Consider the following 55343-nt stretch of genomic DNA (forward strand, 5'->3'; position numbering starts at 1 on the left):
GCCAGCGTCGGCCCATGCTCTTGAGGTTGCGTGGCCCGCCGTCGTCCAGATCGAAGAACAACAGGTCGTCGGGCCAGTCCGCGTTCTCCGGGCGTGGTGGCAACGCCAACCGGACCTTCTTCAAGCGGCGTATCCGGGTAGCTAGCATATCCAGGACCACTTGCGGGAGCTGGACAGGCTTGGTGATGAACTTGCCCTGATTCAGGTCTTCGGCATCGTGTGTGGTGTAGTCGGTCCACACCTGTGCCGAGCCGTCGCGGGAACGGACCGCCCCTCGTGGGGTGAGGATCCCGGTGTCGAAGTCGATGTCGGACTCGCACACGCCCAGTGTCTGGCCGAGCCGCCATCCGGTCGCCGCGACGAACACCACCCAATCGGCCAGATCGTGGGTTTCGCAGTACTGCGCGACCGTGGGCACTCGTTGTTTCCATGCCCGTTTGCCTTCTCGCTTGTCGAGTGTGGGGCACGGTGCGGTGGAGGTGTAGACGTCGATCAGGATGTGTGCGACGGTCGCGGTGTCGATGAATGCGGCACCGCCACGGCGGCGCTGGAAGTTACTGGGTTTGGGAAGCAACGCTTCCCGGACGGGGTTGGCGGGGTTTCCTGGTCCGAGTGCGCCGACGCGGATGCAGAATCGGAACATCCCGGACAGGATGTTCTCCTTCAAGATGCGCGGCGCGCTGCCGCCGCGTTCGCGGGCTACATAGTCGAGCATGTCTTCGATGACGGCGGTGTTGATGAGGCCGATTTCGCGACGTCCGTATTTGGGGGTCAGGGTGTCGCGCATCATCGGTTCGTAGTTGTTGATCGTTTCTTCCAGGCGTCCGCGTTTGCGCAGATCGTCCTTGTACGCGGCCCACGCCTCCGCGAGCGTGGAGCGTTTGGTCAGGGTGCCCGCGAGGGTGACCGAGGAATCGATCCACTCCTGTGCGGCGTCGATGAAGGCGCGGCGGGCGCGTTCGCCGGTCCGGTCCGGTTTGGTCCGGCCCCGGCTGTCGGTTTCCGGTGGTGATGAGCGGGTGATGCGCTTGTAGTTGCCGTTCCAATCGCGGGGCCGTCCCGCTGCGGTCCACACACCCGGCAGGCTCGGGTGCGGTTTCAGGTTCGGTTCGGGGACGGTGCCGGGGTCGAGTTCCGGGCGGCCACGTTTAGTCTGGACCATGCCTCTATTCCTTTGGAGGGTGTAGTGGTGTTGGCCTCCGTCGCCCGCTGCGTCAACAGCGGGACAAACCGACGGGGGCCAGCTGCGTTATCAGGGTCGCCCGTTAGGCGGCGGCGGTGCCGCCGCGTCGAGTCCGTTGTTCCTGTTCGGTGATCCATGCCTCGACGTCGGTGCGGCGGTAGACGATCTTGCGGCCGAGGGCGAAGGAGGCGGGGCCGTAGCCGATGTGCCGCCAGTAGCGCAGGGTCCCGACGGTGAACTTGTATTCGTGGGCCAGTTCGGCGGTGGTGAGCCAGTCCTCACGCTGGTTGCGGTGCGTGCTGGTGTCGGCGGGGGTGGTGGGTTCGTGGTCGGGCATCGGGGTTCCCCTTTCAGGCGGCGGTGTGGGGCCGGGTGCATACGGGTCCGGTGGGGTGGTGTTCGGTGATGTGGGGAAGTCGAGTTCTTGTGGTTGTGTAGGTGATTTCGTCTCCTTTTCCGTGTCGGTGTCGTTCCCGCCGTGCCCGAATGCGGGTCCATGAACGCTCCCTACACCGGCTGTCGTCAAGCGAACCGTGATGCCCTGCATCACCGTGCGGGGTGAGGGGCTGGTTGTTCGGCGCGACTCGTGTCGGGGCTGTAGCGCCGCCGATTCCGGGTCGGGCATCGCGGTAACCGGCCGCGCCGCGAAATGGCGGCAGGCGCGCGTTCCGGGCGGCGTGACCCGGTTCCGGTCCGGGCGTCAGGTGTGGTGCAGCCCACCGGGGGTGCGGAATGGGGTTCCCGCGATCGGCGACAGCGCCGCGCGTGGGCGACCGGGAAGTTATTCTCGTGCGACAGCGCGCAGGGGCGTGGGGTGGTCGAGGTTTTGCTCGGCAGCGCGGGGGTGGCGAATCCGGGCTCATGCCGCCCGCCCGTCGAGGAATAACTCTTGCCCGCTGTCGACATCGTGGTCGTCATCGAGGTCTGCAGTAGCGGTCCCGGCGTCGCCGGGTTCGGTGAGTGGAGGCAGCGGTGCCAGCGTGTCGATGTCGATGTCGATATCGGTGTCGCCGTCATCGCCTGTGGTGGCGAGTTCGCTGGGATCGGTGGTGATCAGAGCGTTTTCGGTGGGTGAGGCCAGCGATCCGAACACGGCGCGGTCGGTGCCCCCGACAGCGAGCAGACCGCTACCGCGTGCGGCCGAGAGCAGGAAGTGTTGTTCGCCGTCGGAAAGCCGGAACGCGGCGGCGACCTCGTCGATGGCCTGGGGAGCCTGACGCAGGAGTATCTGGGTTGCGGCGTTGGACACGATCGCGCGCCCCAACTCGGTGGAGAGCACATCGGCGCTGTCCTGGGTGGCGACGGTGAGACCGGCCCAGTGTTTGCGGAAACTCTTCGCCGCCCGGAACAGGAATTGCGCTCCGGCGGGCTGGCGCATGAGCAGCCACGCCTCGTCCACGGTGATCATCCGGGGCCGCCGATCAGCCGGGTTCGACACCCGCCGCCATGTCGCGTCCAACACCAGCAGGGTGCCGATCGTCTTCAACTCTTCGGGTAGTTCTCGCAGCGAGAACACCACCAGCCCACCCTCGGGGTCGGTGGTGGTCGGTCCGTCCAACAGCCCGGCATAGGCTCCGCCGCCGACGAAGGGATGCAATCCGGCGGCCAGTTCCCCTCCGGCGGGTGTGGCGAGCCTGTCCAGTTGGTCGCGTAGCCCACTCAGCGTCGGGGCGGCCTGTGTCCAGGTGGCGGGGTCGTCGGTGATCCCGGCGGCGGCGTAGGTACCTGCCAGGGCTGCATCCAGAGCAGCCCGCTGGGCGGATGTCTGGTCACCGAGCAGGACCTGGACAAGGGTGTGCAGGAACAGCTTCCGTCGTGTCAGGGCATCGGCAGGGGCGGCGCGGCGGCCGTCGGGGCGGGTGTGGATTTCCAGGTCGAACGGGTTGAGCCGCTCGCCCGGGGCACCGAGGCGGATGTGGGTGCCACCGACCGCCTCGGCCAGGCGGCGGTATTCGTCTTCGGGGTCGATGACCACTTGCTCGATGCCGCGATACAGCGAGCGCAGGATCTCGGTTTTGACCAGGTACGACTTGCCCGCCCCGCTGCGCCCGAGGACCACCATGTTGTGGTTGTGCGCTTCGGGGGCGAACCGGTCCACGAACAACAATCCCGATGCGGCGTCACGACCGTAGAGCACACCCTGGGGGCGGGCAGCCTGGATCGGGTCGGTGACCGGGAGTTGCGGGGAGTCGAAGGGGAATGCCGCGGCGAGCGCGGTGGTGTCGAAGGTGCGCCGCACCCGGATCAAATCCAGCCCGAGGGGCAGGGTGGTGGCCCAGGCTTGGGCGGCGCGGTAGGCGAGGGTGCAGGTATCCACGAGCAGGCTCGCGGCCAGCGCCCGCACGGCGGCGACCTCATCGGCCAGCTCCGCTTCGGAGTCGGCGTGCACGGTGAGATACACCCCCACCCGGAACAGCCGCGCCTCCGCCCGCGCCACGCGCGCCGACAACTCGGCGGCGTCTTCGACGGCGACGTCGATCTGCGGGTCGGAGGGTCGGCCTCGGCTCGCGTCGTGCATTCGGGAGGATTCCAGTCGCGCCAGTTGGTGGCGTAGCCGGGTGGCGGCGGTGACCGGGTCGACGGGGTCGATGTGCACGGCGACCTCGACCCGCCCGGGATGCGACAACAGCGGTGCGAGCCAACCCGCCGTCACCTCGCGCGGATATCCGGTGACCGCGAGAGTCGCCGCCCAATCACCACCGATCTCGAGGTGGCGGGTGCCGATCGTCAGCGATTCCGGTGCGAACCCCGCCCCGGCCTCGGGCGCGAACGGGTCCGGGACGACGGTGTCGGTGAATCCGGCGGCGGTGATGAGGGCCTCGCGTGGTGCCACGTCAGCGGCGGACGACACGAGTCCCTCGGGGTTGCAGCAGCCGCTCAGGACGGCGGTGGCTTGCATGTCGTCGAGGGCAGTGACCGTGACGCCTAGTGGGGCGAGGACGTCGGCGGCCTCGTTCATGCGACGCAGCAGTCGCGACTCGGCACCACGACGTGCGGCGGATGACAGGCCCCGCCGAGCCCGGCCACCTCCGGGCAGCCTCACCCTCTGTGAGGTAGCGGCGGGGTTGTCGATCGGTTCTCGCCACACCAGCAGTACCTGGCGGTGGGTCAGGTTCTCCCCGGCGGCCAGCTCGGCGAGGTGTGTGGCGTGGTCGTGGGCGGCGGCGGCCAGGTCCGGGGACATGTCCTGGGCGGCGGTGTGCAGGCTGGACAGGTGTGCGGTGAGGTCCAGGCGGGCCGAGCGCAGCAGGATCTGGACGGGTTGGCGCAGGGTGTGCAGCCAGCCCGCGAGTTGCCCGACGAGGCTGTCTTGTTCGGCCGGGGTGCGTAACGCGAGGTTGAGGGTGCCCGCGACCGCGACGACGGCCAGCCCGTCGGCCCCGAGGTCGATGACCCCGACACCGCCGCTGCTGCTGGTGACCGACTCTGGTAGCCGCAACTCCTGCGCCGACAGTGCTGCCGGAACCGGTGGGCGTGGCCGGGCTCGGGTGGCGCGGTCGGTGATCCACCTCGGTGCCGTGAGCACTCCCCCCTCGGATTCGGTCACCATGCGCCGGGACCGGAAGCGGTGTCGGATCGCGGCGAACAGCAGCAGGTCGGCGGGGAGCCCGTCGCGGTGGGTGAGGATCGCGACGGTGACCACAGCCGCGATCGGGGCGGCGGCGGCCAGGAACACCAGCGGCGCGACCACGGACCGGGTCGCGATCCACACGGAGTACAGCCCGAGTGCGGTGGTGGCGAGGATGGCGAGCTGGCGGGCGGTGAACGGCCCGAGCAGCCGGTCACTGCGCTCGACATCGGCGGGAATACGCACGATCGTCGTCATTGAAGCTTTCCTCCTCGGGGAGCGCGGGACCTGCGGCGGCGGACGGGGAGATCCGGGAGTGGCAGATGCAGTTGCCGCCCGGCCGCCCGCGTCGGCGCTGGTGGCGGTTGGGGTGGTATGCGCGGTGGCGGTGCGGGCTTGACCCGGGTCACCGGGAACGGCAGCGGGTACTGGCCGCTGCGCGTCGGCCGGACCCGCTCGTAGGGGTCGGCCGGTGGCGGTGCCTCGAAATCGAACGCGAGCTGTTCGGGTCGGCGGCTGCGCGGAACCGTCGCGCGGGCCGGTGGTCGTGGAGGTTCAAGTGGTGGCATGGGCCGGACCCTGCTCACCGGGATCGGCAGCGGGTACTGGCCACCGCGCCCGGCACGGATCCCCCGGTAGGGGTCGGGTGGGGTGAAGTCGAACGCGAGTTGCCTCCCGCGCGACGTGCGACCCGTGGTTTTCGGCGCAGTGGTGGGCTGCGCGGAGGCCAGGGAAGGTTGCCGCCGGACTCGGTGCACGCCCTCCAGGGGCAGCATCAGTTGCCCGTCGCGGGTGGCGCGCACCCGCGCGTACGGGTCGGGTGGCCCGGTCGCGGCGGTGCGCGGCCTGCGCTGCCGTAGCTGGGCAGGTGTGGCCCCACCGCCGCGCCCGCGCCCTGCGCCTTTGAGTAGGCCGAAGGTTTTGTAGACGACGTAGCTGCGCGCGATCGAGCCGACGAGGGTGCGGCCGTGGCCGATCCGCAACACCGACAGCAGCCAGAACGGGGTCTTGATCAACACACCCATCAATGCGAGCGCGACGATCAGATCGACGATCCCGTTCGCGGTGGGGCCGAAGAAGTTCCATCCGCCCGGGGTGAGGAACACCCGCAGCACCGTCACCAGTACCAGCGACTGCACCACCTGAATCGCCAGGCACGCGGCGAAGGATCGCCACCACCAGCGCGCCACCATCTCGAGGCCGGGCAGGGCGTGACACATCAACGCCAGCGGGGCCGCCACGATCAGGATGACGGTGACCGCGACGCGCACCACGTAGGAGACCAGCAGCACGACCAACATCACCACCAGCGCGACCAGCAGCAGGATCGTGAAGGTCCCCGGCGCTGTGCCGCCGGATGCCGCCAGCTGGGTCAACGCGGCGGCAGCGGAGTCGGAGTCGACACCGTCACCGGCGAGGGCTTGGGCGAGGGCGTTGGCGAACCCGATCGCCGCGGTCGCGATCACCATGCTCATCGCTGCCGCGAGGAACCCGACCACCAGTCGTGCCGTCAGCTCTCGCCACGACCACCGCGTCTGCAGGGTTTCGCGCACCATCAGCAGCACCCCGGCCGCGGTCACCACCAGCCCGTACATCGCGAGCACCAGCTGCCACGACTGCGTCCACAACGCGCCGACCTGCGGCAGATCGCCCGGCTCGGGCGTGGTGAGCAGGGTCTGCGACACCAATTCGAGCAGCGGGTTGAGCGCGGAGTCGACCAGACGCTGGAAGAACCCGTCGATCGCCTTGGCCACGCAGCCGGAGATGTTGCTCACCCCGCACTCGCCAGCCCCCTGTCCCGACCCCGGCGAGTCCGCCGGCGTCGGGACAGTCGAGTCGGGAACACTTGGGGCGGGTGAGGCCGGGCTGGTGGTGGGTGCAGGCGTGATCCAGCGCGAGGGAGGCACCGCCGAACTCGGAGCCGGTGTCGTGGTGGTGGGTGCGGGTGTCGCCGGAGCCGAGGGCACCGGCACGGGCGGCGTCGGTGGTGGTGGTTGCGCGGCGGCACTCGTCACACCGGTGAGGGTGATCAGCACCGCCGCGAGCACCACCGCCACCGTGGCCGCGGTGGTGCGGCCCGTGCGCAATGCCCGCAGCCCGAACGCGGGCGTGAGGCGGGCGAGTAGTGGGGCGCTCACGTCAGGCTCCGACGATCGATTGGAGGACCGCAACGATCAGCGGGGCCAGCATCGCCAGCGCGTACCCCAGGCACGCCGCGCGGAAGGCGCTCTTGGCCTTCTCCATCTCGGCCGGGTCACCCGCCCCGATGAGATAGCGTGCTCCGGCGACGGTGAGGCAGACCGTCGCCAGGGCGGCGAGGATGCCGATCAGCCAGTTGCGCAGGTTGTCGAGCACTTGGTCCAGCGAGGACGCGATCGCCAGCACCGGCGGCTGTGGTGGTGTGGCTGCCGCCGTCCCGGCCGCCAGCATCAGCACGACCGCTACCGTGCAAGCGGTCGCGAGGATCCTCGGCCACCACCGGACACGCCCGCGCCGCACGCGGCAGGTGAGTGTTGTATCGATGTCGGGGAGTCGAGTCACGCGCATGCGCGCACCTGCTCGTGCCCGGTGGTCGAGTGTGCCGGTGCAGGCGAGTGCTGTCCTGGCTGACGAACTCGGGTTTGCGACGGCCCGGTGCCCTCGGCGAGTGAGAGCGCGTTCATGGCGTGGGCTTCGACGATGCTGGTGCGACCGGTATCGAGGGCGCGTTCGGTCAGCCAGGTCACGAGTCGGGCTTCGGCGCGTCGGCGTTGTTTGCGCAGCTTCCACAGTGACTTCCCGCCTTCGGCGGCCAGCGAGGTCAGCGTGCGATATTCCCATCGTGAGACCGCGATCAACTCCGCCGCCTCGGTGGTGATCACTGCGGCGGCTACGGCTTCGGCGAGCACGGTCTCGGGATGGCCCGGCCCGGTCACCATCAGCAGCCTCTTTTGGTCCATCGGGCCTAGATCACGGTCGAGGTCGGCGACCGACGCCACGACCGGCAACTGCCGCCGCACCGCTGTGATCGCGGAGCGGTAAGCCGCCCACCGCAGCCGATGCCACACGCCCGGCCGATCCAGCTCGACGCATCGGAGATGGGTGAGGAACCCGGTCAGTACCTCGGACTCGAAGTCGTCGCGGTGATGGCTGCCCGGCGCGGCGAACAAACCGGCCATCCCCGCGAGCATCGGGACCGCCAGAGCGGCGCACACCAGCGTCGCATCGTGGCCGTGTGCGCGTGATCGCTCGATCAGCCACACCCAGATCGCGTCGACCACAGCGATCGGCACGCCGCGATCCCACAGCCGCTCGCGTAACCCGTCCCACGACTCGACCTCGCCATCGGCGAGCCCCGGTGCTGGTCGCGGGTCGACGGGCACCGGCTGCCCGGCGATCGGGCCGAACGTCGAGAACACCACCCCCAGCGGCGAGCGCGCCTTACCGCGCGGTCCCGAGGAATTCACGAACTCCGAATTCGTCACCATTAACTCCCTGCTCGGTGGAAACAACAAAGATTCCGACCTCACAAGGACACCGCAGACCCATATCCAAAACATATCCAAACCACACCCGAACAACACCCGAACAACACCCGAACCGCATCCGAAACATATCCGAGCCATATCCAAGCGGACACAGCAATCATCAGGCATCCACGGTCCCGCACCGGTCAGACACCGGGCGATAGTGCAAACCATCTGGGTGGATATACACAAGGATATGGTTCGGGTGCGTTTCGGATATCACCTCCACCATCCTCGGCAAACCCTCCAGAAAAATCTGAAAAATCTTTGATCCGACCTGGTTCGATATCGGCACTCCCGTGTCGGGCAGACGGTCCTCGGGCCTGCCGATTCCACCCGCAAAAATTATTCAAATAAATTTTGGTGGGCGATGTCCCGAAAAAGCGTTTTCGGCGGAAGTAGACGAGTACACATCGTTCTCCCACCGTCAGGAGCGCCCTCGTATGACCGCGAAAACTCCGCAGCGTCCATTCCGGTCCGCCGCCAGCCCCACCTTGCCCGCGACGGGCACGGTGGCGATTCCCTCGACCCTGTGGGCCGCCGGGAGCGAGGCCCTCGACCCCGACGACCGCTGGCCCGAACCGATCTTGTCTCGCGCGGTGCGCGAGTTCTCCGTACCGGGCGGGCGGGTGCTGTTGATCGGCTGGCCCACCCCCACCACCCGGGGCGCTCTACATCTGGCCGAACCCGACACGGCGGCGGCGCTGGCGACGGTGGCGGCCCTGGGCCGCCACGGCGTCAGCGAACCCGATCCCGGCACCGATGAGCCGGTGGATCTGGTCGTAGTGAGTCTGCTGGCCGATCACCTCGATCCGGTGGCCGCCGCCGACCGGGTAGCCGGGCTCGCGGTGGCGCGGATGGCGATGGGCGGACTGCTGGTTGTGCTCGGCCGCTGCCGCCACAGCGACGAGGGGGTGCTGATCGATCCGGCCGGTGCGGTGGTGGCCGCCGCCCAGGCCGCCGATCTGCTCTACCTCCAGCACATCATCGCTGTCCCCGTCACCGGCCACACCATCACAGCCACCGCAGCGGCCGACGCGCTCGCGCCCAGCGCCCGACGGCACGTGGTCGCGCACACCGACGTGTTCGTGTTCCTCCAGCCCTCCGCCCAGGACTGACTCCTCCCACCCCGGCCCGCACCCCGCCCCCGCCGCCATGCAAGGCCGGGCCGCCCCCGCCGCCGACCGCTCGCTCTCGTGAAGGAATCTCGATGACTCTCGACTCCACCACCGGCACCGCCGACACCACTACCGCCGACTCCGACTCCGGCATCGCGACGACCGATCGTGCCGCTGTCCCGGTATCTGTGTGGGCCACCGCCCAAACCCCGCCCGCGGTGCAACGGCGGGGCCGCTACCACCCCGACAGTGTCAAGCATCCCGCGAAGATGTTCCCGGCGATCGTCCAACACGCCGTCGCGACCTACACCAGTCCCGGTGACCTCGTGCTGGATCCGATGTGCGGGATCGGCACCACGATCGTCGAAGCCCTCCACTCCGGCCGTCGCGCGGTCGGTGTCGAGTACGAGGCGCGGTGGGCCGAGTTGGCGCGCACCAATATCGGGCTCGCTCGTGAGGCCGGGATCGATCTCGATGCCGCTGTCTACACCGGTGATGCCCGCAAACTCCCGACCCTGTTGCCGCAGGAGTTGCGGGGCCGGGTGGATCTGGTGATCACCTCTCCGCCCTACGGTGACTCCGTCCACGGCCATGTCCGTGTGCGCGCTGGGCAGGGCGTGCACAAATCCAACCACCGCTACGGCGCGGTCCTGGATCGCGGCAACCTCGCCAACGTCGGACTCGGCCGACTGCTGTCCGGGTTCACCCGCATCCTCACCGGTGCCGCCGAATACCTCGCCCCGGGCGGGCACGTCGTCATCACCGCCCGGCCGTGGCGGCAGCACGCGGAGTTGGTGAACCTGCCCGCGCACCTGATCACCTGCGGCACCCTGGCCGGGCTCGTCCCCGTCGAGCGCTGCGTCGCACTACTGGGGCGACTGTCCGAGGGAGACCTCGTCGCGCGCAGCAGCTTCTTCCAACGCGACTTCATCGTCAAACAGCGCGCCGCCGGGCTACCCATGCACCTCATCGCGCACGAGGACGTCGTCATCCTGCGCAAACTCGCCACGGCGAGGACCGAGCCCCAGGGCCCACGCGGCCAGCTCCAGTACGGGGCCGCCCCGTTCTGGGGCACGAGCGGACAGCCCGGCCAGGCAGGGGCGGTAGCCGCGTGAACACCACCATCGCCAGTCCCGAACAGGGATGGCTGGGCCGGATGCTGCTCGCACCCGGCACGAGGCTGGGTGATCTCGCCGAGACGATCGAGCACGCCGTCTTGTCCCCAGCCGCCATCGTGGGCGTGCTGGCAGCGGCCGGTGCGCTCGCCGCGGCGCGAGCACTCGTGCGGCTGCGGCACCGCCGGCTGGGTGCCCGTGCTCGCCAGATCACCGTGCTCACCCCGCCCGAGGTCGACGCGAAAGGCGCGCTCGCGTTCTGGTCGCACCTGATCGGGCAACTCCGCCCGGCCTGGGCGCGGCTGCTGTTGGGGCAACCGCATCTCGGGTTCGAGTACACCGTCACTCCCGAGGACGGGGCCGCGATCCGGCTCTGGGTCCCCGGTGCCATCCCACCCGGGTTGATCGAACGCGCCGTCGCCTCGGCGTGGCCCGGCGCGCACACCGACACCAGCAAGACCACCCGACCACCGCTGCCCGACCCCACGGACGGCACCCGGCGGATCATGGCGGGCGGTGAATTGCGGTTGGGCCGCCGCGAAGGGTTGCCACTGCGCACCGACTACAGCGGTGATCTCGTGCGGGACCTGATCACCGCCGCTGACGACCTCGCACCAAGGCAGGCCGCGTGCGTGCAGATCCTCGCCCGCCCGGTCACCGGCCGCCGCGTCGCCCGCACCGCCGGGGCCAACGGGGCACCGGCCGGGTTCGTGAGAGCACTACTGCGCGACGTGTTGAACCTGATCACGCCAGGCCCTCTCACCCGTTCCCCGCGCACCGGTGGCGCGGCGGACGGGCGGACAGGTGACCGGCAAACCACGATGGAATACACCGCCGCCGCACGCGCGGCAGCGGGGAAAGCGCGCGGCCCGCACTGGGAAACCGTCGTGCGCTACGCGGTCTCGATCCCGCTACCCCCGGACGCCGATCCTGATGCCGTGTCCCAGGCGCGGGCGGTGGCACGCGGACGCACGGACGCTTTGGCGACGGTGTTCGGGGCCTGCACCGACCACAACTACTACCGGCGACGTCGCCGCCTGCGGCTCGCCCGGCTGCTGGGCGAGCGGCGACTCGGGCGCGGGGACGTGCTCTCGGTGCCTGAGTTGGCCTCGATCGCGCACCTGCCCACCGACGACGGGCTACCCGGGCTGCAACGCGCCGGAGCCCGCGCCCTGTCCCCCGCGCCCCAGATCCCCACGAGTGGTCCCCACACGAAACCCCTCGGTGTCGCCGACACCGGCGCTCGCCGCCCGGTCGCGGTCAAGGTCTCCGACGCCCGCCATCACCTGCACATCCTCGGCCCCACCGGCGTAGGGAAATCCACACTGCTGGCGCGGATGATTCTCGATGACGCCGAGGCCGGGCGCGGGACGATCGTCATCGACCCGAAAGGCGACCTCGTCACCGATGTGCTCTCGCGGCTGCCGCGCCGCCTCGGTGATCGGGTGGTGTTGTTCGATGCCGACTCCACCGCTCCGCCACCGTGTGTGAACCCTCTCGACATCGGACGGATCGGGCGCGCGGGCCTGGATTTGGCGGTGGACAACCTCGTCACCGTGTTCCACCGCATCTTCAGCCAATGGTGGGGGCCACGCACCGACGACATCATGCGCGCGAGCCTGCTCACCCTATGCGCCCAACCCGGCACCCCCACCCTCGCCGACCTACCCCGCCTACTGACCGAACCCGCCTTCCGCAACCGCGTCACCCGCACCACCACCGACCCACTGCTGCGGGGATTCTGGGACAGCTACGAACAACTCACCGACACCGGCCGCGCCCAGTTGATCGGCCCACTGTTGAACAAACTTCGTGCGTTCCTGCTACGGCCGTTCGTGCGCTCAGCGATCGCGGGCGGCCCGTCCACCGTCGAATTCGCCGACATCCTCGACCACGGCGGGATCTGCCTCGCCCGGTTGCCGAAAGGATCCCTCGGCGAGGAAACCAGCCGCCTGGTCGGCTCCCTGCTCGTCGCCCGCACCTGGCAGGCCGTCACCGCTCGCGCCCGCATCCCGGCCTCCGACCGCGCCGACGCGAGTTTGGTGCTGGACGAGGCGCAGAACTTTTTGAACCTGTCGACCCCGGTCGAGGACATGCTCGCCGAGGCCCGCGGACTGCGGCTGTCGCTGTCCCTCGCGCACCAGAACCTCGGTCAGCTCTCCCGCGAGCTGCGCGACGGCATCTCGGCCAACGCCCGCAACAAAATCATCTTCGCCGTGTCCCCCGACGACGCGCGTGATCTGGCCCGCCACACCAGCCCGTGGCTGTCCGAGCACGACCTGACCCATCTCGACGCCTTCCACGCCGCCGCGCGGCTGCTGGTCGACGGGCAGAACGCGCGACCGTTCACCCTCACCACCCGCCCGCTGCCCGCGCCGACTCCTGGTCGCGCTCGCGAGATCGCCGCTGCCGCCCGCGACCGTCTCACCACACCCGCCAACCCCGCGCCCGGCGGCAAACCTGCCGTCGCCAGCGGCTCGGCATCCACTCGGCGCGACCCCCGCCACCCCTAGGCCGCTACCGGCTCAAGTGTCCTTGAGAAAGGCTCCCCGCAGTGATGATCGCCCACCCCGATCGGCAAGCCGATCTACGCGCACCACGCCCCGACCGGCCCCGGTCGGGCGACACCGTCGAACTCGTGGCGCGGCTGACCGAGCGTGACCGCTGGATCCTGCGGATGCTGCACGAGCACCGCGTCCTGACTACCAACCACCTCGCGGAACTGGCCTTTCCGACCCCCAAGATCGCCCTGCGCCGCCTGTCGCGCCTGCGCACCTACGGTGTCCTGGACCGGTTCCGGCCGTTACGCACCCGAGGCAGCGCCCCCTTCCACTGGGTCCTGGCCCCCGCCGGAGCCGCCGTGCTGGCCGCGGAAGCCGCAACCAGCGTGCGTGAACTCGGCTACAACCAGCAACGGACCCTCGCCGTCGCCCACAGCCTGCACCTGACCCACACCCTCGGCGTCAACGACTGGTTCACGACCCTCACCAGCCACTACCGCCACCACTACCAGGAAGACGGCGGCGGGCGAGTCACGGCGTGGTGGTCCCAGACCCGCTGTCAGCGGCTGTGGGGCGACCTCGCCCGCCCCGACGCCTTCGGCCGCTACACCCACACCAAGGTGGTGTTGGATTTCTTCCTCGAATACGACCTCGCCAGCACCGCGCTGCCCCGCGTCGCCGCCAAACTCAACGGCTACAGCGAACTGGCACGCACTACCGGCCTCATCACCCCCGTCCTGTTCTGGGTACCGACCGCCCTGCGCGAGACCAACGCCCGCGAGACCGTGCGCCAGACCTGGGAGCGGCTGCCCGACCCCGAGACGGTGCCAGTCGCCACCGCCGCCGCCGAACTCCTCGCCCCCGTAACCGATCCGAGCCCCGCCGACCGAGTGTGGCTACCCCTCGACACCACCAGCACAAGCCGTCTACACCTGCACGAACTGGCCGACGTGTGGCCACGCCGCACCCCACCCAACCCAGAATTCGACACCGAGCAGAGCGCGGCCCCCCTCGGCGGACAGATCATGCTCGCCGCACCACCACCACTACGCCCGCCCACACTCGAGTACTGGTGAGCAGCCGATGCTGGCCAAGGCACTCGGCGCGGGCGGTGCGGCAATCGTGTTTTGCATCGCGGTCATCGCCGCCATAGTCACCACCGTCATCATCTACGACCAGCCACTACTCGCCCCCGACCCTGCCTCGTCGGCGGGGGCAGGCAGGGCACCGAGCCCGCAAGCGCGAGAAGACATCCCACCCGAGTTGCTGGTGCTCTACCAGCAGGCCGCGAGTGATTGCCCCGGCCTGGACTGGTCGGTGCTCGCCGCGATCGGCAAGATCGAAACCGACCACGGCCGCTCACCTCTACCGGGCGTGCAATCCGGGGAGAACTCCGCTGGTGCCGGGGGCCTGATGCAGTTCCTGGAACCGACCTTCCAAGCCGTGGTGGCCCGGCATCGACTCCCCGACGGCGGGGCCGCCCCGCCCTCGCGCTACAACCCGAGTGACGCCATCCACGCCGCCGCCCACTACCTGTGCGACTCGGGCGCACCCGCTGATCTGCGCGCGGCGATATTCGCCTACAACCACGCCGACTCCTACGTCGACCAGGTCCTCGACCAAGCCGCCCGCTACCGCACCACCACCGGATCCGGCGGCGGTGACTGCCACACCCTCGCCGCCGCGAGTCCAGCTGCCGCGCAGGCGATCTCGTTCGCGTGCGGCCAGCTCGGCCAGCCCTATGTGTGGGGCGGCAACGGCCCCACCGTGAACGGCGGCTGGGACTGTTCCGGGCTCACCCAGGCCGCTTACGCCGCCGCCGGAATCACCCTGCCCCGCACCACCTACGACCAAATCCACACCGGCCCCCGCATCCCCGAAAACCAGCTCGCCCCTGGTGATCTCGTGTTCTACGGCACCGCCGACAACAACGTGCACCATGTCGGGCTCTATCTGGGTGCCGGAAAGATGCTGCACGCACCAACATTCAACGAGCCCGTACAAATCTCGGAATATCGCCGGCGCGGCGATGACTACTACGCCGCTACTCGCCCCGCCGCCATTCCCCCTGCGGCACAGAGAGATTCCCGATCCGAACCGTAGCGCGCGACCACGACCAGCCATTCCGCGAATACCGAACCCTACCCGACCTTTTTCGAAACGTCTCGGCGACCACGAATCCCGGCACCGGGACACCGACTCCGACCCGGACAGGAGATCGCATCACCATGCGCACCCGCCACCACAGCCACTCTCGGACCGCCCGCATCCGCCGCTTCGCTCGTGGCCTGCTGTGTGCGGCCGTCGCCACCGCGACCGTCGTCGGGGCCGGTGCCGCCGCCGCAGACCCGACACCGGTCCCCGCCGCCGCGAACTGCCCACGCTGGACCGCGCTGCTGGTACCGGGCACATGGGAGACCACCCTGGCCGCCGACCCAGCGCGGCCGGTGGGAATGCTGGCACCGGTCGCCCAGGGCCTGGCCGCTCGCTACGGCAGCGATATCGACGTCCGCACCCTGGCCTACACCGCCGACGCCGCCCCCTACACCACCTCGCAAACCCAAGGCGCACAAGCACTCACCGCCACCCTCGCCCGATTGTGCTCGGGCACGCGAGTGGTGCTCGCCGGCTACTCCCAAGGCGCCGATATCGTCGGTGACCTCGCCACCGCGATCGGCAACAACCGAGGCCCGATACCCGCCTCCCGAGTCGTCGCGGTCGGACTCCTCTCCGACCCGCGCCGCGACCCCGCCACCGCCCAGCTCGGGGATCCCGTGTCCGGCCAGGGCATCGCCGGTCCCCGTTCCCAGGACTTCGGCGTTCTCACCGACCGTGTCCGCAGCGTGTGTGCCGAGGGTGACCTGTACTGCTCGACCTCGCCCCAGGCATCACCGGCCCTCGCCGCGGTGGGCCGTGCCGTGACCTCCATCCCGGCTCCGGCAGAGGGCGACCCCGCCCCGGCGGCGGACCGGCCCCCGGCCGGCACTGTGGCACCCACCACCTCCACCTCGCTCCCGGGCTCGACGTCGGCGGCGGTGCCCAGCGCAGGAACGGGCACGGCGGGGACGCTCCCGGCCTCGACCGGTCAACTGGACCCCTCCCAGGTGCTCGCGCAGGTGGTAACCGTGCTGGGTGGGCTGTCCGGGTTCGCCGCGAACGTGCCTGCCATCGTCAATGACCTCGCCCAGCTAACCGCGCTCGTCGCCACCGGCGACATCCCCGGCCTGCACCGGGTCGCCGGGGACCTGAACAACCAGTTCAACCCCCTCGTTCGCATGGTCGCCGGAATCGACCTGCATCTCGTGGCTCGCGCGTTGACGTTGGCCGCGCCGCTGGACCCCTCGGGCTGGGTCGGGGTGGCCGCTCAGATCGTCAGGCTCCTGGCGGGTCTCGACATCGCGCGGATCGCCACCGACATCGGCCAAGCACAGGAAATCGCCTGGAACGCCCTACAGAAACTCGCCGTCGGTGACCCCCTCGCCGCGGTGCTCACGCTGTCAGGAGTCGTCCCCGTCGCCACCGACATTCTCGCGGCCACAGCCTCCGCGTTCACCGGAACCCAGTTCGGCTCGCTCGCCGACACCTACACCGCCAGTCGGGCCACCGACACCGCGCTGGGCGATCTGGTCCGCCAGGGCAGCGACGCGGCCCGTTTCGCCGCCACCGGGGTCCACGCCAACGGCTACACAACCGCCACCACCGCGCTGCTGGACTGGCTCGAACACGCCATCGACCACACGAACTGAGCAGAATTGCCTCCGAGTCCTCTGTTGGAGGCGAACCCACTCGCAGCAGTGAACGCCGGGTTTGCGCGTCGTCACGACGCGTGCCGGATCTCGGTCTTGCTGTCGAACCGTGCGAGGCCGGACGAAAATGTCAGCAATGAAACCGCATTCGGATGACAGCTAGCAACTGCTTGGTGTCATCCGAATGTGCGGGTGATCGGCCTGGGTGACCAGATCGGTTCTGGGTGCAACATCCCGCGCCATGATGGGTGACTACCTCGCAGCCGTCGCCGATTATCAGCAGGCAGTCGACGGGTGTGCTCAAGGACTGAGTCCTCGCTGGCAGCCTGATGCGCAAGATCCCGGTCGGAGAGGGCTTTGATACTGAGGCGTTTCTCGTACGAGTACAGCTTGAAGGGCGATCCTTCCTCCTCGTCGAGGATCACGAGGACCTTCGGAAACTCGGAGCCTTGGTTCCGTGCTGTGTCGAGTACGGCGATTGCTCTTGAATATATTGAAAGTATCGAGCGACTTCCGTAGCGCCGCCGGGGCGCTGTCGGCTTGATAACGCCGTAGGCCCTCATCGGACACCCGCGCCGGATCGGGTGGATCTACTCCTCGCCCCGAGCGCGGGCAGCCTCACGGCTTGGGTTCGAGATCAGCGATTTCGTCCTACATCGACGATGTGGTCGACAGGTTCGCGCTGGCGCCGAAGATCCGGTTCGGCGCTGACGTCGTCGACCTGGCGTTCGATGGCGAAGACGGCGTATGGAACCCCACCGAAACACACATCCGCATCCACGCGGCATTCACCGTCGTCAACGATCTCGTCGTGACGCCGCACCTGCGGGCACTCGAACACATCGACCTCGCGATCAGGACGGTGTGCCGGGATCTCCTCTGCAACGACTGACTTCGTCCAGCGCAGGTTACGGACCACAATGTGGTTGTTGCACAATTTGGCACTGTGGCTGGTGACGATGGGTGAGGCTGGTGGATGTGGCGCCGCCGCGACCGCCCGGGCGCGACAGCTTTCGCGCGTGGTAGCCGCAAGAACGACCGCGAAGCTGCCACTGTAGCGAGTGTCGCTGCACTGCACGGAGATTGCCGACCGGCGCAGGCGGAAACAGACGCTGATGCGCTCGCGATGCTCAACGAACGGCGGAAGAACTTAGCGGGACCCGTCGGCCCATCTGTCCGTGACCTGAACCCCGCTGGCTGCGTCGGCCGTCCCAATGCCGCGCGAGCCGTCCACCAGCCCAGCGCGCAGGAACGTGGAGAAGGGTGCTGCATGTCTCGCGCGCCCGTCGCTCAGTGCTGCCCCTCGGCGGTCACCGGGTTGGTGAGACTTCCCACACCGGTGATCCTGACGGTGACCCGATCACCAGGCGACAGGGTGCCCGAGCCAGCGGGAGTTCCGGTCAGCACGATATCGCCGGGTTCCAGGGTCATCGCCGCGGTGATATAGGCGAGGAGCTCGCCGACCGGGGTGAGCATGTCCGCGGTGCGGCCCGACTGCCGCACTCTGCCGTTGACCAGGCATTCCACCCGCAGAGCAGTAACGTCGACGGACGCAGCCGCGACCATCGGTCCCAGCGGGCAGAAAGTGTCGAAGGACTTGGCGTAATCCGGCAGGCCCAGCTCGTCCTGAATGTCGCGAGCCGAAACGTCGTTGGCACAGCAGTATCCGGCGATGGCGTCCACTGCGGCGATGGCATCCACTCGCCGTATGCGGCGGCCGATGACGATCCCGAGTTCGGCTTCGTGTTCCACGCGGGAGGACTCCGGAGGTAGCACGATGGCCTCGCCGGGTCCGATAACAGTACCGGGCGCCTTGAAAAAGATCTGGGGTGTCTCGGCGGTCGCTCGACCCACTTCGGCGGCGTGCGCGGCGTAATTCAGACCGACGGCAACGATTTTTCCCGGGCGCGGAAGCGGTGCGGAGGCGGTCGTGCACCGCACGGTCACCACGCTCCGGTGAGAGGTTGGGACTCGGCCGCGGGCCGATAGATGTCGGCAACAGCTTCGGTTATCCGATCGATGAGCTGCAACGCATGCGCCAGCACCCGACGCTCGTCCTCGGTGAGGGTCCGGTGCAGTGCTTCGGCTAGCACGTGGACGCGCTCTCGTCGATCGGCATTGATAGCCGTGGTTCCCGCCGCCGTGAGCGCGAGGACCTTCTTGCGCGCGTCGCGCGGGTCGGGACCGGCGGCCACGAACCCCGCCTCGACGAGTTCCTTGACCGTCGTGGCCATGGTCTGGTGTCGGACTCCTCTGCTCGCCGCCAGGTCGGCGGTGGTCATCGGACCGCGCACGTCGAGCATGTCCAGCACCGCAGCGAGAATGGGGGCGAGCCGGTCGGCCACGCGCGTACTACGGACCAGGGCGCCGACCGCGAGCCGCAAATGGTTAGCCAATTCGTCGGCGGTAGGCGCCTGCGGGGTCGAGGACGTGTCGTTCATAGCACCAGTTTAGCCGATATGCAGCATGACCTGTACAGTAAAGCCTGTACATCTGAGCCGAGGAGCTGACCGTGCAATTGATAAAGCATGCCCATGCCTGCGTATCGCTGGTAGGAGACGGTGGCCGGATTGTTGTCGACCCGGGGACCTTCACCCCGGACGCGGCGGCGGTTGTTGCCGCCGCGGACGCGATCCTGATCACCCACGACCACCTCGATCACTTCGACGAGGCGGTGATCGACAACGCCCTGGAAACCCGCCCGGAGCTGCGGGTCTACGGACCAGCCGCCGCCGTCGGGCGTTGGGCTGACCGGCGTGACCAAGTCAGCGTTGTCGCCACCGGCGATCGTTTCACCGTGGCGGGCTTCGACGTTGCGGTGGTCGGTGACCGGCACGCCGAGATCCATACCGACATTCCCGCCGGCGCGAATGTCGGCTACCTAGTCGACGGCCGCGTCTACCACCCCGGTGACGCCTACCACGTCCCCTCCGCGCCGGTCGAGACGCTACTGCTGCCGACCAGCGGGCCCTGGACCAGGGTCGCGGCCGCGGTCGACTTTGTGCGCGAGATCGCACCGAAGCAGCTCATCCAGATCCACGAAATCATGCTCAGCGACATCGGGCAACAGTCGATGGCACGCTTTCTGAGCCCGGCCATGCTGAGCGAGGTCCCGCTGACCATCGTCCCTGTCTCCGATGCGATCACGGTTTAGCTAGGAGGCGGAAGACAACCGGCTTGTGGCCTGGCCCCAGGGCTGCGGCTCGACCACGTCGTCTCGGTCGACGGCTTCCTCCTCGAACCAGCCCGTCCCCGTGAGCCATGTCTCCAGCCACGCTGCGAGCCCGGCGGAGTCGAGGAACCAACACTGATCCCCCGATCCGTCGCTATCCGGGTTCGGCTCGAAGAGCAAGACCTGACCATCCTCGCTGAAGCAGTTAACACCGGCGTACATGCCGCAGCCCCAGGTCAGGATCGGCACGACGCCGTCCGGCCACTCCGGGTACGCACCTGGGATCTGTTCCGTCCCTGGGAATCCGCTCGGATTCGGACATGTTCACCCTCGGCTATCCGTTCAAACCGTGGCGTGACGCTGAGTCGATCGCCGATGGTCTGTCGATCCCGCGATGTACGGTCGGCGATCACGCTCGCGACACGAACCCGCCGACCGCGCCCCACGGAGCATCCGGTATCGGCCGGTCTGATGGACTACGTCGCCTGATGCCGGTAGGCGGAGTAGTCGAGGTAACCCTTGTCGCCGCCGGCGTAATAGGTCGCCTCGTCGGCCTCGTCGAGCGGAAGGTCGGATCGCAGGCGCTCGACCAGGTCGGGGTTGGCCAGGAACGCCCGCCCGAAGCTGATCACATCCGCACCCAGCTCGAGCCAGTGATCGGCGGCCTTGCGGTCGGCAGGAGTGGCACCCAACGGGTTCGAGGGATTCACGATCAGGGTGCCGGGCCATGCTCGGCGCAGCTCGACCAGGATCTCCTCGTCGGTGGTCGCCTCCAGGTGCACGTACGCCAGATTGTGTTGGGCGAGCTCAGCCAATAGCGCGCCGTACAGCTCGGGGATGTCTTCCTCGATCGCGTCCCAGATTCCCGCACCGGGACTGAGACGGATGCCGACCCGGTCGCCGCCGATCGCTTCCACGGCGCCCTCTACGGCCTCGACGGCGAAACGGATCCGACCGGTGATCGAGCCACCGTAACGGTCGGTTCGCTGATTGGCATTGCTGGAGAGGAACTGCCCGATGAGGTAGCCGTTGGCGCCGTGCAGCTCGACTCCGTCGAAACCTGCCTCGATCGCCCTACTCGCCGCTGCCGCGTACGACAGGGCCTCGTGGGCGACTTCGGCAGTATCGAGCGCGCGGGGGACGGGTGCCGGCTGCGGCGCTGTCGGGGTGAAGACCATCGCGTCACGCGCGGCGATGGCCGAGGGGCCGACGGGTTGCAGGCCGGTGGTGTCCGGGTGGCTGATCCGTCCGCCGTGCATGATCTGAGCGAAGATCCGTCCGCCATTCGCGTGGGTCGCCGCGGTGACTTGTCGCCACGACTCGACCTGGGCGTCGGTGTACAGTCCAGGCGTCATTGGGTTGGATTGGCCGATCAGGCTGGGCTGGGTGCCCTCGGTGATGATCAGCCCAGCGGTCGCACGCTGCGCGTAGTACGTCGCCATCGATGCTGTCGCCAGGCCGTCGGCGTTGGAGCGCACGCGTGACATCGGAGCCATCGCGATCCGGTTCGGGAGCCGAAGGCCCGCGAGGTCATAGGAGTCGAACAGTGTTGTCTCGGTTGGCATGCCTCGACGGTAAGACCTACCATTGACGTCAGAGGCAAGTGCTTGCGATGGAGGTCACAGTGCGGATCGGTCAGCTGGCAGAGCAGGCAGGGGTGAGTGTCCGTTCACTGCGCTACTACGAAGAACAGGGACTGCTGACCAGCACGCGCAGCCCCAGCGGCCAACGGACCTACGTGGACGGCGCTGTCGAGCGGGTCCGCCTGCTCCAGCGCCTGTATGCCGCCGGACTGTCGAGCCGCACCATCGTTGGGCTGCTCCCGTGCGTCGACTCACCGAGCGCCGAGCAGTCCGACGAGACCTGGGCGCTCCTGCTGGAGGAACGTGCGCGCCTCGATGCGCACATCTCCGACCTGCTCCAGGCCCGCGATGCCCTGGACGGGCTCGTCACGACGAACCGCCGCCATCGCGAGACCTTCGTCGACCAGGTCGACGCTCTCTGACCGCGAGCGCGCTGGTGTATCAACTCCAATGAGCGGTTCCGGCTCGACGTGACCACTCGACTGGAGGAGACCGGTTCGAGGTCGGATCGCTTCAACTGGTGGCCGTCCTCAAGCCGATGCCGGGACTGTCGAAACCCGCACCACGTCTATATCGGCCGGATCCCGCGTCAGGTCGGCGCTCCCACCGACGCCGAGGAGGCCGCCGACCTGGTGTGGGTGCCGCTGACCGAGACGCGCGAGCGGGCCGCGCCCTGGTTCAGGATGCCCAGCCACGGCTGGATACCGCCGTCGTCGGGGCTTGTCAGGTCGTCGTGGGTGGTGCACGCCCGGCAGCGTGCACGCCCGTCGTCGTTTAGAACTGCAACTGCACTCAGGTGGTTCGTTGCTGGTAGACCTGTGCCACGTGCAGCCGATGTGTGTCGGACCGGTCACCCTCATCCCGGCCCGCGCTGCAGTCCCCACCCGGTACGTGGGTACCCGCCCCTGAATCTAGATGTACTGACATGAGAGGTTGGTGACTCGGTGGCTGGAAGGACGTCCTGGTCGAGGGCTTCGGGCCTCGGTCGAATGTGAGGGTTTGGCTCAACAGCGCAGCAGATCTCGGGGTTGACGAGACGAGGCCGGGGGAGCTTCGGTTGAGTTTGTTGGGGCAGCAGCTCAGGCGGGCACCGTGAATTCGTCGGCGGCGCCGAGGGGTTTGGGTCTGCTGCCGGTCGTTGCACGCAGCCGTAGATATTGTGCAGAGACCGCGATCGTGAGGGTGAGCGCGGTCATTGCGGTCAGCATCATAACCGAGATCCAGAACATCTGGTCGTAAAGGCCTATGTCGCAACGGATGATGGCGCGCCGCGCAAAGGTGAGTGGGCTGATATCGGCGAACGGCTTGAATGCCAAGGGAGTGGTGCCGAGTGGGAACACGCCACCGAATGCGAACAGGCCGAACATGTAGAAACTGAACGCTGCGATGCTGCCCGCGACGCGCCCAACGACAACGATGAACATGTGCGTGGTGACCGCGGCAGTGATACCGACGAGAACCACGACAGCAATCATGGTGGCCCAGTTGTTCGGTTCCCATCCAATCGATTTGCCGTATGCCGCAGTGGCGCCGGCCGCGACGATTCCCCACACCGCACCGATCAGCGTCTTGTCGACCACTGAGCGTAGTGCACGGCGTCGCAGCGAGCCGGGTTGTGTGCTTGCCCGCGACGGTTTCAGCAGCATCCAGGCGACGATGACGGTGAGGAATGTTCCTAGGACCACGATGACCGGGCCTGCGCCGCCGGCAAGAACTTTTTGGCTGCGATCGCCGTTGACGACCCGTTGGGCGGGCTCCTGGTTGGAGATGTTCATCGAGAACGGCTGGCTGAACATGCTGGCCGAGGCGTTCGGGTCGGCGATGTGGGGTGCGGCTGCCGACCCGTCGGTGAGTCCGGCGTCGAGTTGGTGCATACCGTTGTCGAGCTGTTCGGCGCCGTCCTTGAGCTGGTGGCCGCCGGTGGCGAGCTGCCCGAGTCCGGTGGTGAGCTGCTTGGTTCCCTGATCGAGTGCTTGCGTGCCGTCGCGTAGCTGTCCTGCGCCCTGTGCCAGTGCCAGCATCCCGGCGCGGTAGTCGGCGTTGGGGTCGGTGAGTTGCCGGGCGAGTTCGCGTGTGCCGTCGCGTAGTTGGGTGATCTGGGAAGTGATGCTGTCGGGGTTGGTTTGGCGGACCTGGTTGAGCAGTGATCGTAGTTGTGTGACGGCGGAGGCCATCGCCGGATCGGAACTGGGGGCCAGTTTGTCCAGCAGAGAATCCAGCTGGGTGGCGAGCTGATCGAACGGGGTGAGTGCGGCCAGGAGCGGTGCGGCGATCTGGTCGACTCCGTCGCGGATCTGGGCGGCCCCGTTACCAAGTTGGTCTGTGCCACCGACGAGTTGGGTCGCTCCGGTGACCAACTGTGTGGCCCCGTTGCTGAGCTGGCCGGTGCCGTCGGCGAGTTGAGTGCTGCCGGTCAGTGCTTGATCGAGCCCGGTAGCCAGTTGTGCTGATCCGTCGGCGAGTTGTGCGGTGCCGTCCGCGAGTTGAGTTGCGCCGTGGGCGGCGTCGCCGAATCCGGAGCCGAGACTGTTGATGCCGATGAGGACCTGGGTGGCGAACTCCCGCCCGATCGAAGCGGTGATTTGCCGTTGTGCTTGTGCGATGATGCTGTCGGCTACCAGGGATCCGAATGTTCCATTGAAGTCGTTGTACCAGACATTGATTCGTGCGGGCGTGGGTTTGGGGTCGGTGACGGTGAGAATGTCGCGAGTGAAATCGCGAGGAATGACGACGGAGAAGGCGTAGCGGGACTCCCGTAGTCCGGCCACTGCTTCGGCGCTGGAGACGCGATGGAATTCCACGTCTTTGCCCGAGGCGAGCCCGTCCAAGATCTGGGCACCGAGGTTTTCGGGTTTGCCATTGTCGATGCCGCCGACGTCGTCGCTGGCGACTGCCACCGGGACGTGTTTGAGATATACCTCGGGATCCCACATGACCCACATGTAGACAGCAGACACCAACGTTGGTACCACGAGCCCGAGAACCAGCAGCGCTCGTAGCAGACCTGGCCTACTCGGCGGGTCAGCTCGGAGAACGCGCAGTCCGTCGATGACTCGCCCTGTGATGGAATTACCTGCCATGACGGCCCTTCCAGCACCGATCGGGCACAAGTGGCCCGCGGCGCGCATGCCCTGAAACTTGGAGATCCGCGGGCCTTGCTGTGGGCACGATCGGACTTGGCAAGACACTAATCAGACGCGTGTGCATTCGGTGACCAAGTCAGACAGTGTGGCAGTTAAGACCCACCCGATGGCGCGATTTCCCCCATGGCGGCAAGACGACGGATTTTACCGTAACCGGCTCGTCACCGCGACGAAATAGCGGGCGATCCGATGACCTAGCGATCGCAGCTGTCCAGAAATCGTCCCACCGTGACATGTATGGGCACGCCGTACAGCACAGATATCGACCGATACGACGACCACCGGCTTCGCGTTCTGAGCACGAGGGCATGCTGGGAACCTTCGACCGGCTGCGGGTCGCGAGCGAGCTGACCCGCCGCTGGTCGGCACACCGCGACCCCGACCGCGACAGCATCGACGAGCATCGCCGATTGGAGGAGGCGGCGCTGGCCCGTGACACCGACACCGCCGCCGACATACTGACCCGACACCTCACCCTGACCATGGCCGCACTGGCAGAGCAAGAAACCTGGCATCGACCATGACGGAGGTCGCCCTCCGACCGGGCCGGATGTCGTCAGTCGAGGAAATGTTCGAGCTCTGCGGTGACGAACTGGGGATTCTCCTCGACGAGCCAGTGCCCCGCGTGCGGAACGTCAACTGCTGCCACGATATTGGTCAGGCGCGCAGAGACCGTGGCTCGGATCGCGTCGAGTTGGCCCTGGGCGGTCATGAGCAGGGTCGGGACCGATGTCGGTAGATCGGCCACGGTGTCGCGGACGTCCTTGTCGAGAGCGCGGTAGAGCTCGAAGCCGCCCGAGAGTGCCGCGGGCCTGCTGTAGGTGCGGGCGAATTCGTCGATCTCGGCGTCGGTGAACGGGGACCGCTCCGAGGTGCCGCCGAATGCCGTGCCGCCGAAGGAGACCTGCGGGTAGAACATGGCCAGATACTCGCGGACATGGTCGCCGACGATCGCTTCGGGGACCTGTGGCTGGGAGTGGAAGGCGATGTGCCAGCTCAGCGTGCGGTAGGTGCGTGCATCGATCGCGGGGCCGGGGAGCGGCAGGTCGAGGTAGCCGAGGCGGGCGGTGTCGGCGGGGAACTGGTCGGCGTACTCGAACGCGACGGCGGCGCCGAAGTCGTGTCCGACGACCTGGGCGTCCCGCACGCCGAGCCGGTCGGCGATCAGGGTGTGCGCGTACCGGGCGAGGGTGGCCTTGTCGTAGCCGGTCGGTGCGCCGGTGCTGTCACCCAGTCCGGGGAGGTCGACGGCGTAGACGGTGTGGTGTTCGGCGAGCGCGGGCATGATCGGCCACCAGCCGTACCAGGTCTGGGGCCAGCCGTGGATCAGCACCACCGGGCTGCCGTGGCCGCCGGTCACATAGTGCATGCGAACGCCGTCTACGTCGGCGAACTTGTGCTGAAAAGTGTTCTCGAACTGGGGATCCCCGTGCGTGGCCGCGGCGTAGGAGGGGACGGCGGGGGTAGTCGTGGAGCAGGCCGCGGTCCCCATCGTGAGCAGGATCGCGAGGATGGTGGCGACCGCGCGCGTGGAGCGGAGCAAGCCGTGCGGCCGGGTTGCGGTGATCATGTGGTCCTGTCCTAATGAAGTCAGCGGCCGGTCGTGCCGTCGAATAGTTCGCGGAGGATGTCGGCGTGGCCCGCGTGGCGGCCGGTCTCCTCGATCATGTGGGTGAGTGCCCAGCGGAGGCTGGGAGCGGAACGGCCCGGCCGCGGCACCGGTGCGCCGAGATCGGTGCAGCCGTCGAGTATTTCGTTGGCCCGCTCGACCGCCTCGCGATAGCGGGCGACGACGTCGGCCACGGTGTCGGTCGGTGCGGCCTGGAACGTTGCCTGCCAGTTGGTGACCCGGTCTCCGAGGAACATCGAGCGCTCGACGAAGGTGAGATGCCGGAGCAGGCCGAGCAGGTTCGTGCCCGACGCCACCGCGGCCGTTCGTACCTGCGGTTCGGGGGCGCCCTCGACCTTCGCGGCGATCGTGGCCCGCAGATAGTCGAGAAAGCCGCGCAGCACCTCGGCCTCGCTGCTTCCGGTGCGGGGCGGCGGAGTGTCGTTGCGGCGCTTGATGGTTGGCACGATGGTCTCCTTCGCAGGGGGTTAGGCGGTGCGGCGGATGAGCAGGACGTGGTCGGTGACCTCGGCGGTGCGCCCGTCCGGTCCCGTCGCGGTACGGCGGGGCGCGTTGGCGCGCTCGACCGTCCACGTCGCCGGATCCAGGTCCATCCCGGCCGCGACCTCATGCGGGGACGGGTACCGGACGTCGGGATCCTGATTCCACGACCAGGGCGCGGTCGAGCCGTGGTCGACGACCAGCAGCCGCCCGCCCAGCCGCAGCGCGTAGGCGGCCAGGCGCAGGACGGACGCTCGGTCGAGGTCGAACGGGGTGGGCAGGTAATGCGCGGAGACCAGGTCGAACCGCCCGCCGGGAAAGGACTCGCGCAGGTCGTGCCGCTCGCCGGCGATCCGGTCGTGCAGGCCGTGCGCGCGTGCGAGGCCGGCGAGCCGCTCGATCGCCACGGCCGAGATGTCAACTGCGGTCACCCGCCAACCGCGCCGGGCGAGCCATAACGCGTCGCCGCCGTCGCCGCAGCCGAGGTCCAAGACGTCGCCCGGTGGCATATCCGGAACCGTCTCGGCGAGCAGAACATTCGGGCGCGGGTCCGCGGGCGCCGGCCGGTCGGCGTACACGCCGTCCCAGAACGTAACCGCATCGGTGGTGGCCATCAAAACTCCTATTGTCGGAATAGGCTCAGTCTCATCCGGTGCACCACGATCTGACACGCAATCTTGCGGTTCCGGCAAGATGGGCGCATGGACCCCGAAACAGATGACGTGCTCGACGCGGTCGGCCCGCGGCTGCGTGCGTTACGGCGCGAGCGCGGCATCACCCTCGCCGACCTCGCGACGACGACCGGCGTCTCCGAGAGCACACTGTCCCGGCTGGAGAGCGGGCAGCGCCGGGCAACCCTCGAGTTGCTGCTGCCGCTCGCTCGCACCTACGACGTGCCGTTGGACGACCTCGTCGGTGCGCCCCGCACCGGCGATCCCCGAATCCATCTGAAACCGATCCGGCGGTTCGGGATGATCTTCGTGCCGCTGTCCCGGCGGCCTGGCGGGGTGCACGCGTTCAAGATGATCATTCCCGCGCGTCCGGCGCCGCTGGAGCCGACGCCGCAGACGCACGACGGCTTCGAGTGGCTGTATGTGCTCGACGGCCGCCTCCGATTGGTAGTCGGCGAGCGCGACCTGACCTTGCCGCCCGGCGAGGCCGCGGAATTCGACACCTCCCTACCGCACTGGCTGGGCAGCGCCGACGGCGGCACGGTCGAGCTGCTCATCCTGTTCGGCGTGCAGGGTCTGCGATCGCATGTACACGCCGCCCCTCGGTGAGCCTCACGCGGCGCCGAGGCGACCAGGTCGCTGATCGGATATGGGGGTCCCAGTAGGAACGGAACAGAGAACCGGTGTAGCTGTCAGAATTTTTGGGGCGCTTCATCCTCCGTTCCCGACGCTACGACGAGGCTGCGAGTGAGCGGTCAGACTGCGGTGCTGGCGGCTTCCTGGAGGGCCTGCCGGAGCTGGTCGAGACCGGGGCCCCGGCCGGGGTGCGGTAGATCCGGCAGGAGAGCGAGGGCGCGCGCGGTGCCACCCAACGCGTCACCAGACTCAGGGGCGGACTTCTTGTACTGCGGCTTCGGCTCGTGCCTCGAGGATCGCGAGGAGGACCATGCGGCACACGGACATGCCAGGCAGGTGTCCGGGGAGCGTCAGCACGGAGTGTGCCTCGGCTCGCCGGCATTCCCGGACGAGATCGACGAACGCTGGGGGCAGTGTCGCGTTCTGTGGTGCCGGCTCGTGGAATACGGTGCCCAGCGCATACCCGAGTGATCTGGCGGCAGCCCGCAGTATGTTGTCGGCGGACTTCGGGTCGCGGTCACTCAGCAGATCGTCGCGCACGTATCCGTAGGCAAGAGGTAATAAAGCAGTCATCGAAGCGCACGGCTTGCCACTCAGGTCGCAGCCGCCTCCTGCCGGTGGTTCCCCGTTGCAACGATCTCGCGGGACACACGCCACAACGGTGGCTGCCGTGGATCGGCGCCGACTTTGAAGACCGGACACCTGTTCTGGCGGGGACTCAGCTGGAAGTGCACACCGGACGAGGGAACCCACTCGAGATCCTCGAACGCGCAGGCGGAACACGCGCAGGTCAGAGGCCCGAAGAGCTTATCGCAGGCCACGAAACGACGGATCGGCAAAGTGTCTTCGACACAACGGGCGCTGTCGTCGCTGACACTGTCTGGGTACTGGGCATTCGATGAGAACATGAAAGCCTCCGCGGGACGGTGCTGGTGGATTTCGTTTCAGCATCGTCCGTCCGGAGTACTCCCACGAGGGTCGAATGACCGGGGACATACCTGTTTTCTCGGGCGGGCCTTCGTCGGCGCAGGCGTAACAGGTCATTCCGCGAATCGTCATGCGGAGATATTGCGCATCCTGAGCTGACACGTCGCTTCAGGCCGGTTCGGTTCCGGTCCTGGCGACCACTTTCCTCGACGTCTGTTGGCGCCGCGGAGGTGTCGTGTATTCCTTGAACTGCCGCGCCCCTTGTACGGAGTGAGCAGGCCGTCGATACCGTGATAGCCCTGGTCCGCCAGGACGATCTATCCGCCGCGCTCGAGCTCGGCCACGATCTGCCAGATCCAGGCGGCCTTCGTATCGTGCACGCTGTCGGGCGATGCACCCGACACCCACACGACATCCCCGTCGGGTGTGGCGATGACCTGCACGTTCATCCCGTGGTGGCGGTGTCCTCCCGAGTAGTAGGGCCGGTCGGCGGCCACCCGCTCGATCGGGATCAGCGTTCCGTCCAGGATCAGATAGGCGTGCCCGTCGGTTTCCGCCTGCTTCAGCGCCGACCGCAACTTCGGGGCACGGGCAGCCAGCAATTCCACGGTCTCGCCGACGTAACGCCATGCGGTGGTCGTCGAGAGGTCGAACCCGCCCCCGAGACCGGCGTAGGTCTCGGCTTGACGCAGGTGGCCCAGCACGAGCAGGGCTTGCCGGCCCGGGTCGAGCTTGCGCCAGGCCGAGCCGATCGCGCGGCGGTGCCGACGGATCAGCCCGGCGACGAAGTGAAAAGTCCGACGTGACAACGGCAGCGCGGAACAGTAGAACAACACGTGAAGCCTCTGGTACTCAGCAGTTTTGGTCGACAGCTGATTTACCAGGGGCTTCGCCCATCCTCACACTGACACGCCATACCAATCACACTGAGGCACAGCCTCCTTCAGTCAGGATGAAAAAGGCTCACTAAATGTGGAAGAAATATCACTTCCATTTGATCAATTATTGGCGCGCAACCACTCCGCGAATGCCCACAATGGGAAATAGTGCCGAAAGTTGTCGTAGTTAAGCATCGTGGTCCGACCGAAGACTCCGTTGTAGCCCTCGCGCATAAAATGACCGTCGCCGTGCTGGCGCTCGATCAGAAAGCGGATGCCATTCCTAACCCCTGGGTGGGCGGAGTAACCAGCCCGTATCAGAGCCAGCAACGCCCAGGCGGTCATCACCACCTGGCTTCCCTGCGACGGCACATACCGCCTGCTGATGCAGCTCTCCGGAGCCTCCCCCCAACCATTGTCGTCCTGCTGGATAGACAACAGAAATGCGCAAGCTCGTTCGATGCTTTGGTGTCCAACAGGCACTCCTGCCGCGAGGAGACCCCAGACGCCGAACCAGGTGCCGTAGGTGAAGCAGACCCCCCAACAACCTTCGAAGCTGCCATCGTTCCGCTGCGAGTCGAGCAGATATTGTCGACCGGCGGTGATCGGTCGTTCCAGGGACTCTGCTATATGAGGAAAGTGCGTCCCGGCGAGGGCGAAGGCTTGGAGAACCGAGCTCGTGCACTCCACGTATGTGCGTTCGATAACTACGTCATCGAAGACCTGGGTCGGATTGAACCATTCCAGCCATCTCGGCCCCCGGATAGGCTCATAACTTGCCCAGCCACCGTCGGGGTTTTGCCAGGACAGCAACAGACGGACAGCAGCGAACAGCCTCTCTTCGCCGATACTCGGTTCGAGACCGAGATCCTCACCAATCAGTGCGGCTTTGAAACCCTCAGCTGTGCAGTCGGCCACCGGCCAGCCTTGTCGGCCGACCGAGAACGGCCAGCTGCCTCGGGAGAGCTCTCTGTAGTACTTGCGGTGGTAGGGCGGGTCTTCGAGGATCTGATTCTCGTCGACGAACCGGAACGCCGATGCGATCATCCGGCTGTTGGAATACGAGGCATCGACGGACCCGGCAGCGTTGAGCGCCTGCAGCGAGAATGCAGTGTCCCACAATTGCGCCGAGCTGTAGCCTTGCATGCTGGTAGTGTCTTCGGTCTCCCAGAGATATTCGTTCAGCATCACCATTCCCGTCGCAAATTCTTGGCCACCCGGATCTCGAAAGTGATGTACCAAAGCGTTCAGTATGGCGTCGACCGGGCCGAGGCCTAAGCCCGACGTCACGCGGTCCTCATACTGAATGTGCTCCACGATCACGTCCAGCGCCTTCTTTCTCAGAAAGCTCGGCACGCACTTCTCGAACAGTTGCTGGACCGCGGCGGTTGCACGGAAGATACGGGTCACCGGCCGATAGTTGTCCGTTGCTGCGATACTAGACCGATGCTTTCTCCAGTCGATCTGATCGTAGCCTTGGGGGTACAGCTCTTCCCGCAGTTCCTGAATTGTCTTATCGAGCGGCCCATGCTTGCGCATCCCATACAGCCAGGACATGGGTAGGGCCACCTGCCGTGCTTGGCAAAACGTCCGGCGGGGGTGGAGGAGTGACGAGTACGGCAGGAGCCAGACCTCGGGTGGGAGAGGATGAATTCCCTCGTAGTCGTACAGGCCCAACAAGCACAGCGAGAATTTTCCCCAGGACGCCGAGCGTAGCGGAGTGCCGTTCTCATGGATCCACTCGCGCAGTCGCACGACTGTGGGTTCTCGCACGTCTTCACCCAGGATGCGCAGTGCAACGTACCCAATGACAGAGGTGAAAACCGTTCCAGCACCGCCCTCATACAACCCTATGCTGCCATCGGAGTTGACGGTGGACATTAGATGCCTGCGGATACGTGCAACTCTATCGATAGGCAGGCGGTACCCGGAAATCTGGCACAACACCACGTACATCGGCAGCAGGAATGCCGGACCACCATAGTGACCGCGCCAGCTGCCATCTGGTTCCTGACGCCTCTCCAGATTGTCGATGGCCCTTCGCAGCGCTTCGGCTGCCAAATCCTCCAACCTCGCAGGATTCATAACCGTCGACTCCTCACCGATGTCCTGGGGTTCGCCGCAAAAACACTCCCCGACTGGTACCTGACCGCCGCCCAGCATCGATCAGTGGTTGCGCGATCAATCGCTCTGCTCAATCGTTTCTGCCGATCCGTGCGCCTATACAGCTGCCGGGTTGCATGAGGTTGTGGCGTGTCCACGACACCCCTTCTCTTTAAGTTGCATCTACTACTCGACTGACGGATTCGGTATGTGAATGCCGGCTGTCGGAGATTGATTTCCGCCGCAGATCCCGGTCAGCTATCACCGCGATCACCGGAGAAGCCAGAAAAAACATGCTGTAGCTGATGAGTCCTATGGCGATAGCGAGCGTTAGCCCAGGCGATGCCACGATGATGGCGCCGATGCCTACCGACAAAGAAATAGTGCCCAAAACGGTCTCGCGGCGGCTACGCGCAGCGCGCCCAAGCCGGAAGGCAACGAGCGGAACTTGTTGGTGCGCTGCCAATGTGCAGGTAATCCGATGTCAGCGGCAAAAGCAGCGACAGCGATCACGCAGGTCAGCGCGGCGGTGGCGATCTCCCCACCGACCGCTTGCCGCCAGGTCGAGTGAAGCACATGACGATAGGTCAGCGCCCGCATGGCCTTCCGCGACGCCGCCATAGCAATTAGGGCGGTCCAGGCCGGTACTAGAAGAGGGAGCGAGTCCTGATTCCAGGCGGCCGCGGCGACCAAGGCTATCGAGAGCGCGATGAGTACCAGTTGAAGGCCCGCCAGTCCTATGGACAACCCATGTACCGCGTGGTGCATCCGCTGGCGGACCGTGAGTGCAGAGGGAAACCTCGCTGGACCAGGTACAAACAGTCGCCAATGTGTCCGAAACTCCTGCACTGGACCATAGGTCCACCGGAACCGCTGCTTCTTGTAGCACGCGTATGTCTCTGGGATCAGCCCCCTGCCATAGGCCTTTGTCAAATAGACGGATCGGTACCCGAGGGCATGAATGCGGATGGCCAGTTCGGAATCTTCGGTCAGACACCACTCGGCCCAGCCTCCGGCCTCCAGTAGCGCGTTGCGGCGAATTAGTGACATGGTTCCCACAGTCAAACCGGCACCATGTTCATCCAACGACACCATGGACGTTTGAAAGAACATCGCATACTCGGTGTTGGCCATTCTCCCGAATACTGAGTCGCTGTAGTCACGATAGGCGTGCGGACATTGAACGAATCCCATCTCCGGATCATCAAAAAAGCCGACCGTGTGCTTCAGCCAATCTGGATCAACGTGGTAGTCGGCATCCACCACCGCAACAAGCTCGGCAGTCGGATCCGTGCGCTGCAGAGCCCAGTTCAGTGCACCGGCTTTCGCGCCGGTTATACCCATGACGTGCAGGAAGCGGAACTTGGGCCCGAGACGACGGCAATGCTCCTCAACCGGCCGCCACAACGTCTCGTCCGCTGTATTGTTGTCGATCACCAATACCTCGAAGGCCGCGTATCGCAACTGCGACAACACGTTTAGGGTCTCGATTACCAAATCTGGCGGCTCAGCATGCGTCGGAACACGAATCGAGACCCTTGATGGCCGATTATCTGGTTTCCAACCTGCAAGCGGCTCGGCCCGCCTGGTCCACTGCTGCCGGAGCAGAACCTCCCAATGCTCGAAGACATTAATAATATGAGCCGGAAGAACTATCAAACCCGCCACAGCCATGACTATCAGTAGCAACCATGTCACCATGTTGGTGTGCGATAAGATCAAAAAGCGCGTTACCCATAGGATCTGACTGACAATCATCAAAAGAAAAGAAATCCATACCGCCATTCCAACCACTCGAAACTGTGACCATCTTAGAATCGCGAGCGCGGTCGCCGCCATCCCGATGGTCGCGATCGCCGCCGCAGTAAACCAATCGCAACCCAACACACATGCAGTTGCGGCGCCGACTCCGTGCGATACCGGTATCGCCATCAGAGATGGCCGTCGCGTCATCGGCCTACGCCAGCTTGAAGCTAGAAATCCGATACTCACCAAATGGGCAATCGACGTCTCGACCAGCCCAGCACTAATCCATACGTTGAAGCTCATCGCCCCTCCAGTTTTGCATTTACAAACTTGATTTCGAAGAAATCGGCATTCTGCGCGCAGAATGGGTTCAACTCATAACTGATCTTTAACGCGATCGGTATCTATTGCGGATGCAGCTCATCCTGGAGATCGAGGCTCTCGGCTACAAAGGCGGGCTGAACCTGCTCTACCGCTACGATCGAACTTGGGGGGACGTGGTCACCTTCGCCAGTCACATCATCTCAGCTCGCAGGATATTTCCTTTCCTGACCTCACCGACCGCCTCGAATATGGTCGATGCATTTGGGTTCAGTCGACCGGTCTGCGCTCCATCCGCCGCACTGCAAGCTGCCAGCAGGTCAGGCCGAATAGGACGAGAACACCGAGATGAAAGAGGTCGACCAGACCGTCGAAGCCGAACACCCGCATGTCTGACCTGAGGTGCAGAAATCCAGCTGGATACGACGCCGCGCTGCGATGTGGGCACCTGGTCGCCAATCATTGCGGTCAGCGACGCGCAAGCGATGCTGAAACCGATGATCACCATCGACCAGCACATACCCTGCGTTGCCAATTATCTTGGCGCAGAACGGTTCCTATGCCAAGGCTGGTGTTGAGTTGAGAGGGCAGGATCAGCTGGAACGACGTCAACTGCGCCATCCAGATTCCCAGCCGTGCAAGGGCGAAGGCAGCGATCCAGCCGTGGCTGACTTGTCGCGCAGGGCTGCCGCAGATCGGGGCCGTGGCACTGTCCGCGGCTGAGGTGTTGGTGTCGTTCATGCTGGCTTTCGGTCGAGCGGAATGGGCGTCCCGAATTCGGTTGCCCAGCACAGCAGCTCGGGTATGAGAGCGGTGAAGCTCCCCCACCCGAACCGTGTACCCCGGCTGTCATAGGAAGCGCTGTGCGAGTGTGGGTTCGACCGCACGATGCCGGTCAGTGAGTGGGCAGCGGCGCGCTGATCTCTCCTGCGGCGTGCAGGGTGCTGTAGGCCTGGGCCAGCGCGACGATGGCGGCAGGAACGCCGAGGATCACCGCGCCGAGGATGGGTCCCACCGCCGCGCCCAGAGCCAGTCCCGGTATGCAGCCCCCGATTGCGCCGACAACTGCACCGACTGCGCAGCCGCCAACGAGTCCGACGACACCGCCGACCATGGTGCCCACGGTGGCGGCCAGCATGAACTCATTGGCGGCCTGATTGAGCGCGTTGTTGATATCGGTTTGTCCGTCGATGTCGGTTGCAGTGGCCACCGCCGACTGCGGCTGGTCGGGCACAACCGCGATGTCTGGCTGTGGGCGAAGGGCGATACCGGTGTCAGGGGCGTCGAGAGCTGCGGCAACCCGAGTGTCGACGGCGGTCTGGGGTGCAACCTGGTCCGGGGTTGCGGCTGTCGCCGTGGCGGCCGGGGACAGCGGAGATTCGGCCGAGGCATTGGTGGCGGTGATCGTGTTTTCACCGGCCAGTACCGCGATCGCGATGGCGGTGGTTGCGACTGCGAGACGAGTGCGGGATGTGTGATGCACGAGACATTTCCCTTGTGTAAAATTCTGTTACATTTTCGATGAGCCGTGAGACGTGGTGATCCGCGAAAGCCGCATGCGACTGGATAAGATCTGAGGCTTTGTTGTGAGGGGTATCGGTGTCGTGCCCTCGAGCGGATCCGGTCTTCGAACTCCGGCTGTGGCGAGATTCAATCAGCACTCACCCGACAGGCATAGGGGGATTTCTGTCAGCACGGGGGGCATCTGCGTCACAACTCGAACCGCAGGTCTATTTCTGCAGGTAGATCCTTCGATTCGAATGCCACTGGCATTATTTTGCCGCGCGGCGACGGGTATGCCGCCGGCGTACCCGGGCGGCGGCATCGCCGAGCGCGGCCAGCCTGTTAGAACGAGATTGGCGAAATTCCACCACCGCGGTGCGGTGAGTTTTCCATTGCCGCCGTAGCAGCGGCTCGTTCGGCGCTGGGGCTTCGGCCTGTCCAGCGCTGATAGGCGCGCCGGAATTCTCGGCGGTCGCTGAATCCGACTTCGATGGCGATGGCCGTCAAAGGCATGTCCGATTCACGCAGCAGAATTCGAGCGCGATATGTGCGTACTCGATCGCGAATTTCGCCGAATTTCTCACCGGCCTCGGCGAGCCGCCGGTGCAGGGTGCGCTCGCTGATTCTCAAGTGCTCGGCGATGAATGCCGCGGTGATCGGTCGTCGCAGATTCTGCCGCAGAACGGCCTCCACCGTGGTGACGATGTCGTGGCGGGATCGTTCGGGGTCGGCGAGATGGCGGGCCGCGTCGACGGCCAACCCGATTTGAGCGGGGTTGGCGGTGGGCAGCGGCCGATTCAACAGGGCGGCATCGAAGTAGACGCGGGTGGCGCCTGCGTTGAATCGGATGGGGCAGCGGAAGACTCGGTTGTAGGCCTCGGCGTATACGGGCCGTGGGTAGGCGAATTCGAGCCGAGTCGGTGTCATCTGATTGCCGAATATCGACCGAGCCAACACGAGTATCGATGTGCACGATTCCTCGCAGAGGAAGGCCAGCAGTTCCGGGTTGGGGCTGCGCTCGGCGAGCCGCAGCGCGAATTCTGTTGCGCCTGATTCGAATTCGTAGTCGAGCAGGCTGCCCGCAGCCTGGTGCAGGTCCAACCCAAGCGACACGGCCTGGCCGACGGAAGCCGCCGCGCGCAGGGCAAAGCCGGTCAGCCCCCAAGACACGAACACATCACGGCTACCGACCTGGATGCCGATGGGCCCGGGCTCCAACCCTCGCAGGGCGCGCTGCAGGATGGCCGTTGCCTGACGAAACGACACCCGGGTCTCGGGCAGCGTCAACTGCTCGCGAGTCAGACCGATCCCGTCAAGCCACGATTCGCAGGCCACGCCGCGATGGTCGGCGAGATCGAATACGCCCAGCAGCACATTCGGCGGGATTCGCGCCTCCTGCAGGGCCGGGTCGTCGGCGCGGCGCCGGCCATCGTTTGTGTCGGCGTGCGATTGGCGCAAAACCATAGGCGTCACCCGGTGATCAGAAGAGTATGGCGGGCTCTGCCCGCCGCGGGCCGCGGCGGGCAGAGCGACGGACGGCGGGCAGCAGAGCCGACGGCATACGGCGGCATCGCACTGGCCCAACCGGGACGTGGCTTGGGTGCACGCATCCGCGGCCTGTACCCGCTTGTGGCGGGCCATCAGTTTTGGGCAGCCGACCCGGTCGGAAGAACAGGTCAGTTGACCGAACTGTAACACGAATTCTCTGGGCGGCATCGTGCGCGCCATCTACTCTGAACGCGTACTTGGGTCGCTTGACCAAGTCAGTTAACCGAAAAGGTTAGAGGCTCAGGAGAAGCATGAGGGATAAGACATATGCGCTGGTCACCGGCGCTGCAGGTGGTATCGGGTTGGAGGTCGCGCGGCGACTTGCGTCCCGTGGTCATGTAGTTCTCGCCGCAGAACGAGACCAGATGCTGGCCGAGCAGGCCGCTGAACAGATCGGAGCGGGAGCGGTGGCGGTGGCGTGCGATCTGGCCGATGGTGCCGCCGTCGCGGCGTTGTCGGCGCGTATCGAGAACGAGTGGGCCAGCGGGTTGGAGGTGTGTTTCCTCAACGCCGGCATCGTCGTTCCCGAAGATGTCGTGGACACCTCGCCTGAACGGGTCGACCTGCAATTGCAGATCATGCTGGTGTCGGCGATCAAGCTGGCCCGCTCGACGGCGATCGCGATGACAAAGCGCGGTAGCGGGCACATTGTGGCGACCGTGTCGCAAGGAGCGGTACTCGCCCTGCCGGGCAGCGCAACGTATTCGGCGGCCAAGGCCGGGCTGCGTGGGTTCCTGGCTGCACTGCATCTGGAGCTTCGAGGCAGCGGGGTCACGGTCGGAGGCGTGTACCCGAGCGCGGTGGACACTCCGATGCTGCGGCACGAGGCGACCCGCGGCGGCAGCCTTCTCAACTTCGTCGGCACGATCTCCTCCCCCGGCGATGTCGCCGACGCGGTGGACAAAGCCCTGCGTACCGGCCGCTTGGAGATCTTCGTCCCGGCCTCCGATGGGATCCTCACCCGTTTGGCGCAGTCCATGCCACGGCTGGTCCCGCTGATGCTGCCCGCCGCCAACTGGATCGGGGAGAAAGGCCGCCAACGCTACCTCGCCCGCATCGGCGCCTGACCCCCGTTCGTCACGATCAGATCTTTTACCCGACCATCGGAGAACCCATGACCAAGGAAAACAAGACCGCAACCCGCTCCACGGCCGAGGCCAACGGAACCAAGGAGACTCGGCAGGCTGCCGAGGTACTCGTCGACCGCGGCGATGCTGTCGCCATCGTGGGCGCTGGTCCGGCCGGGTTGAGCATGGCCCGCATGCTGCGCCACTACGGCGTCGAATACGACCAGTTCGAACGTCATTCCGACGTGGGCGGGATCTGGGATATCGACAATCCGGGAACACCGATGTACGAGTCGGCGCACTTCATCTCCTCACGCGACCTCTCGGGCTTCTACGACTTCCCAATGCCGAAGTATTTCGGCGACTATCCCAGCCGCCCGCAGATCCTGGCCTACACCCGCAGCTTCGCCGACACCTTCGATCTGCGACAGGCCATCTCGTTCGACACCGCGGTCGTGGCGGCCACCCCCGAGGGCGACCACTGGGTGCTGACCCTCGCCGACGGCCAGCAGCGTCGCTACCGGGGGGTGATCTGCGCGACGGGCACCAACTGGAATCCGCGTATCCCGACCCATCCGGGAACCTTCGACGGCGAGGTCCGTCATGCGGTGACCTACCGTCGAGCCTCCGAATTCGCTGGTAAACGTGTGCTGGTCGTCGGTCTGGGCAATTCCGGCGCCGACATCGCCTGCGACGCGGCCCAAGCTGCGGATGCGGCGTTCATCAGCGTTCGCCGCGGCTACCACATCATCCCCAAGCATGTGTTCGGCGTGCCCGCCGACCAGTTCGACGACACCAGTTTCACGATTCCGCGATGGCTCGAACGCCCGGTGGTGACCGCGCTACTGCGACTGATCGTCGGCGACGTGACCCGATGGGGTCTGCCCAAACCCGATCACAAGCTGCTCGAGAGCCATCCGCTGCTCAACAGCCAACTGCTGCACCATCTCCAGCATGCCGACATCGCTGTCAAACCCGATATCGAACGCTTCGACGGTCCGGACGTCGTGTTCACCGACGGGTCCCGCGAGAAGATCGACCTGGTGCTGTACGCGACGGGCTACGAGATGCGCATCCCGTATGTGAACGCGGACCTGTTCGCCTGGAACGGCGACCGGCCGGCGCAGTACCTGACGGCGTTCAACCGTGAGCACCGCAACCTGTTCACCCTTGGCTATCTCGAAACCAACTCGAGTGCTTACACGTTGTTCGACAACATCTCCAACATCGTCGCCCAGTATCTGCGTGACCAGACGACCCAGCCACAGAGGGCTGCGCAGTTCGACCGCCTGATCGCCACCGACCGTCCCGACCTCAGCGGCGGTCTGCACCTCGTCAAGTCGGCCCGCCATGCTGGATACGTGGACGCGAAGTCGTTCAAGAAGGTCATCAAACGAGTGCGTAAGCAGATCGGCTGGACCGCTCTGACACCCCACTTCGCTGATCATCTGGCCCAGCCTCAGCAGGTGCAGGTAGCGGCACGCTGACCGGACAGCAGCCACAGCACTGTGTGGCTGCGCCACCGCAGTCGCGCGGGATGAGCCGGTGCTCATGGCACGCCACCACACGGATCGTCAACCGAGTCGGCCCAGGATAGCTGTTGACTGCCGAGGCGCCGTGGATCGCCGTCCGAGCGGGATCCACGGTTGTATGCCGCTCGTGGCCTCGATGATCTTCGGCTTACATCCCGCTTGGGGCAGTTTGACAGTGCCGCTCTACTACAGACCATCTCCGCCATCGTCATCCTCGCCACCGGAAGGTTCTGGGGCGCAACGATCGCCAGTGCGATCACCGGTGCTGGTTTCGGCTCGTTTCGGCTGCTTCATGTCGATCGATCAGGCACTCGCCGCCGACGTCCTCCCCGATGGCGAACACAACGGTCAAGAACTCGGCGTCATGAACATCGCGATGGCTCTCCCCCAGGCTCTGGGCCCGCTCGTCGGCGCCTGGGTGATCGAACTCGGCGGTGGATTCTCCGGGCTGTATATCCTTGCCGCCGGCTTCGTCACACTCGGCGGATTGTCGGTGATGAAAGTCAAGACCGTCCGATAAGCCCGCTATGGCGCTCACGGCCACTCACGGCTGACTGGGTCAACTGACCCGGTATGGTGGTGTGCACGGAGGCTGGGTCTCGAGCCTGGCACAACGTCGCGGAGGCAGTCTGCTGTGGCACGGTTGAAGTCCGATGAGCGGCGGCGTCGGTTGGTGGACGCTGCGTTTGCGGTGATGGCCCGCGACGGAGTCGCCGCAGCGACAACCCGCGCGATCTGCGCGGAGGCAGGGATGGCGCAAAGCGCGTTTCACTACGCGTTCAGATCCAAGGAGGAACTTCTGCAGGACCTGACCGAATCGGTGCTGCAGTCGCAGACTACGGTCCTGGAGGGTTTGGAGATTTCCTCGGATTCGTTGCGCACAGCGGTGTCGACCGGGATGGAGCGGATGCTGAGTGCTGGGATGAGCGATCCCGGCCGGCAGGCGGTGCTGTACGAGTTGACGGTGCAGGACATCCGTTCCACCACCAACCCCGGAGAGCTCGGCCGCTGGCAATACCGCTTGTACACCGATATCGCCGCGATGTTCCTGCGACTGGGGAGCGAACGCTTCGACGTGCAATGGCGAGTTCCCGAACAAGCACTGGCACGCATGGTTGCCATCGCCCTGGACGGAACCCTGTTCGCGTGGCTGGCCGATCGAGACACCGCCGCAGCGACCGCGTCGGTGCAGGCGCTGGCCGAAGCGGTGGTCTCGCTAGCCGTACCTCGCACCGACGACGCCGACAGGCAGCGACTCCCGGTCGAGCGCGCCGGAGCCCCACAATTCTCGGCCATCGACACGACCACACCGCCCAGCACCCCGTGAGCTGCCTGCCACAACGGCGCGCCCGCTGAGGGCGTCCTCGCCAGCAGCCAGTGCGAGGGCCTGCCACAGCGGTGCGGCTGATAACGGGTCGACACGACATGCGCCCTGTACGAGCACCGCGTCGAGCACCCCGAGATCGTCGAACACCTCGAGGGTGCGCGGTCTCAACCCGTCCCCGCGCGACCCGGCGGAGAACTCCCCGGCCTCGTCGACAATGCGGACCCCGATGCCGCGACGCGTCAGAGCGGTGGTGAGGGCGAACGCGGTCGGCCCGGCTCCCGAGACGTGGACCTGCGGATTCATGGCCGCCTGCCGAGCCGCGGGCTCGTTCTACAACCCTTCGCGAGCAAGGAGGAGTTGCTCCAGTCGCTGCTGAATGCGAGAGGCGCGTCGGGTCCGGCGAGCGTTCGATTGTGCGCTGGTGCCGACGACGATCCCACCCATACCGGTAAGCACCCTCGTCGGAAGGTCGCGGATCTCGCTGAATCTCACCTCGGCGTCAGCGAGACGCCGATGCAGGGTGCGCTCGCTGATCGTCAACCTCTCGGCGACCTGCGCCATCGTCACGGACCGTCGCAGGTTTCCCGCAGCACCGCCTCGACTGCAACCACGGCCTCCGGGCGAAGGTCCGCGGGACCGGCCAGATGGCGAACCGCATCGACGGCGATCGCGAACTGGGCCGGATTCGCCGTCGGTATCGGTCGTTCGAGTAGTTCAGAGTCCCACCCCATCCGGGTGGTCGGGTACCAAAACAGATCGAGCACCGGAAATGCCGCCAATGGGATTCGACGATTCCGGTGCAGATAAGCGACTCGATCCGCTTCGGGCAAGGTTGCGTCCGAAGACCGCACGGATCAGGGACACGATCGACGAACACGCTTCCTCGCACAGAAACGGCACCAGGTCCGGGTGGGGTCTGCGCTCGCTCAACGAAACCCACCCGCCCCCACCACATCAGGGCGTCACGGCTGCCGATACGTATCGCCACCGGTCCCGCAGACACCGTCCTCAGGGCCCGCGCGAGGACAGTCGTCGCCTGCCGATGTGATGTCCGGGTGTCGGGGAGGTCGAGCTGCCCGGTCCGACCCGTTCCCGCGACCAAGCGGCGGTCCCGATCTCGTAGAAAGCAATCACCACAGGGCGAAATAGCGTAACCGACCGAGTGGTATCGTGACCAGCATCACGGATGTAGGACCGGCGAATGGGCGACGTAGACCCTCTGGAAACGCAGCGCGCCGTGAGCCCGGCGGTCACGGTGGAACTGGCAGAAGCAGGATTCAAAGACGCTGAGGAGATCGGGCGCGGCGGGTCTGGAGTGGTGTATCGGTGCACCCAGGCGGAGCTGGACCGGACCGTGGCGATCAAGGTGCTCACCGCTGTCCGGGAGAAGGGGAACCGGCAGCGGTTCGTTCGGGAGCAGCGGGCGATGGGCCGGCTGACCGGGCACCCGAACATCGTGGGAGTGTTGCAGGTCGGCACCATCACGTCCGGGCTGCCGTATTTGGTGATGCCCTACTATCCGCAGGACTCCCTCGACGCCCGGATCCGCCGGCACGGTCCACTGTCGGTACCGGAGACGGTGCGGCTAGGGGTGAAGCTTGCGGGGGCCCTCGAGGCCGCGCACCGGCTCGGCATCCTGCACCGCGATGTCAAACCCGCCAACATCCTGATCAGCGACTACGGTGAACCGGCACTGACCGACTTCGGAATCGCCCGCATCCCCGACGAATTCCAGACCATTACCGGCACGGTTACTGGTTCGCCGGCGTTCACCGCGCCGGAGGTGCTGGCCGGGGAGCCACCCACCCCCGCAGCCGACGTCTACGGGCTCGGCGCGACGTTGTTCGCCGCGTTGACCGGGCACGCGGCGTTCGAGCGGCGCAGCGGCGAACAGGTCGTAGCCCAGTTTCTGCGGGTCACCACACAGCCGGTCCCTGATCTACACGAGCAGGGCATCGACGAGGACGTTTCGACGGTGATCGAACATGCCATGGCGCGCCCTCGCGAGCAGCGGTCCTCCGCGGCGGCGGTGGGTGAGCAGCTGCAGCATCTGCAGGCCGCGCGCGGATGGCCGGTCGACGAGATGGCGGTACGGGCGGCAGCCGATGCCGAGTGGCAAGAAGGCTCTCCGGTTCCCTTGATTCCCCTGACCACCGGCCCCCCGCCGGTGCGGGAAACCTTGCCGTTCGGTTCGTCGGTCAACAGCGCAAACGGGCTGTTTCCCCTCGAGCTGACCAGCTTCGTCGGCCGCCGTAGCGAATTGACCGAGGCAAAGAATCTGCTGGCGAGCTCCCGGCTGGTGACCTTGACCGGGATCGGTGGGGTGGGCAAGACCCGACTGGCATTACGAGTGGCGACCGGCGCGCAACGAGAATTCGCCGACGGGGTGCGCATGGTCGAACTCGGGGAGCTGAACGACGGCGCGCTGCTGGAAGGGGTGATCGCCGCCTCTCTAGGGTTGCGCGCACAAGGGCAGCCGGTGCGCGAGGTGCTGGTCGACTACATCGCGCCACGGCAGCTGCTGCTGGTGCTCGACAACTGCGAACAAATAGTGGATGCGGCAGCGAAGGTCTCGGAGACCTTGCTGCGCGCTTGCCCGCGCCTTCGGATCCTCGCCACAAGCCGCGAGCCTCTCGGTGTCGCCGGTGAGTCTTTACTGCGGTTGCGGCCACTGACCGTTCCTGATCCAGATCGGCAGCACTCGCTGCGAAGTGCGGCCCGCTGTGACGCGGTCGCTCTGTTTGTCGAACGTGCCGCCGCCGCAGTGCCGGGCTTTGCGCTCACCGAGGACATCCTCGCCGCGGTGACCGAGATCTGCCGCCACCTCGACGGGCTGCCGTTGGCGATCGAGCTGGCCACGGCCCGGCTGCGGACACTGTCACCGGAACAGATCCTGGAGCGGCTCACCGACCGCTACGCACTGCTGACCCACGGCAGCCGCAGCGCGCCCGGCCGACAGCAGACCCTGCGGTGGTGCATCGACTGGAGTTACTCCCTGTGCACTTCGGCCGAGCAAGCAGTCTGGGCCCAGCTGTCGGTGTTCGCCGGCAACTTCGAACTCGACGACGCCGAACAAGTGTGCCGGAATGACCTCGCAGCGGCGGACTTGCTCGACGTAATCACCGGCCTGGTCGACAAGTCCGTCCTGACCTGCGAACAGTCGGTCCCGGCGGTGCGGTTCCGGCTGCTCGAGACGGTGCGCGACTACGGCCGCGACAAACTCGATAAAGCAGGCCAGTACACGGACCTACGGCGCCGACATGTGGACTGGTACCGGCAGCTCGCCGAGGAGGCCGACACCGACTGGATCAGCCCCCGCCAACTCGACTGGATCGACCGCCTCGACCGCGAACAACCCAACCTTCGCCAGGCATTGGACTTCTGCCTGACCGACACCGAAGCGGAATCCGACGCCGCGTTGTCGATAGCGGCAGCGCTGCAACCGTTTTGGTTCTCCCGAGGCCAGGTCGGTGAGGCGCGGCACTGGCTGGACCTCGCCCTCGCCAGGCGGCCCGCTACCGCTACCGCCGTCCGTGCCAAGGGGTTGTGGCGTGCCGTCCTGGTGGCCGTAGTCCAGGACGATCTCACAGCGGCGTCCGCCCTGGTCGCACAGATGCAGGAGCTGGCCGAACAGACCGAGCGACCGATCGTGCACGGATTCGTGGGTCTAGCTCTCGGCCTCTACGTGGGTCGCAGCGGCGACCTACCGCAAGCACGCGCACCCCTGGAAGCTGCCCTTGAGTCGTTCACTGCGGAGGACGACGTCTCCGGGCAGGTCTTCGCCCTGCTCGGGCTGGGATGGATGCACGAATTGGAGGGAGACAGCGCAACAGCTCTCTCCTACCACGAGAAGGCCCTTGCGATCACCGAAGCATATGGCGATTACATGCATCGGTCATATGCCTTGTGGGGCACGGTGGTTGCCGCGTGGCGCCACGGTGATCGCGACGGTGCGCTGCGGCAGTTGCGGCAGTGGCTGCAACTGATCAGGCAGCAGAAAGACCCGCTCATGGCCGCGACAGCCCTGGAAACACTAGCGTGGATTCTGGGAGTCGAGGGCGGCACCGCGCGCCTTGCCGCGGTGTTGCTGGGCGCCACAAATGCACTGCACCAGTTGACGGGCGCCTCCGTGGTGTTCTTCCCGAACTTGGTGGTCCATCGCGAGGATTGCGAACGAGAGGCCGGTCGCACGCTCGGGCAGCGAGCCTTCGATGCCGCCTATCACGAAGGCGCCGCAATGGATCTCGACGCCGCGATCGGCTACGCCCTGGGCGAGCAACCGCAGGCTGCGACTCGCGGTCCGGGTCCGTCCGAGCTGACGACCCGGGAGCGGGAGGTGGCCGACCTCGTCGCAGACGGCCTGACCAACAGAGCCATCGCCGCCCGCCTGCACATCTCCCAGCGCACCGCTGACGGACACGTCGAACGCATCCTGACCAAACTCGGATTCACCAACCGCGCCCAGATCGCCGCCTGGGTCGCCGACCGGAGCCGATCGGCACACCCTCGAGGACGCTGACCTCGGCCATTCACGCCAGACACGCCGCCAGTAGCTCTGAAATGATGGAAGGTGCTCTGAACCGAATAACCTTGGCTTGCCAAGGGTCGAATATCGAGGGGGCACCTAACGAGTTCAGGAGACCTGCCGGACGTGGTTGTCTCCCTGCGGTAGTCGCCGACGGGTGCGCACACGGTCTACGCGGTGAATTCGGTCCGGGCCGCTCGTTACCGGGACCGGCACACAGTGTCTGGTGCCAAGAGCGACGCCCGCGACGCGGGCCCGCGGCGTCGAGCACTACGCCGCGCTGTGGATCGACACCAGGAGTGCTGAGAATCGAATCAGATCTCCAGCCTCAGCCAGTGCATGGTCGGCATCTCGACAGCTGCCCGAACAACCCGAAAGGTCGATCAGCGCGACGCAGGACATCGCATGCACCTCCGACTGGCGACCAGCAGCAACGGTGCAGCTGGTGTCTGCGGGGCGTCACCCTTGGTGTGGCCAAGCCGCGTGGTGAAGGCCGACAGCCCACGGTAATGATGCATGGTGATCTTTTGGTCGAAATTCGTGCGGCACGGTGGTGTGCGGTAGCTGTGCTGGAGATCGTTAGGGCGGAGGGCAAGGGGCGCCGACGGCGGTTCACTGGCGTGTATCTCGAGTCGAAGACACAAGGATAGACCGTGTCTGCCTCGGCCCCGACGATGCATTGAAGACAGTCCCGCCGGTTGCCTTCAGCGCGGCTAGATTGGTCTCATGACGTCAGCTCATGCCGTGCATGCCGTGTTCCAGTAAGGCGAAGATCGCATCCAGGGCGGCGCGGGGATCGGGCTCGTCGGCGACGAATTGAGGAATCTCGAGGACGTAGCGTGCGATAGCGCGGGCGGTGATGTCCTCGGGTGGCCTGCCCAACTCGGCGGCGATCGCAGCGGCCAAGGGCGTCTCGCACCGGATCCACAATCGGCGTGAGTATTCGCGCAATGCGGGGGTGCTCATGATCAGGTCGGTGCGACGGCGGATCTCCGGGCGCGGATCGATGAGGAACAGCCCCCGCCCCAGCAGGAACTCGCGCAGCGCCGCCATCAGTGACTGTCCGGCCGGGCGTTGGGTGACCGCGGTCAGCAGGCTCTCGAGACGTTCGACACCGTCGTCGAACATCATGGCTTCTTTGCCGTCGGGAACGTGGCGAAACATCGTCGGCACCGAGATGTCGACCGCGTCGGCGATCTCCTTCACGCTGACCTGGTCGTAGCCCTTCTCCAGAAACAGCTGCTCGGCGGCGGCCGCGAGGGCGCGACGGGTCTGGGAGTTCTTGCGGGCGCGGCGTCCGAGTGGTTCAGGAGGCATGCACCCACGCTATCAGATAGCGCAAGTGAGTTAAATGCTTAATTCACTTGCTCTTGTTAGTCGATTGTGTTTTTCTGGAGCGGATATTCCAGCGAGACCTCGGAAGGGCATGATCGAAATGAGCGTCAACGAACTCGAACAGATACCGGTCCTCATCGTCGGCGGAAGCCTCGTCGGACTGTCCGCGGCGGTTTTCCTGTCCTGGCAGGGCGTGCCCGTCGTGGTGGTCGACAAGCACTACGGCAGCTCGCCGCACCCCCGGGCGATCGGTTTCACCACCCGCACCATCGAGCACTTCCGTCAGACCGGCGTCGAGGTGCCCACCTCACTGCAAGGCATGAAACCGCCGCGGCGCGCCCGGGTGGAGAGCCTCAGCGGCACCTGGTTGGAGGAATATCCCTGGAGCCCCGGCGGCAAGGGCTCCTACGGCGCCGACCAGTCACCGGTCCACGCGATCGCGATCACCCAGGACAAACTCGAACCGCTACTGCGTGAGCGAGCCCGCGAGTACGGTGCCGACTTGCGCCTTGGCACCGAACTCCTGGACCTGGCGCAAGACAACGACGGCGTCACCGCGACGCTGCGCCGCCGTGACGACGGCCACCAGTACGCTCTGCGCGCCCGCTATGTGGTGGCCGCCGACGGCGCGGACAGCCCGGTGCGCACCAACCTGGGGATCGAGCGTCACGGCGTCGGCCCACTGTCGGTGCAGCGCAGCATCTTGTTCCGCGCCCCCCTCGAGGACTACCTGCAGCACGGCGTGGTCCAATTCGAGATCGAGCAACCCGACTTCACGGCGTTCTTGACCACCTACTCCGATGGCCGGTGGGTGCTGATGCTCTCCGATGACGTCGAACGCACCCCCGCCCAGCAGATCGAACTGGTGCAGCGCGCGATCGGCCGTACCGATATCCCCATCGAACTCATCACCACCGGCCGGTGGAAGCTGGCCGGTCTGATCGCCGACCGCTTCTCGCAGGGACGAATCTTCCTCGCCGGTGACGCAGCGCACCAACTGCCGCCCAACCGCGGCGGGTACGGCGCCAACACCGGCATCGACGATGTGCACAACCTGGCCTGGAAACTGGCCGCGGTGCTCTCGGGCGAGTCGGACCCGCGGCTGCTGAACACCTACGACGCCGAGCGCCGCCCAACCGCAGACCTGCGTCACGATCAACTGTTCGCTCGCGCCGACTACAAGGCCTTCTTGAAAGTCGATACCCCTGATACCCCCGTGCTCGACGATTCGGCCATCGAGTTGGGGCAGCTGTACCGCTCGGCTGCGGTGCTGGGTGCGGACGCGTGCTTGCCGACCGCGCAACTCCCCGAGCAGTGGGCGGGTCAGCCCGGTACCCGCGCCCCGCACCAGTGGGTGCGCATCGGCGACAACAAGCGCTCCACGCTCGATCTGATCGAACGCGACTGGGTCCTGCTCTCAGCCGATGAGTGTTGGGCCGCCGCAGCCGCCCAGGCGACTGCGCAGCTGGGCATCGGAATCGATTTCCAGCAGGCCGGAACCGACGTCGTGTTCGACGACCACGAGGCGTTCGAGCACGCCTACGGCATCGAGTCCACCGGCACCACACTGATCCGGCCCGACGGCTACATCGCCTGGCGGACCCGCGTCGCGCCAGACGATCCCGCCCGGGAACTGACCCAGGTCCTGGCCTCCCTCGCCGCGGCCACCCGCGCCGACTCCACCGAAAATTGAGGTGATAGCTATGAATGCCACACTGCAACAGCGAATTCAGCGACTGGAAGATCTCGAAGCGATCCGCGATCTGACCGCGCGCTACGCCGACGCCATCAACAAGGGCTGGAACGGCAAGACCGTCGATCTCGACGCCGTCGCCCAAGTTTTCGCCACCGACGCGAGATGGGAGAGCCATGAAGGCGAGGTGACCGTCGGTATCGAGGCGATCCTCGCCGCGTTGCCCGCCGCTACCTCGGTCGTGGAGTTCTCGATGCACGCCTTCGTGAACCCGATCATCGTCCTCGACGGCGACACCGCGACAGCACACTGGCTGATGTGGGTGGCCTCGGTGATGGCCGGCGATCCGCGCGCGGTCTACATGAGCACCGACATCACCTACCTGCGGACCAGCGACAGCTGGCGCATCCACACCGTCAAGGTTGACTTTGGCACCAAACTGTCCACCAGCTGACCCGGATGGCTAGACGGCGAGGCAAAGCAGGTCGAACGAACGTGGTGACAGCTGCGATCAGTAGGGCGTCATAAGCGGTGACAGATACGGTGGCCAGCCACACAAGACGCTCCTGTTCAGTCCGGAAATAGTGTGTCGAACGCGAGTTGGCTTGAGCCCGAGACCATCGGCGGTGCGTTGCGGGTGCGGGTTGCGGGTCGGGGAAGGTTGTGGTGCTTTGAGCTGCATACGACGGTCATGCAGCAGGTTCACGACATCGGTACTGGACCGCAGCGCGGTCAGGTCGTCGCGTGTCAGCAGCATTGAGCGGCCCGAGTAGTCCAGTTGCAGAGGGACACAACAGCATCGACAAAGCGGCCGGTGGGGCAGAGCAGATCGCCTGCTCAGCCCCACCGGCCGCTTCAGGGTGCGGGCGGGATAGTAGTTCAGCAGGTGGCGGCGACGCGCGGCTGCGCGTGCGGGTCCGGGCCGTGGTCGGTACTCAGTCGCCACGTCGGCACCGGCCCCACCGTGTCGTCATTGTCGGTGCCGGGGTACGCGGTGGTGACCGCGCGTGCCGCGCTGACGGCGTCGGTGTAGGTGATACCGGTCAACGGCCCCGTGGTGATCAGCACGGCGGCGGTGGCGGGGTGGTAACGGGCGTCGGTGCGCTGGTTGCGGTACACGGCGAACACCGGAACCCACGGTGCTGGTACACCGGGTTCGGCGGGGGCGGTGAATTGGCGAGTGGCCTCGGCGGTGACCGCCAGCCACATCTCGAGACTGTCTGGGGCGTGGCGCGATGATGCGAACACCTGATGCAGCGCCGCCGCGACGATGGCCGGGGTGGAAGTGTTGATCATGATTGGTAGAGCCCTTTCCATGAAATGACAAACGAGATCGGACGAGATGACGGGGTGCGGTGCGCGGAACCCGAGGGGCCAGTTCCCTGGGTCCCGGGCCGCGCAGGGGCCCCCAGGCGGTGGCGAGGGCGAATTTCTTGGGGTGCCCGCCGCTCTGGTGAGCGGTGGCGAGAGTGGCGAGATCGGTTGCCGCAGTGTCGGTGTGAGGGTTTTGCGATGCCGTGCGGCTGTGGCAGAGGTGCTGGGTGTCGTTCGTGGTTTCGGCTGTTGTGGAATTCATCGTTGATCGGTTTTGGGGGCCAGGGCTACCGTCCAGCGGTGCGGGCCTATGGGATCGATGGCTTTGGCCGTGATGTGGTCGATGTGCTCGCTGAGTGGGTTGCTGGGGTGTCTGGCCCATTCGAGCGTTCGTCGCTCGGCTTGTTCGGCGTTGCTGGCGTCGATGGCCACGACGACGACTCGGTCGCGGTCGGGGCAGCCGGGGTCGTGGCTGAGCCGTTCGACATTCCAGCTCTGCGACGGTGTCTCGGGCTGAGCGACCGGGGCTCGACCGGGCGGTGTGCTGATTGGCGGTTCGTCGGGTGTTGTCAACTCTGCCAGGAGCATTCGAGGAGGCGTTGGTGATGGGTTCGTGATCGCGTTGGCGGCGGCCGACGGGTTGTCGAAGACACGGCCGTCGGGCAGCATCAGCCCTTCGGCGGTGATGACAGCCGAGAGGCTGGAATCGGGCATTGTCAGGGTCTGGCCCGGCTTGAGTTGTCCGGTGTCGATCAGTTCGCGGATGGTTACCCGTCGGGTGCGCGGGAACGGGAACGGGTCGTCGAAGTCGTGGTCGAGCTGCCATGACGGTGCGCATGTCGTGCAGATGGTGCCGTTGTCATGGCCGCACACGGTGGGCGGCACGATCCGCAGGCGGATATCGCGGGTGGCCTGCACTCGTTCTCCGGTGTCGAAGTAGGTGAACGACTCGTCCAGGTGAGCGATCAGCACCTGGCCGTCGTGTTCGTTTTTGGTCAACTCGGCGCGCGCCTGCTCGTCGGGCGAGTGGCTGGAATTCGTCATTGAGAGTCTCCTGTCATCGGTGGATCGGTCGATGCGATTCGATGGAGGTGGGCATGTGCGCGACACGCGTGGCATCAGGTGTTTCAGCTCCCCCGATGCCACGCGTGTCGCTCGGTTACGTTGCGGCGAAGCGGAACTTCTTCGGCGCGGCCGATGTTTGTGTGGCGACGCCGGTTTCGGTGAGCTTGACCAGTGCGTTGTGCACCGCCCCGCTCGATCGGGTGATCGCTTTGCCGATCTGGTGAGGGCTGAATTCCTTCTCCGGGTGATCGCGCAGGAAGTCCTCCACCTGTCCCCGCAGCGCACCCGAAGCCAGCCGCACCGGTGACTCGGGCTGCGCCGCTGCCACATCGGGACCGGGGGCCGGGGCATCGGGGGCAGGGGCAGCGGGTTCTTCGCCCGTAGGGGTGGCTACGGCCAGTTCCGGCTGCCCCGTGTCCGGCCCGGGGTCGGCGGATGCGGTGTCACTGTCGGGCTGTGCCGTCGCGCCGGGTTGAGACGGCTCAGAGCCGGTAACGGGTGCCGTCACGTCAGCGGCAACGGGTTCGGTCGTCGCCTCAGTGGTAGCGGGTTCGGCGGGTGCCGTGGTGGTGGTCTGGTCGGTGGTGGTCCAGGTTTTGGCCGAGCGGGGAGAGTCGGGGTCACGGTGGGAGCGGGCGGTCCCAGCGGTTTCCCAGCCCAACAGGATGCGTCGCGTGGTGGAACCGGCGATCCCGGCCGCACCGGCCAGCTCGTCGGCGGTGAATCCGGGATAGTTGCCCAACGCCGCCCACAACGCTTTGTCGGTGTCGGTGCGCAGCACCGGCACGCCTGCCACTGGTTCCCCGCCCGGGGCGGCGGCGGTGGTGGTCGGGTCGGTGCTGCCAGGTGCCGGGCGCGTGGTGGTGTTTTTGTTTTTCTTTCGTGCGGACATGACGGGTCCCTCCATGAATTACGGGATTTCGGTGGATGTTTCGGTCATGTCCCGGCCGGGACGGAAACCACGCCGTATCGGGGAAAATCCCCCGGGGTTTCGACGTCGTTCCCATCACTATGGACGCTCGATACCCGTGCCGATGTCAAGCGGATCGTGAAAAGAATGAATCGCGCCCCGAATTCTTCTCGTCCGTCGCCGGAATTCGAATACTGCGAAAGGAATTCGACTCTTCCGCATTTCCCAGCGAGGCGATGGGCGATCGAGGGCTCGTCGAGATGAGCCGCCACCGCGCGGAGCGCAGTGGCGGGGTGGAGGTGAAGCGGTTGTGGTCAGTCGTCGCCGGTTATCAGGTCGGCGGTGGTGAGGTCGGTGTGCAGGTCGTGCAGTTCGTCGAGTTCGGCGTCGAGTTCGCGGGCGTCGAATTCGGCTGGGTCGTCGCCGAGGTCGGGCAGGTTCCCGTGACGCAGGGTGGTGGCCAGGGCCGCGAGCCGGTGGGCGAGTGCCTCGGCCCGGTCGGCCAGTTGGTGATGCCGCCGCTCGAGGAGGTCGGCCGCGTGGGCGCGCTGGGCTGCGAGTAGTTCGCGCATCTGCTGGTGCCATTGCTCGCTGCCGCCGTCGGCGGGCAGCAGATGCCACGGATGAGTCAGAACACGCGCGCCTTCCGGTGTTCGCACGCAGCACTGGAGGGTGCCGTGGTAGAGGTACACATAGGTGACCGTGCCTCGTAGGTCGGGCCGATCGGCGGGTGTGACCTCGTCACCTACCCGGATCGGGCAGTCGGTACCGGGCACGGTGACGGTGGTTGCGGGGGCGGGTGTCGTGTCGTCGTCGGTCATCGTGGGTTTCCTTCCGGGATTGCGTGGGTTGTCGAAAATGATTGCGGGGAAAGTAGATTCAGCGGGTACCGGAACCGGCCGGACCACTGCCGTGGCGCGGGGTTCGCTGCCCCGCGCCATGGTCGCGGGGTTATGCGGTGCGGACGGCGGTCACGGCGGCGCGGGCGATGGCGGCGGCGGTGGCGGCGGGGTTGGTGAGTTCGTGCACGGTCGCGCCGGTCAGCGGTTTGGACCGTGCCTCGTCCGGAGTCAGCCACAGCACCGCGCAGCCGTTGGCGCGCAATCGATCCAGTCGTTTCTGCGCGGCGGTGCGGGGCTCGTCACGGAAGCGGCCGTCGGAGATGATGACCAGTAGGCGGGTGTTCTGCGGCCGGGATAGTCCGAGTGCGCCGTCGAGGGCGTCGATGGCGGTGTCGATGGCCTCGTAGAGGGCGGTGGCGGCGAAGTCGGTCACTTTCGCTGGGGCGGTGCCTGGGTAGGTGACCGGCAGCACCTCCTTGCCGAAGGTGAGTGTGGCTGTTTCGGCGGGCATCGCCGCGAGTTTCGCGGCGGTGGCGATGATCCAGGCGGCGGAGGCCACCTCGGCGGTGTAGCGGTCCATCGACCCTGACACGTCGCAGGCGATCCCGATCCGCAGTGGTGGCACGGGAACGGGTTTGGCGGTGGTGCGGGTGAACGGTTGCGCGGTCGGGATCGCCCCGGCGGCGCGCTGGGCATCGCGGGCCAGCACGCCGCGCATCCGCATCCGGCCCGGTGGCAGCGCGGAGGTGGTTTTGGTGATCGCGCGTTCGCGCTGGCTGGCGGTATTCAGGGCGCGGGCCAGCACCCGTGCGGCGGCGCGTTCGGTGTCGCGGGGGGCGCGGGTGGTGCGTCCGGTGCTCCGGCCGGTGCGGGGGCGTTTGCCGAACACGTGTGCCGCTGTCGTGTCGGCGCGGTCGGTGTGGCGGGCCTCCTCCCGCGCGGCCCGGTCGGCGAGGTCGGCGGGATCGGGTGGGAGCTGGTGCGCGGCAACGTTTTTCGCGACGTTCCCGAGTGCGCCGGTGACAGCTTCGCCCAGCGGGGAGCCTGGTTGCGGGGTGGTGTGGGGTTCGGGGCCGACGATCTCGGCCCAGCGTCGCCCGAGTTCGAGCATGCCGGTGGTGTTGGTGTCGGACAGGCGGTGCGCGATGCGCCACAGGGTTCGCAATTGCCGGAGGGTGTCGCGGCCGAGCACGGCCTCGATGGCGGTGGTGGCGGGTGCGCATTCGTCGGTGTCGAGTACGCCTGCGTCGATGCGGGCCAGCATGAGCGCCGCAGTGTGGGCGGCGGCGTAGCGGGTGGGCGCGAGCCGGGTGGTGGCCAGCTCGCCGCCGGTGTCGGCGAAGACCAGCTCGCGGGTGCTCGCGCGCAGCCAGTGCCGGTCGCTCGGGCGGCGGCGTAGTTGGGCGGCCTCGATGCGGGACTCCTCCAAAAGCAGTGCCGCCCCGGCGCTCTGCGGGTGCGCGGTTGGTGGTGGACTCCAGCGGGTGTGGGTGGCGTGGGCGCATTCGTGGGTGAGCGCGCCCCAGGTGGGGGCGTAGCGGTTGCGGTCGGCGGGCCGCCACGGGCGGGCGGTGGCGGGATCGATGCCCAGGTTCGCGCCCTCGATGGCGATGGCGGCACGGTCGGGCACGAACATTGCGAGGTTCCCGTCGGCCGCGCCGGGGGCGATGACCACGGTGAGGTCGTCGCGGTCGGCGATTGCTGGGGTTTCAGTGGTCATCGCATCAGACAGGGTCTCCCACCCGGTACGGGCGGGTGGTACGGCGGTCGGGGCGGTGGGGGCGGTGATCACGTGCGGGGCGGTGGTCATGGCGGGGGTGTCCTATCTGGCGATAGTGGTGCGGGGGTGTGGGTTTCAGAGGCGGGTGCCCAGGGACAGGGGCTCGACGGTGGTGCCGAAAACGGTTTTGACGACCTCGGCGACGATGGCGCGGTCTTCCTCGGGCGCGGTGCCGATGAGGTTGGCGGCGGCGGTGAGTGCGGTGGTGGCGGTGGCGATCTTCTGGAACGCCAGCAACTCGCGCAGTTGGGGTGCCCACCCGATCTCGCCTTTGGTTTGGCGGGTGGACAGATTGCGGGCCACCCGCACCGCTAACGGATTCACCCCGAGGCTGTCGGCGAGGTCGTAGTCGCTGGACACCTGCACCTGGAACGCGAACCGGCTGGCGAGCGCATCGGACAGGATCGCCCCGTGCACGCCGGGGTTGTGGCCCGCGCAGATGTAGAACCCGGGCTCGGCTTTAATGACCTCGCCGCCGTTGGCTTTGATCACGATCTCGCGGCGGCCGTCCATCGCCGGATACACACACGAGAGCACCGTCGGTGGGATCAGGGTCGCGTCGTCGACGAACAGCACCCGGCCCTCACGCATCGCCCTCACCAGTGGCCCGTGCACGAACACGAAGGTGCCGTCGGGGGCTTGGGTGTACTCGCCCACGAAATCGGCGACGGTGGTGTCGCCATCGCCTTGCACGGTCAGCAGGTCACCGAACGCAGCCTCGATCAACGACGTTTTGCCCGTTCCGGGTGGCCCGTACAGCAGCACCGGGACCTCGGCCTCGCGCATCGTTTGCAGCACATCCACATCAGCGCTACCCGCGAGTTTGCGCGGGTGATACATCAGCCCGTTCGGACGCGCCACCGGCCCGCTCGTCG

The 55343-nt window shown here is 66.5% G+C and carries 47 protein-coding genes and 2 pseudogenes (1 of these 49 only partly in view); 20 read left to right on the plus strand and 29 right to left on the minus strand.

All coding sequences use genetic code 11. The features are described 5' to 3' along the window. From NA5_RS17030 to NA5_RS17055, 6 genes are all read right to left on the minus strand, one after another. Positions 1-1162: the 5' portion of a site-specific integrase gene (locus NA5_RS17030; RefSeq protein ID WP_062987088.1), read on the minus strand. It extends 248 nt beyond the left edge of the window; the window shows 1162 of its 1410 coding nt (coding positions 1-1162); its start codon is at positions 1160-1162; its stop codon lies off the left edge, out of view. A gap of 103 nt (positions 1163-1265) precedes the next feature. After that, the gene (locus NA5_RS17035) at positions 1266-1520 is read right to left on the minus strand and encodes a helix-turn-helix transcriptional regulator (RefSeq protein WP_084484195.1); all 255 of its coding nucleotides are present in this window, start codon (positions 1518-1520) and stop codon (positions 1266-1268) included. 522 nt (positions 1521-2042) lie between these two features. Continuing rightward, a complete protein-coding gene (locus NA5_RS38825) occupies positions 2043-5009 on the minus strand; it encodes a PrgI family protein (RefSeq protein ID WP_063813433.1) in 2967 nt (988 codons plus the stop codon). Beyond that, entirely contained in the window at positions 5006-6889 is a 1884-nt protein-coding gene (locus NA5_RS17045) for a TrbL/VirB6 family protein (RefSeq protein ID WP_062987090.1), read from the minus strand. Before NA5_RS17045 ends, NA5_RS38825 begins: the two co-directional genes overlap by 4 nt. A 1-nt stretch (position 6890) precedes the next feature. Continuing rightward, the gene (locus NA5_RS17050; RefSeq protein WP_245672267.1) at positions 6891-7181 is read right to left on the minus strand and encodes a pilin; all 291 of its coding nucleotides are present in this window, start codon (positions 7179-7181) and stop codon (positions 6891-6893) included. Between the two features lie 107 nt (positions 7182-7288). Continuing rightward, positions 7289-8215 carry a hypothetical protein gene (locus NA5_RS17055; RefSeq protein ID WP_157110465.1) on the minus strand — a complete coding sequence of 309 codons (927 nt, stop codon included), beginning with the start codon at positions 8213-8215 and terminating at the stop codon, positions 7289-7291. A 485-nt stretch (positions 8216-8700) separates the two neighbouring features. Here NA5_RS17055 and NA5_RS17060 point away from each other — a divergent pair, with 485 nt between their 5' ends. The 7 genes from NA5_RS17060 (at position 8701) to NA5_RS17090 (ending at position 17629) form a co-directional block, all read left to right on the plus strand. Next, entirely contained in the window at positions 8701-9375 is a 675-nt protein-coding gene (locus NA5_RS17060) for a hypothetical protein (RefSeq protein ID WP_062987094.1), read from the plus strand. Between the two features lie 92 nt (positions 9376-9467). Further along, positions 9468-10490, plus strand: a complete 1023-nt coding sequence (locus NA5_RS17065) for a TRM11 family SAM-dependent methyltransferase (RefSeq protein WP_062987096.1) — start codon at positions 9468-9470, stop codon at positions 10488-10490. After that, positions 10487-13003, plus strand: coding sequence for a type IV secretory system conjugative DNA transfer family protein (locus NA5_RS17070; RefSeq protein WP_062987098.1), 2517 nt, complete (start codon positions 10487-10489; stop codon positions 13001-13003). The genes NA5_RS17065 and NA5_RS17070 overlap by 4 nt, the downstream gene beginning before the upstream one ends. Before the next feature lie 44 nt (positions 13004-13047). Continuing rightward, positions 13048-14067 carry a replication-relaxation family protein gene (locus tag NA5_RS17075; protein ID WP_062987100.1) on the plus strand — a complete coding sequence of 340 codons (1020 nt, stop codon included), beginning with the start codon at positions 13048-13050 and terminating at the stop codon, positions 14065-14067. A 7-nt stretch (positions 14068-14074) separates the two neighbouring features. After that, the gene (locus NA5_RS17080) at positions 14075-15094 is read left to right on the plus strand and encodes a C40 family peptidase (protein ID WP_062987102.1); all 1020 of its coding nucleotides are present in this window, start codon (positions 14075-14077) and stop codon (positions 15092-15094) included. 125 nt (positions 15095-15219) lie between these two features. Next, on the plus strand, positions 15220-16737 hold the full coding sequence (locus NA5_RS17085; protein WP_062987104.1) for a cutinase family protein: 1518 nt from the start codon (positions 15220-15222) through the stop codon (positions 16735-16737). Between the two features lie 625 nt (positions 16738-17362). Then, positions 17363-17629 (plus strand): hypothetical protein, encoded by a 267-nt coding sequence (locus NA5_RS17090; protein ID WP_157110467.1) that lies wholly within the window; start codon positions 17363-17365, stop codon positions 17627-17629. 398 nt (positions 17630-18027) lie between these two features. Here NA5_RS17090 and NA5_RS17095 read toward each other — a convergent pair whose 3' ends face one another. Together NA5_RS17095 and NA5_RS17100 are read right to left on the minus strand one after the other, a co-directional pair. Beyond that, a complete protein-coding gene (locus NA5_RS17095) occupies positions 18028-18678 on the minus strand; it encodes a fumarylacetoacetate hydrolase family protein (protein ID WP_062987228.1) in 651 nt (216 codons plus the stop codon). A gap of 2 nt (positions 18679-18680) precedes the next feature. Next, positions 18681-19178 (minus strand): MarR family winged helix-turn-helix transcriptional regulator, encoded by a 498-nt coding sequence (locus NA5_RS17100; RefSeq protein WP_062987108.1) that lies wholly within the window; start codon positions 19176-19178, stop codon positions 18681-18683. A gap of 71 nt (positions 19179-19249) precedes the next feature. On the opposite strand from NA5_RS17100, the gene NA5_RS17105 reads away from it, so the two are divergent. Next, positions 19250-19891 (plus strand): MBL fold metallo-hydrolase, encoded by a 642-nt coding sequence (locus tag NA5_RS17105; RefSeq protein WP_062987110.1) that lies wholly within the window; start codon positions 19250-19252, stop codon positions 19889-19891. On the opposite strand, the gene NA5_RS17110 is transcribed toward NA5_RS17105, so the two are convergent. Further along, positions 19892-20158, minus strand: coding sequence for a hypothetical protein (locus tag NA5_RS17110; protein ID WP_218020104.1), 267 nt, complete (start codon positions 20156-20158; stop codon positions 19892-19894). Here NA5_RS17110 and NA5_RS43205 point away from each other — a divergent pair. Then, positions 20066-20304, plus strand: a pseudogene (locus NA5_RS43205) (FAD-containing monooxygenase EthA); the annotation flags it as partial. The gene NA5_RS17110 and the pseudogene NA5_RS43205 sit on opposite strands and share 93 nt — an antisense overlap. 81 nt (positions 20305-20385) lie before the next feature. Here NA5_RS43205 and NA5_RS17115 read toward each other — a convergent pair. Next, positions 20386-21474 (minus strand): alkene reductase, encoded by a 1089-nt coding sequence (locus NA5_RS17115; RefSeq protein WP_062987113.1) that lies wholly within the window; start codon positions 21472-21474, stop codon positions 20386-20388. 47 nt (positions 21475-21521) lie between these two features. Here NA5_RS17115 and NA5_RS17120 point away from each other — a divergent pair, with 47 nt between their 5' ends. Continuing rightward, complete coding sequence (locus NA5_RS17120; RefSeq protein WP_062987116.1) at positions 21522-21914, plus strand: MerR family transcriptional regulator; 393 nt, start codon at positions 21522-21524, stop codon at positions 21912-21914. A gap of 657 nt (positions 21915-22571) precedes the next feature. Here NA5_RS17120 and NA5_RS17125 read toward each other — a convergent pair. Further along, positions 22572-24572 (minus strand): YhgE/Pip domain-containing protein, encoded by a 2001-nt coding sequence (locus tag NA5_RS17125; protein ID WP_169811313.1) that lies wholly within the window; start codon positions 24570-24572, stop codon positions 22572-22574. 371 nt (positions 24573-24943) lie between these two features. Between NA5_RS17125 and NA5_RS17130 the strand changes: the two genes are divergently transcribed. Beyond that, the gene (locus NA5_RS17130; protein WP_062987120.1) at positions 24944-25159 is read left to right on the plus strand and encodes an FCD domain-containing protein; all 216 of its coding nucleotides are present in this window, start codon (positions 24944-24946) and stop codon (positions 25157-25159) included. Between the two features lie 32 nt (positions 25160-25191). Here NA5_RS17130 and NA5_RS17135 read toward each other — a convergent pair whose 3' ends face one another. Genes NA5_RS17135 through NA5_RS17145 form a run of 3 tightly spaced genes read right to left on the minus strand, consistent with a single transcriptional unit; the run spans position 25192 to position 27359 of the window. After that, positions 25192-26205 carry an alpha/beta fold hydrolase gene (locus NA5_RS17135; protein WP_062987123.1) on the minus strand — a complete coding sequence of 338 codons (1014 nt, stop codon included), beginning with the start codon at positions 26203-26205 and terminating at the stop codon, positions 25192-25194. A gap of 20 nt (positions 26206-26225) precedes the next feature. Continuing rightward, the gene (locus tag NA5_RS17140) at positions 26226-26711 is read right to left on the minus strand and encodes a DinB family protein (RefSeq protein WP_062987125.1); all 486 of its coding nucleotides are present in this window, start codon (positions 26709-26711) and stop codon (positions 26226-26228) included. A 21-nt stretch (positions 26712-26732) separates the two neighbouring features. Then, positions 26733-27359 carry a class I SAM-dependent methyltransferase gene (locus NA5_RS17145; protein ID WP_062987127.1) on the minus strand — a complete coding sequence of 209 codons (627 nt, stop codon included), beginning with the start codon at positions 27357-27359 and terminating at the stop codon, positions 26733-26735. Positions 27360-27446: 87 nt separating this feature from the next. Between NA5_RS17145 and NA5_RS17150 the strand changes: the two genes are divergently transcribed. After that, complete coding sequence (locus NA5_RS17150) at positions 27447-28025, plus strand: helix-turn-helix domain-containing protein (RefSeq protein WP_062987129.1); 579 nt, start codon at positions 27447-27449, stop codon at positions 28023-28025. 1271 nt (positions 28026-29296) lie between these two features. Here NA5_RS17150 and NA5_RS17165 read toward each other — a convergent pair. From NA5_RS17165 to NA5_RS17185, 6 genes are all read right to left on the minus strand, one after another. Then, on the minus strand, positions 29297-29815 hold the full coding sequence (locus NA5_RS17165; RefSeq protein WP_062987135.1) for an IS5/IS1182 family transposase: 519 nt from the start codon (positions 29813-29815) through the stop codon (positions 29297-29299). Positions 29816-29977: 162 nt separating this feature from the next. After that, positions 29978-31927 (minus strand): terpene cyclase/mutase family protein, encoded by a 1950-nt coding sequence (locus NA5_RS17170; protein WP_169811315.1) that lies wholly within the window; start codon positions 31925-31927, stop codon positions 29978-29980. Between the two features lie 399 nt (positions 31928-32326). Beyond that, positions 32327-34009 (minus strand): glycosyltransferase family 2 protein, encoded by a 1683-nt coding sequence (locus tag NA5_RS17175; RefSeq protein WP_084484198.1) that lies wholly within the window; start codon positions 34007-34009, stop codon positions 32327-32329. 519 nt (positions 34010-34528) lie between these two features. Next, entirely contained in the window at positions 34529-34768 is a 240-nt protein-coding gene (locus NA5_RS41320) for a hypothetical protein (protein WP_169811316.1), read from the minus strand. Positions 34769-34922: 154 nt separating this feature from the next. Then, on the minus strand, positions 34923-35510 hold the full coding sequence (locus NA5_RS17180; RefSeq protein WP_062987141.1) for a hypothetical protein: 588 nt from the start codon (positions 35508-35510) through the stop codon (positions 34923-34925). 362 nt (positions 35511-35872) lie between these two features. Then, positions 35873-36994, minus strand: coding sequence for an AraC family transcriptional regulator (locus tag NA5_RS17185; RefSeq protein WP_062987143.1), 1122 nt, complete (start codon positions 36992-36994; stop codon positions 35873-35875). Between the two features lie 335 nt (positions 36995-37329). Here NA5_RS17185 and NA5_RS17190 point away from each other — a divergent pair, with 335 nt between their 5' ends. From NA5_RS17190 to NA5_RS17205, 4 genes are all read left to right on the plus strand, one after another. Beyond that, positions 37330-38145, plus strand: a complete 816-nt coding sequence (locus NA5_RS17190; RefSeq protein WP_063813435.1) for an SDR family NAD(P)-dependent oxidoreductase — start codon at positions 37330-37332, stop codon at positions 38143-38145. Positions 38146-38192: 47 nt separating this feature from the next. Next, positions 38193-39632 (plus strand): flavin-containing monooxygenase, encoded by a 1440-nt coding sequence (locus tag NA5_RS17195; protein ID WP_084484200.1) that lies wholly within the window; start codon positions 38193-38195, stop codon positions 39630-39632. A gap of 172 nt (positions 39633-39804) precedes the next feature. Next, entirely contained in the window at positions 39805-40197 is a 393-nt protein-coding gene (locus tag NA5_RS40465) for a hypothetical protein (protein ID WP_157110469.1), read from the plus strand. Between the two features lie 114 nt (positions 40198-40311). After that, entirely contained in the window at positions 40312-41004 is a 693-nt protein-coding gene (locus NA5_RS17205) for a TetR/AcrR family transcriptional regulator (RefSeq protein WP_062987149.1), read from the plus strand. Here the strand turns inward: NA5_RS17205 and NA5_RS39310 are convergent. Continuing rightward, entirely contained in the window at positions 40894-41307 is a 414-nt protein-coding gene (locus tag NA5_RS39310; RefSeq protein ID WP_084484201.1) for an FAD-dependent monooxygenase, read from the minus strand. The two genes, NA5_RS17205 and NA5_RS39310, sit on opposite strands and share 111 nt — an antisense overlap. A gap of 260 nt (positions 41308-41567) precedes the next feature. Further along, on the minus strand, positions 41568-41834 hold the full coding sequence (locus tag NA5_RS17215) for a hypothetical protein (RefSeq protein WP_157110470.1): 267 nt from the start codon (positions 41832-41834) through the stop codon (positions 41568-41570). Positions 41835-42205: 371 nt separating this feature from the next. On the opposite strand from NA5_RS17215, the gene NA5_RS17220 reads away from it, so the two are divergent. Both NA5_RS17220 and NA5_RS43210 read left to right on the plus strand, forming a co-directional pair. Then, positions 42206-45523: a protein kinase domain-containing protein gene (locus NA5_RS17220; protein WP_062987155.1), complete on the plus strand. Its 3318-nt coding sequence runs from the start codon at positions 42206-42208 to the stop codon at positions 45521-45523. 168 nt (positions 45524-45691) lie between these two features. Continuing rightward, a pseudogene (locus NA5_RS43210) lies at positions 45692-45823 on the plus strand (IS110 family transposase); the annotation flags it as partial. A gap of 438 nt (positions 45824-46261) precedes the next feature. Here the strand turns inward: NA5_RS43210 and NA5_RS17225 are convergent. Further along, positions 46262-46846, minus strand: coding sequence for a TetR/AcrR family transcriptional regulator (locus NA5_RS17225; RefSeq protein WP_062987157.1), 585 nt, complete (start codon positions 46844-46846; stop codon positions 46262-46264). Between the two features lie 109 nt (positions 46847-46955). Between NA5_RS17225 and NA5_RS17230 the strand changes: the two genes are divergently transcribed. Both NA5_RS17230 and NA5_RS17235 read left to right on the plus strand, forming a co-directional pair. Then, complete coding sequence (locus NA5_RS17230) at positions 46956-48557, plus strand: FAD-dependent monooxygenase (protein ID WP_062987158.1); 1602 nt, start codon at positions 46956-46958, stop codon at positions 48555-48557. Positions 48558-48567: 10 nt separating this feature from the next. After that, positions 48568-49011 carry a nuclear transport factor 2 family protein gene (locus NA5_RS17235; RefSeq protein ID WP_062987161.1) on the plus strand — a complete coding sequence of 148 codons (444 nt, stop codon included), beginning with the start codon at positions 48568-48570 and terminating at the stop codon, positions 49009-49011. Between the two features lie 425 nt (positions 49012-49436). Here the strand turns inward: NA5_RS17235 and NA5_RS17240 are convergent, their stop codons facing one another. From NA5_RS17240 to NA5_RS17265, 6 genes are all read right to left on the minus strand, one after another. After that, a complete protein-coding gene (locus tag NA5_RS17240; RefSeq protein WP_062987163.1) occupies positions 49437-49853 on the minus strand; it encodes a hypothetical protein in 417 nt (138 codons plus the stop codon). Positions 49854-50129: 276 nt separating this feature from the next. Further along, positions 50130-50915, minus strand: a complete 786-nt coding sequence (locus NA5_RS17245) for a hypothetical protein (RefSeq protein WP_062987165.1) — start codon at positions 50913-50915, stop codon at positions 50130-50132. A gap of 115 nt (positions 50916-51030) precedes the next feature. After that, positions 51031-51828: a prolipoprotein diacylglyceryl transferase gene (locus NA5_RS17250; protein ID WP_157110471.1), complete on the minus strand. Its 798-nt coding sequence runs from the start codon at positions 51826-51828 to the stop codon at positions 51031-51033. Between the two features lie 332 nt (positions 51829-52160). After that, complete coding sequence (locus NA5_RS17255) at positions 52161-52667, minus strand: hypothetical protein (RefSeq protein ID WP_062987169.1); 507 nt, start codon at positions 52665-52667, stop codon at positions 52161-52163. A gap of 130 nt (positions 52668-52797) precedes the next feature. Further along, positions 52798-54498 carry a vWA domain-containing protein gene (locus tag NA5_RS17260; protein ID WP_062987171.1) on the minus strand — a complete coding sequence of 567 codons (1701 nt, stop codon included), beginning with the start codon at positions 54496-54498 and terminating at the stop codon, positions 52798-52800. A gap of 45 nt (positions 54499-54543) precedes the next feature. Beyond that, a partial coding sequence (locus NA5_RS17265; RefSeq protein ID WP_062987232.1) for an AAA family ATPase occupies positions 54544-55343 on the minus strand: 800 nt, incomplete at its 5' end.

Source organism: Nocardia anaemiae NBRC 100462 (assembly GCF_001612725.1).
GTDB classification, from domain to species: Bacteria; Actinomycetota; Actinomycetes; order Mycobacteriales; family Mycobacteriaceae; genus Nocardia; species Nocardia anaemiae.

Bases quoted from the DNA above. Each gene is read 5' to 3' on its own strand.
- NA5_RS17035 (WP_084484195.1), bottom strand. From the start codon at position 1,520: ATGCCCGACCACGAACCCACCACCCCCGCCGACACCAGCACGCACCGC.
- NA5_RS38825 (WP_063813433.1), bottom strand. From the start codon at position 5,009: ATGACGACGATCGTGCGTATTCCCGCCGATGTCGAGCGCAGTGACCGG.
- NA5_RS17050 (WP_245672267.1), bottom strand. From the start codon at position 7,181: ATGCTGGCGGCCGGGACGGCGGCAGCCACACCACCACAGCCGCCGGTG.
- NA5_RS17060 (WP_062987094.1), top strand. From the start codon at position 8,701: ATGACCGCGAAAACTCCGCAGCGTCCATTCCGGTCCGCCGCCAGCCCC.
- NA5_RS17065 (WP_062987096.1), top strand. From the start codon at position 9,468: ATGACTCTCGACTCCACCACCGGCACCGCCGACACCACTACCGCCGAC.
- NA5_RS17075 (WP_062987100.1), top strand. From the start codon at position 13,048: ATGATCGCCCACCCCGATCGGCAAGCCGATCTACGCGCACCACGCCCC.
- NA5_RS17080 (WP_062987102.1), top strand. From the start codon at position 14,075: ATGCTGGCCAAGGCACTCGGCGCGGGCGGTGCGGCAATCGTGTTTTGC.
- NA5_RS17085 (WP_062987104.1), top strand. From the start codon at position 15,220: ATGCGCACCCGCCACCACAGCCACTCTCGGACCGCCCGCATCCGCCGC.
- NA5_RS17100 (WP_062987108.1), bottom strand. From the start codon at position 19,178: ATGAACGACACGTCCTCGACCCCGCAGGCGCCTACCGCCGACGAATTG.
- NA5_RS17115 (WP_062987113.1), bottom strand. From the start codon at position 21,474: ATGCCAACCGAGACAACACTGTTCGACTCCTATGACCTCGCGGGCCTT.
- NA5_RS17120 (WP_062987116.1), top strand. From the start codon at position 21,522: ATGGAGGTCACAGTGCGGATCGGTCAGCTGGCAGAGCAGGCAGGGGTG.
- NA5_RS17125 (WP_169811313.1), bottom strand. From the start codon at position 24,572: ATGGCAGGTAATTCCATCACAGGGCGAGTCATCGACGGACTGCGCGTT.
- NA5_RS17130 (WP_062987120.1), top strand. From the start codon at position 24,944: ATGCTGGGAACCTTCGACCGGCTGCGGGTCGCGAGCGAGCTGACCCGC.
- NA5_RS17135 (WP_062987123.1), bottom strand. From the start codon at position 26,205: ATGATCACCGCAACCCGGCCGCACGGCTTGCTCCGCTCCACGCGCGCG.
- NA5_RS17145 (WP_062987127.1), bottom strand. From the start codon at position 27,359: ATGGCCACCACCGATGCGGTTACGTTCTGGGACGGCGTGTACGCCGAC.
- NA5_RS17150 (WP_062987129.1), top strand. From the start codon at position 27,447: ATGGACCCCGAAACAGATGACGTGCTCGACGCGGTCGGCCCGCGGCTG.
- NA5_RS17175 (WP_084484198.1), bottom strand. From the start codon at position 34,009: ATGAGCTTCAACGTATGGATTAGTGCTGGGCTGGTCGAGACGTCGATT.
- NA5_RS41320 (WP_169811316.1), bottom strand. From the start codon at position 34,768: ATGAACGACACCAACACCTCAGCCGCGGACAGTGCCACGGCCCCGATC.
- NA5_RS17185 (WP_062987143.1), bottom strand. From the start codon at position 36,994: ATGGTTTTGCGCCAATCGCACGCCGACACAAACGATGGCCGGCGCCGC.
- NA5_RS17190 (WP_063813435.1), top strand. From the start codon at position 37,330: ATGAGGGATAAGACATATGCGCTGGTCACCGGCGCTGCAGGTGGTATC.
- NA5_RS17195 (WP_084484200.1), top strand. From the start codon at position 38,193: ATGACCAAGGAAAACAAGACCGCAACCCGCTCCACGGCCGAGGCCAAC.
- NA5_RS39310 (WP_084484201.1), bottom strand. From the start codon at position 41,307: ATGAATCCGCAGGTCCACGTCTCGGGAGCCGGGCCGACCGCGTTCGCC.
- NA5_RS17220 (WP_062987155.1), top strand. From the start codon at position 42,206: ATGGGCGACGTAGACCCTCTGGAAACGCAGCGCGCCGTGAGCCCGGCG.
- NA5_RS17225 (WP_062987157.1), bottom strand. From the start codon at position 46,846: ATGCCTCCTGAACCACTCGGACGCCGCGCCCGCAAGAACTCCCAGACC.
- NA5_RS17230 (WP_062987158.1), top strand. From the start codon at position 46,956: ATGATCGAAATGAGCGTCAACGAACTCGAACAGATACCGGTCCTCATC.
- NA5_RS17235 (WP_062987161.1), top strand. From the start codon at position 48,568: ATGAATGCCACACTGCAACAGCGAATTCAGCGACTGGAAGATCTCGAA.
- NA5_RS17240 (WP_062987163.1), bottom strand. From the start codon at position 49,853: ATGATCAACACTTCCACCCCGGCCATCGTCGCGGCGGCGCTGCATCAG.
- NA5_RS17245 (WP_062987165.1), bottom strand. From the start codon at position 50,915: ATGACGAATTCCAGCCACTCGCCCGACGAGCAGGCGCGCGCCGAGTTG.
- NA5_RS17250 (WP_157110471.1), bottom strand. From the start codon at position 51,828: ATGTCCGCACGAAAGAAAAACAAAAACACCACCACGCGCCCGGCACCT.
- NA5_RS17255 (WP_062987169.1), bottom strand. From the start codon at position 52,667: ATGACCGACGACGACACGACACCCGCCCCCGCAACCACCGTCACCGTG.
- NA5_RS17260 (WP_062987171.1), bottom strand. From the start codon at position 54,498: ATGACCACCGCCCCGCACGTGATCACCGCCCCCACCGCCCCGACCGCC.